Origin of the sequence: Marinobacter sp. CHS3-4 (assembly GCF_030053415.1) — a bacterium.
Classification (GTDB): Bacteria; Pseudomonadota; Gammaproteobacteria; order Pseudomonadales; family Oleiphilaceae; genus Marinobacter.
The window spans coordinates 1,036,791-1,094,461 of sequence record NZ_JASGBJ010000002.1; the positions used below are offsets into that span (position 1 = coordinate 1,036,791).

The following is a 57,671-nucleotide window of genomic DNA, read 5'->3' on the forward strand; positions in this document are numbered from 1 at the left end:
CCCCGGGTACTGCCCACGCATGAAGACCAGACCAGAGAAGCCGTGGGCACCCGGCATGTTCAGATCCAGCAGAACCAGATCCGCATCCGGGTGCGACTCAACCGCCGCCTGTAGTGCCTTGATGCTGTCCACTTCCACTGTCTGCGCATCAGGTACCGCCTGACTGACCGCCTGCTTCAATGCTGCCCGAAACAGGGGATGATCATCAGCGACGATTATGGATTGTGCCATTCAGTTTTTTCCTCAAGAGTCAGCTCGACCGCTGATCAGTTCGTCCACCACACCCGGATCGGCGAGCGTGGAGGTATCGCCCAGCTGGTCGTGTTCGTTTGACGCAATCTTCCGCAGAATGCGCCGCATGATTTTGCCGGAACGTGTTTTCGGCAGGCCAGGTGCCCACTGAATCACATCCGGTGACGCAATCGGCCCGATTTCCTGGCGCACCCACTGAACCAGATCCTTGCGCAGCTCTTCAGTAGGCTCTTCGCCGTGGACCAGAGTCACATAAACATAGATCCCCTGACCTTTGATGTCATGAGGATAGCCAACAACCGCCGCTTCGGCGACTTTGCTGTGGGCAACCAGTGCGCTTTCGACCTCGGCAGTGCCCAGTCGATGGCCAGACACGTTCAATACATCATCTACCCGACCGGTGATCCAGTAATATCCGTCTTCATCGCGGCGGGCCCCATCACCGGTGAAGTACATACCTTTATAGGTACTGAAGTAGGTCTGTTTGAAACGCTCGTGGTCACCGAAGATGGTGCGCATCTGGCCTGGCCAGCTGTCCAGAATGACCAGGTTACCTTCGGTTTTGCCTTCCAGAATATTGCCGTCGTTGTCGACCAGTGCCGGCTTAACCCCGAAGAATGGCTTGGTTGCCGAGCCGGGCTTGAGATCAATGGCTCCTGGCAATGGCGAAATAAGAATGCCGCCAGTTTCGGTCTGCCACCAGGTATCCACGATCGGACACTTGCTGTTACCGATGACCCGGTGATACCACTCCCAGGCTTCCGGGTTAATGGGCTCGCCCACCGAACCCATCAACCGCAGGCTCTCACGCGTCGTGCCGTTCATGCAGGATTCACCCTCTGCCATTAGCGCGCGGATCGCCGTCGGCGCGGTGTACAGAATGTTGACTTTATGCTTGTCGACAACTTGCCCCATACGAGAGGTGTCCGGGTAATTGGGCACACCTTCAAACAGGACCGTCACCGCGCCGTTAGCCAGCGGGCCGTAAAGGATGTAGCTGTGGCCAGTGACCCAGCCAAAATCTGCCGTACACCAGTAGACGTCGTCTTCGTGGTAATCAAACACATACTCGTGCGTCATGGACGTAAAGACCATGTAACCGCCCGTCGTGTGCAGCACGCCCTTCGGCGCCCCGGTGGAGCCAGAGGTGTACAGCATGAACAGTGGATCTTCCGCGTTCATGGGCTCAGGGGCACAATCGGTTGACGCGCCCTTCATCAGATTTTCGTAATACTCGTCACGGCCGTCTTTCCAGGGCACATCGGCGCCGGTACGTTTGACCACAATGACCTTGTCCACTTTGGCGGCATCTTCTTTCGTCAGCGCCGCGTCGACGTTCTTCTTCAACGGGATCTTGCGGCCACCACGAACACCTTCATCGGCCGTCACCACAAACCGGGATTTACCGTTTGCGATGCGAGCGCCGAGCGCCTCCGGGGAGAAACCGCCGAAGACGACAGAATGAATCGCGCCAATACGGGCGCAGGCCAGCATCGCAATTCCGGTCTCAACGACCATGGGCATGTAAATGGTGACCACGTCGCCTTTTTTTACGCCCTGATCTTTCAATACGTTGGCAAACTTGCAGGTTTCCTCGTACAGCTCGCGGTAGGTGACATGGCGGGAATCGGCCGGGTCGTCGCCCTCAAAAATAATGGCCGTTTTGTCGCCCCGCTTTTCGAGGTGCCTATCAAGGCAGTTGGCAGAGGCATTCAACTGCCCGTCTTCGAACCACTTGATCGAGAGATTGTCGTAGTCGTAAGTGGTGTTTTTGACCTTTGTGTAGGGCTTAATCCAATCAATTCGCTTGCCGTGCTCACCCCAGAATCCTTCGGGGTCTTCAACCGACCTGCGGTACATTTCCTCGTATTGCTCCTGATTCACCAAGGCTCTTTTCGCCACCTCTGGGCTTACTGGATAAACCTCTTTGGCAGTCATAGCGCTCCCCCTTAAAGTCAGAGTCTGTCGTCATTGTTGATTGTTTTGAAATCTGAGCGTGCGGGCCCGGCGGCCCTGGAGACGTTTTCCCTAGTTCAACACGCGCACCAGTAAACAATGAATTAGACTAACGTACTAATGCGCCAGCAGTTTTGGCCCGGGTCAGCAGATGAAATGCAACAAATCCCGAAGCCGGGATACCTAACGTAAGGATAGACGGGATAACGAAAACAACAACAAAAAGGCCGGGCAGATGCCCGGCCTACAGGGGTAGGAATCAAGCTTTAATCAGGCCGCTTTTTTACGCGCTCTTGCCGAGCGAAGACTGTAAAGCTTCCGTTCTTTCAGCGCATAACGGTTCAGACCGCTCATGTGAATCTTGCGCAGGTACAGTGACCAGTCGATCTGGCGCGCATCCACCGGGAACAGAATTCGATCCAACTCTCCCATTCGTGATGCAAGCGCCAACAACGAGTCGTTTCTGAAGATGTAATCCGGAGCCGTGTAGAAACCGAATATGGTCGCCAGTGAACGGCTGGTGTCGAGATTTTTCAGAATTTTCAACTCCCGGGTCTGGCCAGCGAAGCGCAGCGCCTTATCAGCCAGAGACAGCGGCACCCGCAGCCCTCCTACAACCAGATCAAACAGACGGCGATTCACCGCTACGAATGGTTTGGTTGGTTTGCGGTAGAAAAGCTGCTGATAGTCTTCGTGGTGATGCTTGGCCTCGGCCATAACGCAGTCGATAAACTCGCCCAGCGAGACCGGATTCGAGCTTCCGCTGCAACATTGATAGATGCGACGCTTGCCAGGCACCCTCAGCGCTTCGGCCATAGAAAGAATGATGCTGTTGGCCACCAGGTCTACCGGAATCACATCAATAATCCCGCTTCGCTTACCCGGGAACAGCGACACTTTCTCACGGGCGTAAGCCAGGATAATGGCATCTGCCACTTTGACGCCTTCGATCCAGCCCGGTGCGGGCTCTTCCAGCGCACTCTCGATGATGGAAGGTCGCAGTATGGTGAGCGACCGGCCAGACAGCGACTTCATCAACAACTGTTCGCCCAGCCATTTGGTGAAGGTATAGGTGTCGCTCCAACCGTAATGGTTGGCCTCGCGAATCCCCAGATCCACCAGCTTTTTCTCCAGCATCTGACCGGAGTACCGCGCGCGCACGTCGGCGATCTTGTCTTCCAGCAAATGCACCAATTCTTCAATCTCGTAGTAACCGTCATTGCTGCGCGGGATAGGTTCGCCTGCGGGCTTTATCACCGATTCGGTGACCTGTCCGGAATTCTTGCCATTCACGTAGCAGGTCGAAACCTGAATGACGGCCATGTTGCGATTGAAACCCGCCAGGGCTGCTACGTTATGGAGGCACAGGGTATTAATCTGAAGCGCTTTGTCCAGCTCTTCACGAAAGTTCACACTGGCTGCGGAATTGATAAAGGCATCAACGCTTCCAGCCAGCTCCCTGAACGCCGTGGCGTCAAGGCCAAACCGCGGCTCAGTCACTTCGCCGGTGATGCAGTGAACGCGGCTCTCGATAAAGGATTCGAACCCATCGTTGTCGTCATGACGCAGACGATCAAAAACCGATGAACTTGCAATCTCCTCCATAAAGCGACTGCGAGCGTCCGGGTGCTTTTTGTTACCGCGGATCAGCAAGTGGATACCGCCAATATCCGGAACACCCCGAATCAGCTTTTCCAGAACGACTTTGCCCAGAAACCCGGTGGTGCCCGTTATCAGTACGTGCTTACCGCTCAGCTGTTCCAGAACACCAGAGACCGATTCACCGGAGGTGGATTGCTTGTTCGCCATATCGAGAACTCCTTCTCATCCAAATGTGTTTTGCCTATCAATGCGAGTGAGGGGCGTTACCTGCCCTCTAACCTGTTCATCCCTGTCCTGCATTTTGTAGGCCACTTTTTATTCAGTTCGACTTAGGTGGAAGCCGCGACCAACCCGTAATACGTTCAATTTTTACACAGAAACTGTGACCACGCGGTGACACGCAGCAAAATTACGATACAAAAAGCGTTAATAAAATGACGTTTTAATACAGGTATCCTGAGGCTGCTTCAGCCTCGAGAGTGCCCGGTTTGAGAGAGAGATTTCAGGAGTTGATCCAGCGTGATATCGGCAGGTTGTTCTTTAAGCGCCTGCAGCAGTCGGCTTTGCTCTCCAAAACTGACGCGATCGTAATAGGCCTCTCTGTGGGGGGGTATTGGGGCAGCCTCCGCTATTTCCGGACGGGGCTTAGGATCAATTTCGCCCGCCAAATGCCTTAAATGCGAAGCGAGCTGTTTGCGTTGTTCATCGGCGAGCTTTTCCCATGGCAATGAGGCCAGCCCGGTCTGGAGCATCTCGACGGTGTCTTCATCCATTGTGCGCCCCAACAGTGCAAAAAACTGATTGAACGCGTCATAACGCAGCAATGACGAGTCACCGCGGGCGGCTAGCAGATCACCAAGATCAGAGATCATTTTCTGACAGGCCTGAAGATCGGAATCCGCGACGGCTTCTGGTGCCGCCTCCTCCGTCTTAGCAGGTGGGACTTCCGGAGGTTTACGCTTACCAGACACACGATACCAGTAAGCCGCGACACCCGCCTTTTTCGGTTGGAGCTGTCGCAAGCGCACGTTCAGCATGTCTGACAAGCTGCGGAACTGGCGGCTGGACGGATCGGACTCTGGTAGCAGAGCAACAGGGCGCTGATTCAGAACTGACTGACGCAGTGTTTCATCACGCCAGACACCTCCCAGGTAATGGAGAGGAATATTGAGATGGCGCTGAGCAGCTCCATCGAGTCGCTGAAAAACTGTTCTGGCCTGACTCGCCCCTTGTGCCATATTCACCAGAATGCTGGGAGTACGACGATATCCGCGTCGAACAAGCAGCTTGATCAGTGAAAAGGCGTCTGTCAGGGAAGCGGGGTCTGGCGTCACCACAACACAGGCCAACTCGGCAGCCGCGATCATGTGCATACCGGTCGCCTGAAGGCCAGAGGCCGTATCGGTGATGACATAATCGTAGCGCTTTTCCAGCTGCGATAATGCCTTTAACACTCGTAGGCTATCTGCCGGGTCCATATCGACACACTGATCGACACCAGAGGCCCCAGGCACAATATCGAGGCCGTAATCCACTCTCATGATGACGTCCCGCATGGAACTCTGGCCAGACATGACATCGGCCAGAGTCCGCTTCGGATAACGACCAAGCATGATGCTGACGTTCGCCAGATCGGTATCGCCATCCAGCAATAGAACTCGGGAGCCCTGTCTGGCCAGCGTCAGCGCAAGATTGAGGGCCACAGACGTTTTACCGACACCACCCTTTCCACCAGTGATCGCCAGTGTTCGTGGCTGCCTGCTAGCTTGGGGTGCTGGAGCGTTGTCCTTCATTGGCGCCTTGTTGTCAGCGAGAAATTCCATAGCGTGGCTGATTGGTAACCGTGCAGGAAATTTGCATTAGTGTACCTGTTACTTTCAAAAGTCTGTAGCCAAAACAGCCCTATGTGACTTTGGTCGAAAGATCAATATTTCACACAAATGCGTGTAAAAAGTGTACAGGCATTAATTTTTGGTCAATAATCTGCTTAAACTTACAGCTGTAACTAGCTAATAAACGGTTTTTTTGGCCAATCTCATGGGCAAAAATTGAACAAATGTCCTACCCTGCAAAATAGCAGGGCCCGGAAGCAGGCAGATTTATGGAAATTGCTCCTGACATCCAGCTACCAAGCTTGCCGGAGGTAACTCTCCGAGCACTGGAAGCCTGTGATCAGGATGAAAATTACCGCACCATCAGTGAGATAGTCTCAGCGGATACTGCCCTGGTTTCTCGCATTCTGGCCTTGGCAAACTCCTCTCTTTACGGAGCGGCCACTCAGATACGATCCATTGATCAGGCGCTTCTTCGCCTGGGCACCCATCGATTCCATACACTAATTCTGACCGCCGCCCTGCGCCAGATTCTCTATGAACTGGCCGCTGATCAATGGCAGCAATTACGGGATTTCTGGCGGCATTCGCTGACCACTGCGATGACCGCCCGGGCATTGGCGACCCTGACCCGATACCCCGAACCCGACCAGGCCTTCATGCTTGGCATGCTTCATAACGTGGGCGAGTTAATTGCCCTGAAAACGCCTCCGGGGGATGCCCAGCAGTACTACTTTGATCATCAATCAGAAATCGCCGCCCGATTGGTCAGCGACTGGGGTCTGGGGCCGATGGCTGCTGACGCCATGTTGTATCAGCAGGCTATGCCAGTTGATATTCGCGATGCGGGACATCTGGTCAAGCTGATCAGCCTTGCAACCCGCCTGGCTCAGGCAGATACGGCTGGCATTGCTGCAGCCGGCACAATTTTCGGCCTCAACGAAGAACTGACCCGCGAGATTAATCGCCGTATTGATCAGGAAGTTGAGGGAGTAGCCAAATCCATGGGCATTCCACTGTCATCAGATTACGACGCCAGCGCTTCCCACGAAAAACTGAAACAGAAAGTACTCCGCCAGGCCATGGCGAATCAGGCGCTGGGGCTGGTTCCGTTAAATGACAGCACCCAGAAATGCCTCGCGGCCACCGTAACCAGCCTGACACTGATCACTGGCCTGCCATCACTTTACTTTGGCCACTCCGAAGACGGCCTGACGCTCTATTCCACCAGCAACGGCGAGCCGCCTGACATGAACGTGTCCGTCAACTCTGCCAGCAGCCTTATGACAGAAGCGTTTGCCAAATCGGCCACACTGGTATTGGGCGACAGAGCTCCGACCGTCCTTGACCGACAGTTGATGAGCCTGCTGCATGCGCCTTCGTTGATCGCGCTTCCCGTCAGCGGCCGAGACAAGTGCGCTGGCGTATTTGTCGTAGGCACCGACACCGAAAGCGCCGAACACACCAGAGACATCGCCAGCCTGTTCTGCAACCAGCTTTCTCGAGCGCTGGCTGAAATACAGTCCAGCCAGGACTCGCACCAGGATGCGATGGCAGAGGAGCTGGCTCAGCAGGCCATTCGTCGCCAGGTGCATGAAGTCAGCAACCCGCTGACGATCATCCGCCAGTACATCTATCAGTTGCGCAATCGCCTTGAAGATACTGAAGTACACCAACAACTGGACGTCATCCGTGAAGAACTGGATCGCGCGGGAGATCTGCTGCTTCAGATCGGTAAACGCTGGCAAGGTATTAGCAGCGCACCTAACGAACAATGCAACCTCAATGAAGAACTAAAAATGCTCCAGGACTTACTGGAAGAAGGGCTGTTTAGCGACGAAAATAAGACTTTGAGCGTACAACTGTGCGAGGACTCGACGACAATTGCGGCGCCAGCAGCTATTGTTCGACAAATAGTGATCAATCTGGTGCGCAATGCTGCAGAGTCCCTGACGGATGCGGGCGACGTTACCATTCGCAGCGTGTCCCCAATCTGGCAAAGTGGGCGCACCTGGGTAGAACTGGAAGTAACTGACACGGGAGACGGACTGCCGCCGACAGTTCAGCAGAACCTGTTCTCTCCGGTCAAAAGTACCAAGGGTCAGGGCCATGGTGGCCTTGGTCTGAGCGTAGTGAAACAACTTGTGGATGACATGGAGGGCATCATCAACTGCCGCACAGGAAGTGCCGGAACCACCTTCAGGGTGCTGTTTCCGATGGCAGTTAAAAACCAAGAAATTGACGATTGACGAAGAATGACGAGCGAAATGACATGACTCCTGTGAGCACCCAAAAGACTCCTGGCGACGAACAGGCAGCGCGAATCCTGGTGGTTGATGACGACCCAAGACTGCTTGCTAGCCTTTCCGCCCTGCTTTCAGCGGAAGGTTATCATGTGACCGAAGCGGAAGGCGGCAAGGCGGGGCTCAGAACCATTGACGCTAATAACTTCGACCTCGCCATGCTGGATTTGCGAATGCCAGAGGTGGATGGCTTCGAGGTGATGGAAAAGCTGTCGATGGCACAGCCGGATTGTGGCGTCATCGTCGTCAGCGGTGAAAGCTCCTTTACCGCAGTCAGTCGTGCTTTACGCCGTGGCGCTCTTGACTACATCCGCAAGCCGTTCGATCCGGAAGAGCTGCTGGCAACTGTTGAGGGCGTTCTCAGCAAACGTTCGTTGATCAAAGCCCACGAGCGCGTAAGTCTGCGTCTGGAAAAATCCGAAGAGCTTCACCGCTACATCGTGAACAGCTCACCGGATATCGTGTTTATGCTGGATGACCAGGGTCGATTCTGCTTCGTAAACAGCAAAGTGGAAAGCCTTCTCGGCTATCAGCAATGCGAGCTCTTGGGACGCCATTTCCGCAACATACTCGACAACCGGGACCTGGCTCGGGGAACCTACGCCATGACCGGACCAAACATTTCCTCCCAAAATCCGCGAACACTGGAGGTCCGACTCAAGACTCGGGGCAGTCGCAAGGCAACACGCCATTTCGAAATCACGGCATTTCCGATTGAACCAGACACCTGGTTACAGGAAGGAGACATCGGCAGTCACCGCAACGACGCCCGCTATTACGGCACTGCCCGGGATGTCACTGAACGAAAAGAAGCGGAAGCCTTCATCAACTTCCAGGCTTACCACGATCTGCTGACGCGCCTGCCTAACCGCGCTCTGTTCAAGGATCGGCTTGATCTGGCCATTACCCACGCCCGCCGCAATGATCAGAAGTTGGCCGTGATGTTTCTAGATCTGGATCGATTCAAGGTTATCAATGACACTCTGGGACACGCCATGGGTGACAGGCTGCTGCAAGCCGTGACTCATCGCCTGGAAAAATGCCTGCGTAAGGGAGACACCCTGTCACGATTTGGCGGTGATGAATTTACCTTGTTACTGCCATCTATCACTAGTCATGAGGATGCCCGCCAGATCTCCAAGAAGCTGATCGAAGCGCTGCGAGAGCCCTTCCAGCTCGGCAGCCACGAGGTTTTTGTGGGCGTCAGCATTGGCATCGCGACCTACCCGGATGCCGGCGAGTCGATGGATCAACTGATTCAGAACGCGGATATCGCCATGTACCACGTAAAAGCGAAAGGCAAAGACGGTTACCGCTTCTTTTCGGAAACAATGAGTGTGGATACCGCTGATCGCCTGAATCTGGAGCGGGATCTTCGACTGGCCCTGGACAGAGACGAACTACGAGTCTATTACCAGCCACAGGTTTGCTCCACCACCAATCGGGTCGTGGGCCTTGAAGCACTGGTGCGATGGGAGCATCCGCAACAGGGCCTGCTCTATCCCAGGGATTTTTTACCGTTAGCGGAAGAGACCAAACTGATCGGCCGACTCAGCGAACGTGTTCTGGATATCGCCTGCAGAGACGTTGGCCACTGGATCAGGAACGGGCATAACAGCTTGCGCCTGGCGGTGAATCTGTCACCAGTGCAGGTAGAGCACCCCAGGTTCGTTATGACGCTCATGGAGCAACTCAAACAACACAATTTTCCGCCTGGCAACCTGGAAATTGAAATTACCGAAAATGTGATCATGACGGATCTGGAACACATCAGCCAAAAGCTTCGGGAACTGGCTGATCTTAACGTTCGTATCGCCATTGACGATTTCGGCACTGGCTACTCATCCCTCAACTACATTCATCGTCTGCCCATCCATACACTCAAGGTCGACCAATCTTTCGTTCGGGGCATCCGCAGTGGGGAAGACGAAGCATGTATCGTGAATGCGATTGTTGCCATGGCCCATGGTCTGCGACTGGAAATCGTCGCCGAAGGTGTCGAAACCTACGAGCAGTTGGCCTACCTGAAGAAACTCGGCTGTCACCAGGTACAAGGGTTCTTCTATGGCCCGGCTCGCCCCAAAGAAGTCATTGAACAAGTGCTTGGCCAACCGTTTGCTCAAGCGGCCTCTTTCTGATCAGAAACGCTGCTACTCCCTTCTGGAAAGCCCACTGAACTGCCTTTCGGCCGGTTCTGTTTTTCGATAATCCATTGTCGGACAACCCGATTTAAAATGTTGATCTGGTTTGCAAAGTATTGCAAAGCGTAACTTTGTGTATCCGGAAATGCGCAGTACTGCACATAATTGGACCTGCCACTTCTCTAAGCTCGAATTCATCAAGCGCTTTCATCTTTTCCACCATCAAGGTGGCTCCAAAAACGACAATAACGATGAAAGTTCCGAATCGATCTGAACAGGCAGAAGTCACCATGCGCGATAAGTACAAATACATCGGACCGGTCTACGATTTTCTGAGCAATCTCTACAGCGGCAAGAACATCCATCGCTGCAAAACAGCCATGTTAGATGTGGAAACCGTCAAGCCGGGCGACCGCATTCTGTTTGCCGGTGTTGGCCATGGCCGGGACGCCATTCGCGCTGCAGAACTCGGCGCCGATGTGACCGTAGTAGACCTGTCAGAAACCATGCTGAGGAAGTTTGGCGACGCACAGCAGAAAGAAGCGCCCCACCTGAACATCCGCCGCATCCATAACGACATCATGAAAGTCGAGGACTATGACCAGTACGACATGGTCGTAGCGAACTTTTTCCTCAATGTGTTCGATGAAGACATGATGGTGCGTGTTCTGGAGCATCTGATCCGGCTGGGCAAATCAGACGCCAGCATTGTCGTCGGCGATTTCTGCTATCCAACGGGCAACATCGTCGCCCGCATGTTCAAGAAACTGTACTGGTATATGGCGGTGTTCATATTCTGGCTAGTGGCCAACAACGCCTTCCACAAAATATACAACTACCCCGAGCACATGCAGCGCCTGGGCCTGCATGTTACCGAGAAGAAGCATTTCAAGCTTCTTAACATGAATTGCTACTGGTCCATTCTCGGCCAGAAGCAAGCTTGAAAAAAGCGGGATGACGTGGGCGTCAAAACAATAACAGGGGAGAAAGCACAATGACGGATCAGATTTTATCGCTAGACGGAATACGGTCGATTGATGCCGGAGCCTTTACTCACACCGAGCGGGTGGGGTATCTGAAAAAACACGGCGTGCACTCCCAGTCTTTCTCCACACTTCAGCCCAACATGTCCTATTTCGACCTGCCTGGCGTTGGCTACATTGCCTACATGCGCAAGTGGGGCGGCGTATTTGTCTTGTCTGATCCTGTCGCAGCACCGGAGCACTTTGAATTAATCCTGGAAAAGTTCCATCAGCGCTTTCCAAGCGCCTGCTATATTCAGGTTTCCAAGCCGGTCGTGGACTTCATGTATCGTCGCTTTGGCCTTTACGGCACCCAGTTTGGCAGTGAGTCCCGCATCAACCTGAAAAACTGGTCCCTGTCCGGCAAAAAAAAGCAGATCCTCAGAACCGCTCTGAACCAGGCGGAGAAAAAAGGCATTACCGTGAAAGAGCGGTTCAGTGACGACCATACCCGCGAAATCTCTGACGCCTGGATTCGCACCCGCAAGTGTAAAAGCAAAGAGATTCGATTCCTGATTCGCCCGATGGAGATGGAATACCGTGAAAACGAGCGTCATTTTTACGCCTATCAGGACGGCAAAGCAGTCGGTTTTATCTATTTCGACCCGATCTACCGCAACAACGAGATCATCAGCTACGTACCGAACATCTCACGGGCCAATGCGGATTTCCGCCAGGGTATTTTCTACACGCTGATGGCCTACGCCATGGACGTGTTCCGCGAAGAAGGCGTGCCTTATCTGGACCTGGGGCTGATCCCCATGTCCCTGCACGACGAAACTGAACACCAGGAAAGCCGGCTGCTCAAGCGAATCATGCATGGTGTCTATGAGAAGGGAAATTTCCTGTACAACTTCAAAGGCCTTGAGTTCACCAAATCGCGTTTCCGTGGCGAGGTTTTCAAGACCTATTGCTGCCACCGCCGATCGATTCCTGCGCTGGAATTCCTGGCCATGTTTAAGCTGACTCGGCTGATCTGACCCCGCCCTTTGCTGGCCAGTGTCCCAAACACTGGTCGGCTGACAGGTTCAGACTGGCCAGAAAGCCGTCTACCCCTTCAGGTAATGCCCCGGTAAAGAGAGCACCTTCCATAGGTCGCCCCGGCAAAGGACGTTTCAGGGCTGACCCTTCCGCTCCGGCCTGCTCAAGCAACCACTCAACTCGCCTGGCAATGGCTTCTCCAGAATCCACCCAATGAATAACCTCTGGCAGCAGCTTCTGGAGCAGCGGCTTGATTAATGGATAATGCGTACAGCCCAGCACGACGGTATCCACACCGGCATCGCGAAATGGCTGCAAGGCCCGGCTTAACGCCTGTTCGGGCAACTGCTCACCCGCCAGCTGCCCTTCAACCCATCTCACCAGCTCAGGATGGCCAATCCGCTCAATCGAGCAGTCACTGGCAAACGACTCGACCAGATCGGTCAGGTAAGGCCTTTTGATCGTTGCCGGAGTGGCCAGCAACCCAATGCGCCGATTCCGGGACAGGGACGCTGCTGGCTTGATGGCCGGTACAACGCCGATGACTGGCGTATCCGTCATGGATCGGAGTTCAGGAAGAACCACCGTACTGGCGGTATTACAGGCCACGACGACCACGTCGCAGGGAAAAGCACTCAGCGCCTCGGCAATCAGCGCTTTGCTTCGCTCAATGACCACAGCTTCGGTCTGAGCGCCGTAGGGAAACCTGGCGCTGTCTGCCAGGTACATCAACCTGACGCCGGGCAATGCCTGACGAATGCACGCCGCAATGCTCAGGCCGCCGATGCCCGAGTCAAAGACGAGTATTCTGGGCTGACTCAATTGGAAGCCTCCGACGCCCGAATAGTCTCCTCCATAGAGCGAATCAAGCGCCCTGAAATGGTTGTCAACGGTGGAACTGGCGGCAAGGCGCCTGGCTCGTACCAGTCTGCTTCGGCGATTTCATCTTCTTGAAGAACCAGCTCACCGCCGGCGTAATCGGCAAAAAAACCAAGCATTAGCTGATGTGGAAACGGCCAGGGCTGCGAAGTCTGGTAACGAATGTTGGTGACATCGAGGCCCGTTTCCTCTTTAGCTTCTCTGGCGACGGCGGCTTCAATGCTCTCGCCTGGCTCGACAAACCCTGCGATCAGACTGAAAAAATACAACTTGGTTCGCGACGACCTAGCCAACAGGAGCCGATTTTCCCGACGAATCACCACGATAATGCAAGGGGCCAACCTCGGGTACCAGGGCGTCTGACAAGCATCGCACCAACGCGCCCTCTCCCGTGGATGGCGATCGGTTTCCGACCCACAACGGCCACAGTACTGGTGATCATGCCACCAATGAAGAACCTGCGAACCGGTACTCAGTAATTCAGCGGGCGCCGCATCCATCAGCACCAATGCATCGCGCAGAGGAACTGTCTCATAGTTGCCGATGTCAGCATGACTCACATCCACGGCATATACCGGCTGCTGATGCCATTCACCGACGTACACCGGTCCGGGAACCCTTCTGGCAAGCGGTTCCAGTGCCGACCAGGCGTGCAGCCAGCCATCGGTGGGGCGGACAACCTGGCCATCGGCCATCGCCAGCACCCAATCCGAGTCTGCAGGTGTACTCTCTGTCCAACCGGGGCTCCACTGCGACATGATTTGCTTCCAGGGTGGTAGGGACGGATACAAACTAAAAAAGCCGTATTGCGAAAATGTATCACATCCCCCCGCCACAACTGAACGCGATCCCGGCTTTCAGCGTCTCGCGCAAGCGAGTAAACTAGCGCCTGATTTGGTGAACCGGAGCCACTGTGTATGCGATTTTTTCAGGGCCTTTACGGCCTGTTCCTGACTTTTCTGCGCAAGATCCTGTTTCTGTGGGTGCGCACGGACGTCAGCGGCAACGACACCGAGGCGCTGGGAATCGATCCCGACAAGCCGGTTTGCTACGTTCTACAATATGTCTCGCTGTCCAGCCGTCTGGTACTCGAGCAGGAAGTGCTAAGAGCAGGGTTACCAGGTGCGGAATCGTCATTGCCGGTCAAAAACGGCCCTAACCATTCCTTCTTTTTTCTGTATGGTCGTTCCGGTGGATTGATGCGTCGCCGCCGCAAGCCCGTGCAAACCAGCGAATTCAAAGACCTGGTCTACCATGGGCTGGAAAACCCTGATCAGGACGTTCAGATAGTTCCGGTCTCGCTGTTCTGGGGACGTTCGCCCGACAAAGAAAAATCCCTGGTCAAACTGATTCTGTCCGATAGCTGGTCAGTTGCGGGTCGATTGCAAAAGTTTCTGATTATTCTGCTTCACGGCCGCAGCACCTATGTTCAGTTCAATGCGCCGCTCTCCCTGCAACAGGTTGTGTCGGAGTACCGTCACAGCGAGGAGCGCGCTAACCGCAAGCTCGCCCGGATTCTTCGCACTCATTTTCGCCGGGTTCGACAGGCCGTACTTGGGCCAGACCTATCTCATCGACGCACTCTGGTCAGTGGCCTGGTGCGAACCCAGGCTGTAAAAGAAGCCATTCGGGAAACCGCCCTCAAAGACGACGCCAAACCCGAGAAGGTACGGGCGAAAGCCTACAAATACGCCGACGAAATTGCCGCCAGCATGTCCATCGTCACCATCCGCTTTCTGGAAGTGGTGCTGTCCTGGCTGTGGAACCGGATCTACAAAGGCATTGCCGTCAACAACGTGCAGGTTGTAAAGGAAGTAGCCCAGGACAACGCTGTGGTTTATGTGCCATGCCATCGCTCACATATCGATTACCTGCTGCTGTCCTACGTGCTTTACAAAAACGGCTTGATGCCGCCCCACATCGCTGCTGGAATCAACCTGAACATGCCGATTGTAGGGCCAATACTGCGCCGTGGTGGCGCCTTCTTCATGCGCCGCAGCTTCAAGGACAATCCGCTTTACGCCACTGTATTCAATGAATACATGCACGTGATGTTTTCCCGGGGTTATTCGGTGGAATACTTCGTGGAAGGCGGTCGAAGCCGCACAGGCCGCATGCTTCAGCCCAGGCCCGGTATGCTTTCAATGACCGTTCGCAGTTTCCTTCGCGACCATCGCAAACCCATTGTGTTTGTGCCGGTCTATTTCGGGTACGAGAAGGTCATGGAGGGGCGCTCCTACCTGGGCGAATTGCGAGGCAAGAAGAAAGAGAAAGAAAACATTTTCACTCTGGCGAAAACCGTTCGCAAGCTGAGCAACTCGTTCGGCAAAGTCGCCGTCAACTTTGGCGATGCCATTCCTCTGGCGGATGTACTGGACGAAGTGCGCCCGACCTGGCGTGAAGAGGCTTACGACGCTGAGTACCGGCCACAATGGCTTAACCGGGCGGTCAGCGACCTCGCTAACCGCGTGGCGTCCAATATCAATGCTGCAGTGGCGGTGAACCCCATTGGCCTGACCGCAACGGCACTGCTGGGCGCGGAACGGCTGGCAATGGATGAAGGCCAGTTAGTCCGCTTGATGAACCAATACGCCGATCTGCTGCGTTCGTTTCCCTACGCGGACACGGTGACTCTCCCGGATGGCGAGGGAAAGGACTGGGTCGAATACTGTGAAAACATGGGCCTGGTCTCCCGCCAGCCTCAGAAACTGGGCGACATTATCGCTCTGCAAGGTAGTAACGCCATCTTGATGACCTACTATCGCAATAACATCCAGCACCTGTTTGCCCTGCCCTCTCTCATTGCCAGCCTGTTCGAGAACAAACAGTCGCTGAGCAGAGAGAAAATCGTTTTTCTGGCAAGCGTGGCCTATCCGTACCTGAAATCAGAGCTGTTCCTGAAATACAGCACAGACGAGATCTCTAACGTGATCAATCAATGGGTGAACGTGCTGGTGGATAAAGGCCTGCTTTTGGAAGAATCAGGAAGCCACATCAGCCGGCCAGAGGAAGGAACGGATTCGATGCTGCGCCTTCGAGTACTGTCCCGCTTTATCATCCAGACTCTGGAGCGCTACCACATTGCCATCGGAGTACTGAGAAAATACGGATCTGGCAAGGTCACCGCCGAGGCACTGGAGGAACAATGCACTCTGCTGGCCGAACGCATGTCAATCCTGTTCGGGCTCAATGCGCCGGAGTTTTTCGACAAGGCTCTGTTCCGCAACTTTATCAATAGCCTGCAAAGCAATGGTGTCGTTAGCCAGGATCAGGACGGCCATCTATGCTACAGCGATGCTTTGGATGAAGTGGCAGAGGATGCCCGACTGGTCTTGAGCGTTGAGAAGCGCCAGGCTATTCAGCAAGTCACCATGCTGGGCGCCTGAGTGACCTAGTCTCCTGAGGGGAGCGCCTTGAGGGCGTAGACGTCATATCGGCTGCTCTTGCCTTCTATTTTTGTGGTTACTGCAGGCCCGGGTAAAGACTCAGCCTTTCGGGGTCGCTTGACCACGACCCGATATCGAGCAGCGCTCAAAGCCGCCTCGAGCAAACCCGCTGAATCAGCGTCATCGCCGACCACCTGTCGAAATACCTGCATTTCTTTCTTCACCAGAGCGGATTTATCCCGGTGGGGAAACATGGGATCCAGGTACACCACATCCACTGACCCCGGCTCACAACCAGCGAGCCATTCACGGCTATCACCCGATTCCAGAGTCATATTCTGCAGAATGTCAGCGCACGCGGCGTTTAGGGACGCCCGGGCAAGACCATCTGAAAGCAGCGCATGAACAATCGGTGATCGTTCGAACATCCGCACCCGGCAACCCAGAGAAGCAAGCACGAATGCGTCCTGCCCGAGGCCTGCGGTGGCGTCCACGACATCAATGGATTCTCGCGTCTTCTGCAGCCCAACAGCTTTGGCAATCAACTGCCCGGTGCCGCCCCCATGCTCTCGCCGATAGCCGGCTTTACCGCTTACGAATTCTGCCCGAACAGGCCCCGGCGCTCCCTTTCCTGTCAGCTGTAGGCAGAGGCCTTGATCATCGGAAAACAGCAACGTGGAAAAGTCTCTGATTTGTTTCGGTTTGACTATACCGAGGAAAGGAATCGAAAGAAGTTCTGCCAGGGCTTGTGCCTGAACAGAGTCACCCAGCGGGCTATGGGCAGTTGCCAGACCGGGAAAATCGGAAGTTGAAACCATTAAACGCGGATATCGATGCCAGTAAGCACGCCCTCAGGCGCTTCGCCATCGGAAGCGACATCGGCGAAGGTAGATAGCGCACGGGAAGTGCTCAGTGGAACGTCGTCTGCGCGAAAACGTTCAAGTCGGGAGTCTTCAGCTGCTCTGCGGGCCTCAATTCGACGTTCGGTGGCATCGGGGGAAGTCTGCGTTCGAGCTTCAACGTTAGGCGACGCGCCCTGCGTCAGATCGCGACGCACCTGGCCGCGGTTATCTTCCGCCGTCGAGGCCGGCGCTCTGGCACCATCACTACGTTCACGAACCGGCGCATTGTTGCCCGATTGATACGCAATACTGTTGTTTGGATTGACTCCGCCAATCATGGCAGCCACACCACATAGTCACCGCTGGACTCTTGATTATGGAAGATCTCAGCGGGATTTGAAAGTCGTGCCTAAAGGAGCATAACAAACAGCAAGGCGCCCAGAACCAGACGATAGATAACGAATGGCATCAGGCCAAGGCGTTCCAGAAAGGTAAGGAACAGGTGGATACATACCAGGGCGCTGACAAACGAGAGCCCCGTGCCGATGGCAATGGCTGCCCAGTCCGTGGCGCCGCCCTGCTGCACCAGTTCCAGGGTTTTCAGCAAGCCGGCAGCGAGAATCAGAGGGATCGATAGCAGAAAGGAAAATCGCGCAGCGGATTCCCGGCTGAAGCCCAGAAAAAGAGCCGCCGTGATCGTAATGCCAGACCGGGAAGTTCCGGGAATCAATGCCAACGCCTGAGCCACACCGATGACCAGAGCATCCTTCATGGACAGGGCTGCAAGGGATCTTTCCCGACGTCCAACCGCGTCGGACCACCAGAGAACCAGGCCAAACCCAACGGTGGACGTGGCGATAACCAGGCCCGACCGAAGGGTGGTTTCGATCACATCATTCAGAAGAATGCCAGCAAGACCCGCGGGAATCGTGCCAGCAATCACCGCCCAGGCCAGACCGCTTTGCGGACCTATTCTTCGTTGCACCGTGTCCACTACCCAGGCCCCTGATAATTGCACGACCGTCTGGCGGAAATACCAGACAACCGCGGTCAGCGTGCCCACATGAACTGCCACGTCGAAGGCAAGCCCCTGATCAGGCCAGCCAAGCACCTGAGACGGAAGAATAAGATGGGCCGAGCTGCTGATGGGCAAAAATTCCGTCAAGCCCTGAATCACTGCCAGCACAATGATTTGCCATAAATCCATGGACGTCAGATCCAGTCAGTAGGTTAATAGGTGGGGGGGTCAGCGGCCGGGCAGTTTTTTCCAGGCGACTTCGTCACGAATATAGACGGGCTGTGCCTGAGCTGCGGGCACACCACCCGTCTGTCTGAACACATCCACTGCCAACTGAGCGACCCGATCAGCGCCTGGAAAAAGCTCCGGATCAGCAGCCTTCATGGCAGAAACAACCTGTTCCGGGAAATCGGCTTGCAACGTCCAGCCGTTACCTGCACCAAACCAGTTTCGTTGGGTATCGGGGAGCTCAAGCTGAGCAGGAGGACAGACGATTTCAGAGGTCAGTGCAACCGGTTTTTGGCCCTGGGTTTCATAACAGGCCCAATACACCTCGCCCATCCGGGCGTCAAAAGCAACAGCAACACCATCGCCGTCCTGCATTCCAAAGCGCTCAATGGCTTCCAACGCGACAGCCTGGAGCGAAGAAATCGGAACCACCGGACGTTCCAGCCCATACGCCAGGCCCTGAACCACGCCAGTAGCAATTCGCAGCCCGGTAAACGAACCTGGCCCACAGGCGAACGCCAAGGCATCGAGATCCGACGGCATTAGGCCAGACTGATTCAGCAACTCGCGGATCATGGGCATCAGTAGGCGGGTATGGCCTCGCGGTGCGGTTTCCGCTCGCGAGGTCATCTGATCGTCATGAATCAACGCGGCTGAGCACCCTTGCGACGAGGTGTCGAGAGCGAGCAGCTTCACGGTGTTACTTCAATTTGGTCAGGATCTGGTCGCGAATATCGTCCAGGCTCCCAACGCCTTCTACTCGGACGTATTTCGGGGCGCTAGCGGCATCTTTCTCGGCCCATTCCTGATAGTAATCAACCAGCGGCGCAGTTTGCTCATGGTAGATCTTCAGGCGTTTGCGCACTGTTTCCTCCTTGTCATCTTCGCGCTGCATCAACGGCTCACCGGTTTCGTCGTCCTTGCCCTCAACCTTGGGCGGATCATATTTCACATGGTAGATGCGACCGCTGCCCTCGTGAACGCGGCGACCCGACAACCGGCTGACAATTTCCTCATCATCCACGGCGATTTCCACCACATAATCGATGACAATGCCCTGGTCCTTCAGTGCTTCAGCCTGAGGGATAGTGCGGGGAAAACCATCAAGCAAAAACCCATTGGCACAATCAGGCTGCTGAACGCGCTCTTCAATCAGAGCAATAATGATGTCATCAGACACCAGACCACCAGTAGCCATCACTTCTTTGACCTGCTTGCCAAGTTCAGACTCGGCTTTTACCGCGGCCCTCAGCATATCACCGGTGGAAATCTGGGGAATGTCAAAGCGCTCGGTAATGAACTGGGCCTGGGTTCCCTTGCCAGCGCCTGGCGCGCCTAACATGATGATTCTCATAGGTATTGCTCCCGTTATAGTCTTTATCGTCTGAAAAGCTGTGGCAAAACCCTCGGGCTTTGCGACAGCTTCTCGCCCCCAAACCACAGGCGGACTGGCCGAGAAAGCCACGCATTATACGAATTCGCACCTGCCAGAGAAAGTGGACCTCCGTAGCATTCGGGCAACGCTTGAGTCGGATGTCCAAACGCAACAAAGGCGTCAGGATGACAGGGAACGTGCCAGCGCGTCCAGATCTGCGGAAACCTGCTCAACCTCTTCCCGTAAGTTGTCCAGATCCTGAGGGGAAAGGCTCAGGCCCTCAGAGAGGCTGTCCAGATCGTCCGGATTAAATTCGTCGCCAATCTGGCGCTCTTTCAGCAACGCGTTGGCCAACTGCACCATCAGTACATAGTGCTCGTGGTCACCGTGATAGTCAGAATGCTGATGCATACCGGCCGACTTGACCACCGCGTCTGGCAATTCCCATAACCGGTGCAGAATGCCGCCAATTGCGCCATGACCGACGGCAAGCAGTTGCTCCTGGTCGCCGGAACCAAATACCTGCTGTTCAAGGGATTGCATGCTGGCCTCCGGGTTGGACTCCCTGAGTACATTCAACTCGTCGAATTCTTCAGGAAACAGGTGGCCGATCAATAACAGTCCGAAGTTGTGCAGAAGCCCACACAAATACGCCAATCCGCCGTCTTTATTGCAACGGCCGGCCAGACGCTGGCACAGGAACGCACAATACAGTGAGTGGCGCCAGAATTCGTCCATCCCCAACATCCCCTTGCGAGGGATCTCGAAGGCCCTCACGGAGGCAATACCAAGGGCAATGTGAGCCACACGATCGAACCCGAGCACCCGCGTCACCGCTTCCTGCACCGAATTGATTTCGCCCTGATAGTTAAACAGTGCAGAGCCCGCATAGCGCATTATCTGGGCCGTCATGCTGGGATCAAATTCGATCAGGTCTGCCAGCTCTTTCGCAGACGCGTCCGGATTGGTCGTCAGCTTGAGTATCCGTAATGCCAATGCCGGCATGGGCGGTAACCGATACAGCTTCTGTAATCGGTCAGCCACTTCCTCCAGGGTCAGCGCTTCGCGCTCTCCGTTGCTTTGCCCGCGAATAACAACATGGCCAGAACCAGCCTCCGCCAACGCCCTGTTCAGCGACGTGCGATCCAGCTCGATCATAAGATCGTCTGCGCCGCAAGCCATCACGGCCCGGGAATAGCTGTAAACGTCGTTGTCTACCAGAACTGGCACATCGAAAGGGGCGCCCACGGGCGGGATGAAACCGGGATCGCAATCCGGGAACAGCCGCGCCGCCTGGTGAGCCGTCAAAAATTGCAGTCTGCGGCCGGTCACACCATGCACCAGGTCCAGATCGATGCTGGTATTGAATCCGTGAACCACCATGAGCGGACCGTTGATATCGATCAACAGGCTGGCACGGAGAAAGTCCGCCTGCGGCCGACCGGATGTGGTTACCGCTGCCTCAAAGTTCTGCGCGGGCTCAATCGCCATTTCACGGAAAGCGATCCCTTTGCGACTTAAAAAACGCTCGAGTCTTGGTGCAATCGGCAAGGATGATCTCCCGTTCAGCCAGATTTATTGTTGTCTATTCCGTTAGCCGGTGTTTCTCATGCCGGCCGCTATGCCGGCCATGGTAACCTTGAGGGCGCGCTCTACCATCTCCGGCACCTGGCCTTTGTCCTCACTTTCACGATCGCGCTTTAGCAACTCTGCCTGAAGGTAGTGTAGCGGATCGGTGTAGGGATTACGTACCTGCATGGACTGGGCAAACACCGGCTCTTTTTCAAGCAGATGGGTCTGCTGCTTCAGTTCCAGCAGGTGCTCAATGCAACCGCCAAGCCGGGCCTTAAGATCCGCCCCCAGCTCAAGCAGGCGCGGATCGTCTGTCAGGGTCTTTTCATAATGGCTGGCTATTTGTAGGTCGGCCTTTGCCAGCACCATTTCCAGCATGTCGATGTAAGTTTTGAAAAAAGGCCATTCCCGCATCATGTCGCGAAGCACGGGTACGCGATCGTTTTCAAAAGCTTCTTTCAGCGCCACGTCGCTACCCAGCCAACTGGGCAGCATCATCCGCATCTGGGTCCAGGCAAAAATCCAGGGGATCGCCCTCAGGCTTTCCACCCCTCCTCCAGGCTTGCGGCGCGCAGGACGGCTGCCCAGCGCCAGTTTGCCAAGAGCCTGCTCGGGCGTTACCTGGCGAAAGTAGGGTACGAAATCGGGATTGTCACGAACCACCGAACGATAGGCTTTCAACGACCGCTCGGTCAGCCAGTCCATTGCCTCCCGCCATTCGGGGTCCGGCGCCCGCGGCGGCGCGAGGGTCGCTTCTATCACCGCCGTTGTGTAAAGAGTCAGACTCTGCACGGCGAGCCTGGGCAGGCCAAATTTGAAACGGATCATTTCGCCCTGTTCGGTAATCCTGAAACTGCCATTCACCGAACCAGGTGGCTGAGACAGAATTGCCCGGTTGGCAGGCCCACCGCCGCGGCCGACTGTGCCGCCACGGCCATGAAAAAGCGTGAGGTGAACATCAAACTGGCCGGCCACTTCGGTGAGCTTCTCCTGGGCCTGATATTGAGCCCAGGCGGCCATCATCTGCCCGGCATCTTTAGAGGAATCCGAGTAGCCGATCATGACTTCCTGTCGGCCGTTGCAGTACTCGCGATACCAGTCCACTTCAAAAAGGGCCGCCATGCTGTCCGGGGCGCCGCGGAGGTCGTCCAACGTCTCAAAGAGTGGCACAACCCGCATGGGATGTGTCATTCCAGCCTCACGCAGAAGAAGGATCACGCTTAGTACATCAGACGGTTTGCTGGCCATGGATATAACGTAGGAGCCAAGCGCTTCTGGAGTTTGCTGCGCCACCACTTCACAGGTTGCCAGGACCTCCCGCACCTCATCGGACGGTGCCCAATTCCTGGGGACCAGCGGGCGCCTGCCCCGGAGTTCCTTGACCAGAAACGCCTGGCGCTCCTCTTCTGTCCACGACAGGTAATCACCAAAGCCAAGGTACTCAACCATCTCGGCCACCGCACCTGCATGGCGCGTGGCCTCTTGACGAATATCCAGCCGAATCAGGGGCAAACCAAAGGTATGAGCCCGACGAAGGGTATCCAGCAATGGGCCGTTTGCAATGTTCTCCAGACCACAATCAATCAGAGAGCGGTAGCACAGCTCCAGCGGGTCGGTGAAGTCACTGTTTTCAAACAGAATGCCCTCTGAGTCAGCCGGCTTTCCGGCAATCCTGGCTTCTGCCCAGCTCCGGGTTCTGATCAGCTTTTCCCTGAGTTCGGCCAACACCTGGCGGTATGGCTCGCGAGCATCGCCGACCACTGCCCTCAACTCATCGTTCGCCTGCCACATGGAGAGCTCAGCGCGCAGAGACTGGATATCCCTGAGGTAAAGGTCTGCGGCCATCCACCGCCCCAGTAGAAACACTTCGCGAGTCACTTCATGGGTAACGTTGGGATTCCCGTCGCGGTCGCCCCCCATCCACGAGGCAATTCGAATGGGCGAAGCCTGCAGCGGCAACCCTTCACCCGTGGCGTCGGTCAGCGCAGTGTCCAGACTTCGAAGGAACTTGGGCAGCGCCGTCCAAAGGCTGTTCTCTATCACTGCAAAGCCCCACTTGGCTTCATCAACGGCCGTGGGTCGCTCGTGGCGAATTTCATCGGTGTGCCATGCTTCGCTGACCAATTGGGCCAGACGATGGATGATCTCTTCGCGCTCAGAGTCCAGCAGATCATCATGGTCCAACTTGGCCAGGCAGTCCGACATCTCGTCGTACTTCATGATCAGTGTGCGGCGGGCCACTTCGGTAGGGTGAGCCGTCAGCACGTACTCGATGCGCAGGTCACAAACTTTTTCGTGCAGATCGTCGCTGCTGACTCCGCCACTGATCAGTCGTTGAAATACCTCACTGAGGGATTCCACCATCAGATCCGATTCGTGGCCTCGTTTGCGGCGGATACTGTGATACTGCTCGGCAAGATTGGCGAGATTCAGAAACTGGTTAAAGGCCCGGGTGACGGGAAGAAGCTCGTCATCGCTCAGTTTACCCAGCAGGTTGACCAGCCGCTGGCCGGACCCGCTTTCCTGCCGACGGTCTGCTTTGGCGGCCGCACGCACTTGTTCAATAAGTTCGTAACAGTCCTGACCCGGATGATGCTGGATGCTCTGGCCAAGAAGCTCCCCCAGCATTCGAACATTTTCTCTCAGATCGGGATGCAGCTCAGTCACAATAGCGTCCTTTTAAATTGACGTAAGCGAAGTAAACTAAGGATACTAATAACGATTAACGCCTTTGGCCGCAAGGAGTATTCATGAAAGTAACCGATCTGCCCAAACACTGGGAAGGCACAAAAGAAACGGTTGAACGCAGTCACGATTATAATTTGAGACTGCCATTGGAAGACGCTGCCCGGATTGCCGCATTGGCGGAGCTCTACCCGGATCGGTCCGAGACCGATATTCTGAACGACATGATTGGGGCGGCGCTGGATGACCTGGTCAGGCTAAGCCCGCTGAAAGACAAGCTGGAAAATAAAGAAAAATAAGGCGAGGGGCTCTAGTTTCGGGGTGGCACACCACCCCGCAAGAAGTTGCAGCATGTCGCCTTTTCAGGCGAGAAATCGGCACTGTCGGGTCAGGCTACCGATTCAAGCTGGCGAGCTTTGAGCTCCTGAATGTGCTTTTGACTCAGGCTGATAAAGCGCGGTGTCATGCCGCTGTCTTCGTATATTTCAAAGCCATCTTCATCAAATGCGACTACCTTGGAGCCCTGAACGTACGGGAAACTGGTTTCCAGTTCGTCCAGCGCGGCTGATATCAGGTCACGCATCAGATCCTGGGTAGACTTCATTGGATAGAGCGCAGCCAGCTTTTCAAGCCGCTTGCGATGCTGGTCAGACAGATTGGCATAGTATGCATCGCGGGTCAGACGTCCGCGCGCATGCTTGTCCCAGTAATTGACCAGATCTTTAATTTTCATGTTGCCGTCACTCCTGCTTCTTCTTGGTCGCCGATTGGCGCACTACGACAGTGCATCCAATACCCGAAGTGTAGACGAAGCGGCCGTGTCGGGCGCTGGTATATTGGTAACGGATTGTACTTATCCGTTATGTTTTATCCGCTTTTTCGACTCCCTTCACCGCCTGCCAGACGGCATCCAGCGCCTTCAGAGATTCCTTCTCGAATTCACGACCCTCACGTTCCAGACGTTGCTCAATTGCTCGAAAACGCGTTTCAAACTTATGATTCGTACCGTTGAGCGCCTGTTCCGGATTCACCTTCATGAAGCGTGCCAGATTCACGCAGACAAACAAAAGATCTCCCAGTTCGTCTTCGACTGCATCCGCTGGCCCCGTTCGGGAAGCCGCGTTATACCAGGCTTCCTTGAGCTCATCGATTTCTTCATGAAGTTTGTCGAACACCGGTTCGATGTCCGGCCAGTCGAAACCATGAGTGGCCGCCCTGCGCTGAAGTTTCTCAGCACGCACCATCGCGGGGAGCGTTCGGGCCACGCCACTCAAGCGACTGGCGTCCGATTCAGGTTCAGGCTTCAGCGCCCGCTCTTCGGCCTTGATGCGCTCCCAACTGGCCTTGATCCAGGCCTCGTCTGGCCGATTATCCGGATCAATACGGCTATCGAGAGTGCCGTCTGGAAACACATGGGGGTGCCGGCGGATGAGCTTCCTGACCAGGTTGTCCACGACAGAATCGAAATCGAAATGATCCTGCTCTCCGCCCATCTGACTGTAGAAGATGACCTGGAATAACAGGTCACCAAGCTCGTCCTCCAGATGGGGATAATCCTCACGATCAATGGCGTCCGCCACTTCGTAAGCTTCCTCCAGGGTATGAGGGACGATGGATCTGAAAGTCTGACGCGTATCCCACGGACAACCGGTTTCCGGGTCTCTCAATCGTGCCATCAACGTTTTCAGATCCTCGACGGTATAACTCATGAACGCCTCCGCCGTACATCAATGATATTGGGCAGGTTACGAATCTGTGCCAGCAACCGCGCAAGCTGCTCCAGGCTGGAAATCTCCAGCGTCACCGTCATGGTCGCCGTATTTTCGTCTTTGTTGGTAATGGTGTTCATGGCAAGCACGTCACTTTTGGACGACGACAACACCTGGGTGATGTCACGCAGCAGTCCAGAACGGTCGTAGGCTTCAATCTCGATATCTACCGGATACACCGCAACGGGCTGCCCTCCCCAACTCACTTCGATAATACGGTTGGGCTCAAATTCTTTGAGATTGAGAAAGGTGATGCAATCCTGTCGGTGCACAGTGACACCGCGCCCCACAGTGATATAGCCTCCGATGGGGTCACCCGGCAGCGGCTTACAGCATTTCGCCACCTGGGTTTTCAGCTTGCCAACACCCAGAATCTGAATATCAGACTCGGTGTCGTAGGGTTTCCGGGGCTTGGACGTCAGTTTCAGGTCCAACTGTTCCGACTTCGGCTCCAGCATTTGCTGAGCCACGTTGGCAACGTGGGTCGGCCGCAAATCACCAGCGCCAATGGCCGCAAACATGTCTTCAGCCGAAGGACAATTCACCTTACGGGCCAGCTCGTCCAGATCCAGATCGTAAAGTGACAATCGCTTGAAATCGTCTTCCAGAATGGCACGACCGTCGATGACATTCTGTTCCCGGTTCTGTTGTTTGAACCAGTGTGTCACCTTGGCACGGGCGCGGGAGGTCTGGATATAACCCAGGCTCGGGTTCAACCAATCCCGGCTGGGCGCCTGGTTGTTGGAGGTCAGAATGGAGATCTGATCGCCGGTTTTCAGCGGGTAAGTCAGAGGAACAATCCGATTGTTAACCTTGGCTCCCCGACAGGCATGCCCTATCTCCGTATGAACGCGATAGGCGAAGTCCACGGGCGTTGCCCCCTGAGGCAGATCCACTACGTGTCCCTCGGGGGTAAACACATAAACCCGATCCGAGCCCACATCTGACTTGAGATGATCTGCCAGGCCGGAAATGTCGCCCAATTCTTCCTGCCATTCCAGAACCTGGCGCAACCAGTTGATCTTGGCGTCGTAGCCGACCGAGCGATTTCCCTTGTCCATGCCCTTGTAGAGCCAGTGGGCGCATACACCGAGCTCCGCCTCCTCGTGCATGGCACGTGTGCGGATCTGCACCTCCATCACCTTACCTTCCGGGCCGATCACTGCGGTGTGCAGAGACTGGTACCCGTTCTCCTTCGGGTTGGCGATGTAGTCATCAAATTCGTTGGGAATATGACGCCACAGGGTATGAACGATGCCGAGTGCGGCGTAGCAGTCACGTACTTCTGGAACCAGAACCCTGACCGCACGTACATCGTAAACCTGAGAAAAATCAATACCCTTGCGCCGCATTTTCCGCCAGATGCTGTAGATGTGTTTGGCGCGTCCGGAAATATCAGCATTGATCCCCGAGGCACTCAGGGATTCCTGAAGCTCTGTGATCACCCGCTTGATGTAGCCTTCCCGGTCCAGGCGCTTTTCATCAAGGAGTTTGGCGATTTTTTTGTAGGCAGTACCGTGAAGATAACGGAAGGAAAGGTCTTCCAACTCCCACTTGATGTGGCCGATACCCAACCGGTGAGCCAGTGGCGCGTAGATATCGAACACTTCCCGGGCCACACGCATGCGCTTTTCTTCCGGCGCGTTTTTGACGGCCCGAATGGCCGAGGTACGCTCCGCCAGCTTGATGAGCGCGACGCGAACATCGTCGATCATGGTCACCAGCATTTTTCGGACGTTATCCAGCTGGCCTTCCGTTTGACCCAGCACGTTCCCTTTTAATGGGTGATGGATGGAGGAAATGGCGGCCATCTGGAGGACACCGGAGATCAATCCGGCAACTTCATCGCCGAATTCGTTACGGATCTCTTCCAGGGGTATCTGTTCTTCACGGACCGCACGATAAAGAATCGCCGCCACAAGGCTGGCCTGATCCAGATGCAGCTCCACCAGCACCTGGGCCATTTCAATACCGGTTCGGAAGCTGCTGGTTCCGGGCGCCCAGAGCCGGTCCTCACGGGCAGCTTTGAGATCAATGGCGGCAGCCACCTCGCACGCCCGACGGAACTGATCCGGGTTCTCCAGCCGGGTCTGCGACTCGATCTGGCGAACCCAGCGCTCGATATCAACTTTACCGTCCCCGGTTTCGGTGTACTCTTCTCGGACTTTTACCATAGTGTTCTTGTTCTAGCTGTTTGCGCTCGATTCAGCGGTCACGCTCGAAAAGCGCCATGGACTCCACGTGTGTCGTGTGAGGAAACATATCCATAACCCCTGCCCGTACAAGGCGGTAGCCATTGCGAACCATCACACCGGCATCCCTGGCCAGGGTTGCAGGGTTGCATGACACATAGACCACCCGCTTTGCACCAAATGCCGTCAGATACTCGCAGACTTCCTGGGCACCTGATCTTGGCGGATCAATCAGAATTTTGTCGAAGCCTTCCCCGGCCCAGGACTGGCTGGTGAAATCTGCGTGAAGGTCGGCACCATGGAACGCCACATTCGACAACTGATTCAGATCCGCATTTTCCCGGCCCCGGACCACCATCGACTCGTCACCTTCAACACCCACAACCTGGCCCGCTCTGGTCGCCAGGGGAAGGGTGAAATTGCCGAGCCCACAAAAAAGATCCAGCACCCGCTCACCTGGCTGCACGTCCAGCCAATCAATGGCTCGATGCACCATATTGCGATTCAATTCTGCATTGACCTGAGTGAAATCCATGGGGTGAAAAGACAGCGTGAGGCCGAACTCCTCCAACTGATATTTCAATCGCTCCGGCCCATCGCCCTCTGGCCAGATCCTGTGTACGGTATCCGGTCCTTTCGGTTGCAGGTAAATATGCAATTCATGGGCCTGCCCAAACTCAATCAGCGCTTGTCGATCCCCATCACTCAAATCGTCCATATTACGGAAGACCATCACCGCGACATCGTCCCCGCAGGCCACTTCCACCTGGGGAATACGCCGGTAAGCATCCAGACCGTACAGAAGCTCGCGAAGCGGCGTAATACGCTCTCCAATTCTTGGATCCAGAACGACACAGCGGTCAATATCGGTCAGAAAGCTGTTTCGCTTCTCACGAAACCCCACCAGTACAGAGTCACGGGCAGGCACATGCTTGACGCCAAGCCTCGCCTTGCGCCGGTAACCCAGGGGCTCAGAGCGCATTGGCGACACCCACTCTTCAGGCTCAATGCCCCCAAAATGGGCAAAGTGCTCTTTCAACGTCTGCTCTTTGAACCGAATCTGCGCATCGCCATCCATGTGCTGAAGACTGCAGCCACCGCACAGATCGGCAAAATCACAAGGTGGCGTCATGCGATCCTCGGCGGCCTCCAGAACCTCCAGGGTCCGCAGCTCATCAAATTTGCTGCGGGAGCCGATCATTTTGGCCATTACGGTTTCGCCCGGTAGAGCGCCGTCCACAAACTGGGTTTTACCGTTATCGCGCGCTATGCCGCGGCCATCATGACTGAGGGTTTCAATCGTGCAACGGACAGGCTCCTGTGGAAGCTGCTTCCTGCGTCGTCTACTCATTCATTGCTCTCTTGCGTGGAATCAGGCGCCCGGAAAAACGCCGGTGGACAGGTAACGGTCGCCGCGGTCACAAATGATGGCAACGATCACCGCGTTTTCGACCTGTTTTGACAGCTTCAGCGCCGCCGCGATGGAACCCCCGGATGAGACACCGCAGAAAATACCCTCTTTTTCCGCCAGAGCGCGCATGGTGACTTCAGCTTCTTCCTGGCCAACATCGAGGATTTCGTCCACCCGGGCCGCATCAAAAATTTTGGGCAGATAGGCCTCGGGCCAACGGCGTATACCCGGAATAGATGCACCATCTTTCGGCTGCAGACCAATAATGCGGATGTCGGGATTGCGCTCTTTCAGGTACTGGGAAACACCCATGATCGTTCCGGTGGTGCCCATGGAGCTGACAAAATGGGTGACTCTGCCGGCGGTCTGCTCCCAGATCTCAGGCCCAGTGGTGCGGTAATGAGCAAGCGGGTTGTCAGGGTTGGCAAATTGATCCAGCACCCTGCCTTTGCCCTCAGACTGCATCTGCAAGGCCAGATCACGCGCATGCTCCATACCCTCTTCTTTGGTGACGGATACGATTTCTGCGCCATACGCACGCATGGAAGCCCTGCGTTCTTCACTCAGGTTCTCCGGCATGATCAGAACCATCCGATAACCTTTGATCGCCGCCGCCATAGCCAGGGCAATACCGGTATTTCCGCTGGTGGCCTCAATCAATGTATCGCCGGGACTGATCTCACCCCGACGCTCGGCTTCCTGAATCATGCTCATCGCGGGGCGGTCTTTCACAGATCCTGCCGGGTTATTACCTTCCAGTTTCGCCAGGATCACGTTACTGGTGTCGCCCGGCAGCCTCTGCAGGCGAACCAGGGGCGTATGGCCCACATAGTCTTCGATGGTCGGAAACTGCATGCTGCTACCTTCTCTCAATCATCCGGTGCCGGTCTGCCGTCTTCGCATCCGCACTCTTAGCCTGTGATACACTTCGGCCTCGCATGATACGCGCAATGGCGGCGGTCGCCCAATACAGGTTCTCGCTATATCCATGACTTGGGGCTATAACAGCGAAAACCAACACCATCATGCCAACTGGAATCAGCTATTCTGACAGGGAAGTGCGGCTGGATAGGGCAGCCGGAGAATCGGGAAAACACTATGCGACGCTGGGGCATTCGCAAGAAAGTATTGGTGGTGACACTTGTCCCCACACTTTTGACCACGCTGATGCTGGGTATGTTTTTTACCTACAGCTGGGTCAATAACATTGAAAGCTTGCTGCAGGATCGTGGCAAATCTCTCTCTCGTCAGCTGTCAGCTGGCGCCGAATATGGTCTGTTCACGGCCAACCGAAGCCTGTTAAGCAGCCTCTCCAACGCGCTGCTGGAAGAACAGGACGTCCGTTCCATTACTTTTTTTGACAGTGAAGGCAAGCGCCTGCTTCACACTGGTCCCGGCCGCTCGGATGACGTCAGGGAACAGGCACTGTCAAACCAGGAACCGGCACAGATTGCCAGGCCAAACAGCACCGTTTTCGCCACACCCGTTCACCTCCAGGATCTGATGATTGAAGGCCTGCTGGACCCGGAAGCCCGACAGTCCGTTGGCCAGGGCCAGAAGCCAATCGGCTGGGTGATGGTCGAAATGTCTCATATTCGCACTGAGAAAGAGACCTACAAGGCGTTGTTGATCTCGATGCTGCTGGTTCTCGGAGGCGTTCTCCTCAGCCTGGCCATTGCGTTGCGACTGAGCCGTGCCTTTACCGACCCGATATTCACCCTGAATTCGGCCGTGGCAAGGTTAAAAGAAGGCAAACTGGACACCCGCGTATATACTCGCGCTGGGCCTGAATTCGAACAGCTGGAATCCGGCCTGAACGACATGGCCAGTGAGCTCAGTACGGCCCAGGCTGAAATGCAGCAGAACATTGACCAGGCCACCGAAGACCTGCGGGAAACGCTGGAAACCATTGAAATTCAGAACATCGAGCTGGATTTTGCTCGCAAGGAAGCCCTGGAAGCCAGCCGGATTAAATCCGAATTTCTGGCCAACATGTCCCATGAAATTCGCACTCCACTGAACGGCATCATAGGCTTCACAGATCTTCTGTTGAAAAGCCGGCTGCCTCGCCAACAGCGCGACCACCTGAGTACCATCCGAAAGTCGTCTGAAATCTTGCTGACCATCATCAACGACATTCTGGATTTCTCCAAGATTGAAGCCGGCAAGCTGATTCTTGACCGCATCCCGTTCCAGCTGCGGGATATTGTCGAAGAAGTCATGGTAATGCTGGCACCGGCTGCCCACAGCAAGAACCTGGATCTGGTACCGCTGGTGTATGACGATGTACCGGATAACATGATGGGCGACCCGTTGCGGGTAAAACAGGTCATTACCAATCTCGTTAACAATGCCATCAAGTTCACCCAGACCGGTGAAGTCGTGCTCCGCGCCAGCCTGGAGGCCGAAGCGCCAGAGTCCAACCGAATAACGCTGCGCCTGAGCATTTCAGATTCCGGCGTTGGGCTATCCCGCGCTCAACAGCAATCACTGTTTAACGCCTTCAGCCAGGCGGACGCATCAACCGCCCGACAGTACGGCGGCACAGGCCTCGGACTGGCGATTTCGAAGCGCCTTGTCGAGGAGATGGGCGGCGCGATTGGTCTTGAAAGCGAACTCGGCAAAGGCTCCACGTTCTGGTTCACGCTCAACGCCGAACTGTCGTCTGGCGAGCCTGGCGACCCCAGAGACTCTCTGCGCGGAGAACGGGTCATCTATCTAGAGCACCAGAAAACCACCGGTCTGGCGGTTGAAAACCTTTTGCGCGGCTGGGGTGTCACTGTTGACCGCGTCTCTTCCCCTGGTGCACTGCAGGAACAGGTAGAGGAAGCCCAAAAAGAACAGGCGGGCTATGCGCTGGCCATTATAGGGATCACTCGTCATCTGTTGAATTCCAGCCAGTACTGCAACATGGTGCGCTCCCTGGAACTGGAGCGCGACTGTCGTACCCTGCTGCTGACGCCAACCCTGGAAGCGCATGATACGCCTCTGTCCGGCGCTTCGAGTGGCCACCTCACGAAACCGATCTGTCGTGATTCACTTTACAACGAGTTGTTACTGCTGATTCATGGCATCACGCAAAATGAACCAGCCCTGACCGACTTTGGCTATGAGCCATCGCAATCCGTTCGCTCCACCCAGGCCCCCAGAATTCTGGCAGTTGACGACAACGAGGCAAACCTCAAACTGGTCATGACGCTGCTGACCGACTGCAAAGTCGAGGCCGAAAGTGCCAGCAGCGGATTTGAAGCCCTGAGTAAAGCGCGTCAGAAACCTTTTGACCTGGTATTCATGGACCTTCAGATGCCAGGTATGGATGGCGTAGAAACGACAGAACGGCTACGGGAAGTTGACGGAAACAATCATCGCACCCCCGTTATCGCACTGACTGCCCATGCCCTGGCCGACGAACAGGAGCGCCTGACCCGACAGGGATTCGATGGTTATCTCCCCAAACCCATCAGCAACACTCAGTTGGAACAGACCATACAACAATACACCGGCTTCGCCTGTCAGCCGGAAGAACGCAGTCGAACAACCGCACTGCCCGACCAGTCAGAGCCCCGCCGAACCGTGCGCCCTTCAACCAGAACAAAGCACAAAGACTGCGTCAGCGTGACTGAGAGCATTCAACTTGCGGCTGGAAAAGCAGATCTGGCGGAAGAGCTGTTCAGCATGCTGGTCGAGCAGTTGAGTACCGATATGCGCCGAATAGAGAACCTCTGGTCTCAGGGTGATCAGGCGGAATTGCTAGAGTGTGTTCACAAGCTCCACGGCGCCACCCGCTACTGCGGAGTGCCAGAGCTTCGTGCGGCTGCCAACCAGTTCGAAACGGCCCTGAAAAAGGCATCGGCAGATCAGGAATATCAGAAAGATCAGCTGCTGGCAGCGATGGAACGCTTGCTGATCTGGAGCGAGCAGACTGACTGGCAACCCTTATTCCGTGGCCAGTCGGCGGAAGAAACCGCCAACTGACGCCCGAAAGATCAGCGGCTTGCGCGGTAGAGAATCTCTTTCATATCTCTGACGGCTTCTTTCAAACCGACAAAAACCGCCCGCGCCACAATGGCGTGACCAATGTTCAGCTCGTTAATACCCGGAATGGCCGCCACCTGTTCGGTATTGTGATAATGCAGGCCATGCCCCGCATTCACTACCAGTCCTTTTTTACGAGCGTAATCCACCGCTCTGGCAATTCGGTCGAAGGCTTCTTTCTCTGCTTCGGGTGAGCCTGCATCGGCATACTCACCTGTATGAAGCTCAACGACCGGGGCGCCACATCGGACCGCCGCGTCAATCTGGGCGGCATCAGGATCTATGAACAGGGACACTTCGGCACCGATTCGCGCCAGTCTTTCACAGGCTTTCGCCACTCTGGCTTCCTGACCGTCAACGTCCAGCCCACCTTCGGTGGTCAGTTCCTCACGTTTTTCGGGCACCAGGCATACGCATTCCGGGCGCACCTGCTCGGCAAAAAACACCATGGCATCGGTGACGGCCATCTCCAGATTCATTTTCGTATTCAGGGTTTCTTTGAGCAGAAATACGTCCCTGTCCTGAATGTGACGACGATCTTCTCGCGGATGAATCGTTATTCCATCCGCCCCAGCCTCCTCAGCCATCAACGCTGCCTGAACCGGATCGGGATAACGGGTACCGCGGGCCTGACGAAGCGTGGCTACGTGATCGATATTGACACCGAGCAGCACTCGGGAGCGGTTTGAATGTGCAGTCATGTCAGTTTCCTCGGTGGCTGGTAAATAAGCGGCGGCTGTTCAATTCACGACCCTGTAATAGAAAATCGACAAGAACCCGGGTAACACGTTTCGCAACGCGGCGACACTCTGCGGATTCCAGATCTCCCTCAGCGAGCGCGATCAGGGTCTGGCCTGAAAGGCCCTGCAGTCTCGCCGTCTCTGAACCATTGGCCAGTATCCCCTGCCCCGGATCGTAATAATACTGCCTGTCTGCCACAACCGGTTCACCGGTATCGGTGGTCTGGTTCCAGGAAAAGCTGTAGCCCAACTCAGCGGCAAAAGCCTTTTCAAAACGGCGCAGGACTGGTTCTACATCGGAAGCCTCAGACAGTTCCTGAAGAAGATCGATATAAGCGGCGAAGAGACGGGGGTTCGGGTCTGCCAGCGGCAGGGTGCGCTGAAGCAGTTCATTAACGTATAGCCCACTATACAGGGCCCGTGTTTTCGTCAGAGAGGGGCCGGGTCGCACATCGGTCTGGGTCAGGGTTTTCAACTCTCCCCGCCCGGTCCAGTCCAGAATCAGCGGTTGAAACGGTTGAAGCTGGGCCTTGAGCGGGCTTTTGGCAGAATTCGCGCCACGGGCAACGACCGTGACGCGACCAGAGTTCAGAGTGAACAGATCTACCATGAGGCTGGTTTCGCGGTAGGGCCTGCGATGGAGAACATAAGCGGGTTCCTGTTGCTCTCGCCCCTTCATAGTTATTCCACTAAAAGTCGTTCATGCCCAGACTCTTCAGCGCCCGGTCACTGTCGGCCCAACCGCGTTTTACCTTGACCCAAAGGCGAAGCATCACTTTGCTATCAAACAGCCGTTCCATATCCACGCGGGCTTCCTGGCCAATGCGTCGTAATCGCTCGCCTTTGTCGCCGATGATGATCTTCTTCTGGCCCTCACGTTCAACCAGGATCAACGCGGATATGTGCAGAGTCTTTCCGTCCTGCTTGAACTCTTCAATCTCAACTGCCACGGAATAGGGCAATTCTGCGCCCAATTGCCGAGTGATTTTCTCCCGGACCATTTCCGACGCCATAAAGCGCTCACTGCGATCCGTAATCTGATCATCCGGATAGAAATGGACGCTTTCCGGCAAGAAGCCTGCGACGGCTTCTTCCAACGGAGCCAGATTCATCTCTTTCAACGCAGACAAAGGAATGATCTCGGCGAAATCGCGTTTGCGGGACAGCATTTCCAGATGCGGCAGCAGGGCCTCTCGATTCTCGATCCGGTCAACTTTGTTCACCGCCAGAATGACCGGACAGGTCAGGCTGCTGAGTTTCTCCAGAACCATTTCGTCGGCAGTGGTCCAGGCCATCTGATCCACTACAAATACAACCACGTCGACGCCTTTGAGCGCTGAGGACGCCGCTTTGTTCATGTAGCGGTTGAGCGCGCGAGGCTCTTCCTCGTGCATACCAGGCGTGTCGACATAGATGGCCTGGGAAAGCCCGACGGTCTTTATCCCGAGCACCTGATGCCGGGTCGTCTGAGGCTTGCGCGACGTAATGCTGAGCTTCTGGCCGAGGATGTGATTCAACAGCGTTGACTTGCCCACATTCGGGCGGCCGACGATGGCCACAAAGCCGCATCGGCTGTCCGGGTTTTCCGGACGAGTGATGTCATTCATTGATTTGTCCTTCACTCTGTCTCCACGCCCAGTTCTTTCAGGGCGTTGCGAGCCGCTTGCTGTTCGGCGATGCGCCGGCTGCTGCCAATTCCGGACGTTTTACGGTCAAGAGAGGGCAATGCGCACGACACGTGAAACGTTTGCGCATGGGCTTCACCATCTACCGAGATGACGTCGTAAAGCGGCAGTGGGAACTGACGGGACTGCAGATATTCCTGCAGCCGGGTTTTGGGATCCTTCTGAGTATCCTGCAGATCGAGTTTTTTCAACCGAGCATCAAACCAACGCAAAATCTGCTCGCGGCAGGTGTCCAGGTCGCTGTCCAGATAGATCGCCCCGATCACCGATTCCACGGCATCTGCCAGAATGGAATCGCGGCGGAATCCGCCACTTTTCAGCTCACCGGAGCCGAGCCTGAGATATTTGCCCAATTCAAACTCGCGCCCAATTTCAGCGAGAGTCACGCCCTTAACCATTCTGGCACGAAGACGGCTTAGCTGCCCTTCACGGGCTTTCTCGAAGTGCTTGTACAAATAATCGGCGATAACCATATTCACGATCGAGTCGCCAAGAAACTCCAGACGCTCGTTGTTCTGGTTACCGTAACTGCGGTGGGTCAGCGCCAGCAGCAGGCGCTCCGGTACATTAAAGTGGTATCCAAGTCGCTGCTGAAGCTGATCAAGATCGGGTTGGGGACTCACTTGCCAGTCATCTCATACTCGTGCTTGAAGTGGATTATGGTGTCGACATTACGAAACAGATTATTGCGCACCTCATATTCCACTTTAATCAGGGCAGTATTGCCGCTCTTCTCAACAGTGATATCTTCCGCTTTCAGGCTGCGCACGTTATTCACGATCAGGCGCTTATTGATCAGCGACCGAATCTGCGCAGGCCCCATGTTGGAAAGCCCCTCTGTTCCATCGATGCTGGCCACGGCTTCGCTGATGGTTTTGTCGTCGACATAGGCCGGGCCCAATTTGATACCCAGCGTCAGCAGGCCACCAAAAAACAGAACCATGATCATGATCGTCAGCGCTGATGCACCCGTTTGTCTGGTCATGGAAGAAAGGCTGTTTTGCTTCATGTTCGGTACACCCTTGAAAGTCACCACAGTTAATCGATGCTGCCTACTCGGTCAAAGGATGGCAGACTGGTGAGCGATTTCCAGTGCATCCAGATGGCAAACGCCCTACCCACCACCATCTCGTCCGGCACCATGCCCCAGTAGCGACTGTCGTTGCTGTTGTCACGGTTGTCGCCCATCACGAAATATTCATCTTCACCAACAACCCATTCACCTTCTCCATTGTTGCCCGTGCGGCCCATGGTGTGGAAGATCAGGTGCTCAACGTCGCCAATTTGCTCCCGCAGCATTTCCACCGGAGGCAGCCGGGCGACAAAGGTTGAATCAACCGGCTCACCGTTCAGATAGAGCTGATGATCCTGATAGCGAATACGGTCGCCGGGCACACCAACCACACGCTTGATGTAATTCGTGCTGCCATCTTCGGGAAAGCGGAACACCATTACATCTCCCCGCTGTGGATCGTCCACCTCAAGGATTTTGGTGCCGGCCACCGGTAAGCGAAGGCCGTAAGCGTATTTGTTTACCAGAATGAAATCGCCGACTTCCAGCGTGGGCAGCATGGAGCCGGAGGGGATCTGGAATGGCTCTACCAGGAACGAACGCAACACCAGAACGATGGCCAGTACCGGGAAAAACGAACGGCTTAGCTCAACTAGGTAAGGCTCTTTTGTGTCGCCCTCGTCTTTAGCATCTTCAGAGACTCCGCTGGCTGCATTTGCGTCGTTATCGGCGGCAGGCTGTCGCCGCTTGCGAAGCACCAGAATATCCAGCAGCCAGATCAAGCCGGTACCGAACGTCAGAACAACCAGTACCAGCGGAAAATTGATGTCCATTCAGAGGCCTTTTAGTTATCCACTTTCAGTACGGCAAGGAACGCTTCCTGCGGCACTTCAACATTACCCAACTGCTTCATGCGCTTTTTACCTTCCTTCTGCTTCTGCAGCAGCTTTTTCTTACGGCTGACGTCGCCGCCGTAACACTTGGCGGTCACGTTTTTGCGCAGCGCCTTCACCGTCACGCGGGCGACCACCTGATTGCCAATGGCGGCCTGAATGGCAATGTCGAACATCTGGCGCGGAATCAGCTCTTTCATCTTGTCGATCAGCGCGCGGCCACGATGATGAGACTGCTCCTTGTGAACGATCAACGCGAGGGCATCCACCCGTTCGCCGTTAATCAGCACATCCAGACGCACCAGGTTGGCAGTCTGGAACCGCACGAAGTGATAGTCGAGGGATGCGAAGCCACGGCTGGCCGACTTGATACGGTCAAAGAAATCCAGAACGACCTCCGCCATCGGGAGCTCATAGGTGACCTGTACCTGCGTCGACAGGAAGTGCATGTTCTTCTGCACACCACGCTTTTCTTCACACAGGGCAATGACGTTGCCCAGATGTTCCTGGGGTACCAGGATGTTGGCTTCAACAATGGGCTCTCGCATTTCCTCAATAGAGCCAATATCCGGCAGACTGGAAGGATTGTCTACCGAGAGCGTCTCACCCTGTTTGGTCACCACCTCATAAATTACCGTCGGCGCCGTGGTGATCAGGTCAATATCGTATTCCCGCTCCAGGCGTTCCTGGATGATTTCCATGTGCAACATGCCCAGGAAACCGCACCGGAAACCAAAGCCCAGGGCGTCCGAACTCTCGGGTTCAAAGAACAATGAGGCATCGTTGAGGGTCAGCTTGTCCAGCGCATCCCGGAAATCGTTGTAATCGTCAGAGCTGACCGGGAACAGGCCCGCGTAGACCTGCGGCTTGACCTTCTTGAAGCCGGGAAGCCGGGGAATGGTTTCCCAATCTTTCTGCTGCACGATGGTGTCACCCACTGGCGCGCCATGAATATCCTTGATGCCAGCAATGACGAAGCCCACTTCGCCGGCATGCAGTTCGCCGGTTTCTGTGGGCTTAGGCGTGAAAATGCCGACCTTGTCCGCCTGCCAGCCTTTCTGGGTCGACTTGATAACGATTTTGTCGCCCTTCTTTAGCGTGCCCTGAGTTACCCGGACCAGCGACACCACCCCGAGATAATTGTCGAACCAGGAGTCAATGATCAGGCACTGAAGGGGGGCATCCACCTCGCCCTTGGGCGGTGGAATACGGCGAATCAGATCTTCCAGAACATCTTCCACGCCCATGCCGCTCTTGGCGCTGCATCGCACAGCATCCGTCGCTTCGATACCAATGATGTCTTCGATTTCCTGAGCCACCCGATCCGGCTCGGCCTGGGGCAGGTCCATCTTGTTCAGTACGGGCACCACTTCCAGCCCCTGCTCGATGGCGGTGTAACAGTTGGCCACCGATTGGGCTTCCACGCCCTGACCAGCGTCCACCACCAGCAGCGCGCCCTCGCAGGCGTACAATGAGCGCGACACTTCGTAGGAAAAGTCCACGTGACCCGGGGTGTCGATGAAATTGAGCTTGTACTCATGCCCGTCTTTTGCGGTGTATCGCAGCGTCACGCTCTGGGCCTTGATGGTGATGCCACGTTCCCGCTCCAGGTCCATGGAATCAAGGACCTGCTCCGCCATTTCACGATCGGTCAATCCACCGCAGATCTGGATAAACCGGTCGGCCAGCGTGGATTTTCCGTGGTCAATGTGGGCAATGATCGAGAAGTTACGAATTCGGCTCAGTTCAGTCACAGACAAAGGCTACTCAAAATAGAACGAAGGATTGGGCCAGGAGGGCCAACAACGGCGTGATTTTACCGGTATAAGGGCCGTATTGCTATGATCAGGAAATAAGCGGGCTTTCGTACTGCCTGATCAGGAAGCCAATGAGTGCATCTTCGTCCAATGGATAACTGAACAGATTACCCTGACACTGGGCGCAACCGGCACTGTGGAGGAACTCCAGCTGCTGCGGTGTCTCGACGCCTTCGGCGACAACCGTCAGGTGCAGTTTGCGAGCCAGCGCGATGACCGCAGAGGCAACGTCCGTTGAACTCACGTTGTAGGGAATGTCCCGAATGAAGCGATGGTCGATCTTGATCACATCCAGAGGCAGTTGTTGCAAAGACACCAGGGAACACGCACCGGTACCGAAATCGTCCAGTATCAGGCACACACCCATATCGTGCAGGGACACCAACAAATCATGAACCTGCCGCTCATCTTCATTCAACAGCTCTGCCGGCATTTCCAGCTCCAGCTGCTCCGGAGAGACACCCGTTTCTGTAATGACTTGCCGAACCATGTCCAGGAATCCAGCGTCCATCAACTGTCGAACCGACATGTTGACGGCCATTCGCAGTGACTCAAAGCCTGCACGCTCAAGAGCCTGGACCTGAATACAGGCCTGCCGTAGAGCCAGCTCTCCCAACCGGATAATCAGCCCGGTTTCCTCGGCCAGATTGATGAACTGCTGAGCATTCATCAATCCCTTTTCAGGGTGATGCCAGCGCAAAAAGGCTTCCACACCAATAACCCGCTGGGTTTCAAGCTGAACCTTCGGCTGGTAATGGAGCACGAAACGGTCTTCATCCAGTGCCGTCGCCAGTTCTTCCTGCTGAATCAGACGCCTTGCGGCCTGTGCATTCATGGCTGGGGTGAAGAACTGATAGGCATTGCGACCCATCTCCTTGGCCCGATACATGGCCAGATCTGCGTACTTCATCAAAGTACCGGTGTCCTCACTGTCATCGGGAATCATGGTGATCCCGATACTGACAGTCACACCCACTTCATGATCATTCAGCCGCACTCGCTGGCAAAGTCTGCGCAGTATGGTTTCTGCTACTTTTCCTGCTGCATCCGGGTTACTGATCCGCGATAACAGAACCACAAATTCGTCACCACCCAGCCGGGCGACCGAATCATCTTCCCTCACGCAACCCAACAACCATTGGGCCACCTGCTTCAGAAGTTCGTCGCCAGCATCGTGGCCCAGGGTGTCATTGATACGCTTGAACCCATCAAGGTCGAGAAACATCAGCGCAGCTGATTCCTGGTTGCGCTTGGTGCGATGCACCACATGATTGAGGCGGTCCCGGAATAGCTGGCGGTTGGCAAGGCCGGTAAGCGGGTCATAAAACGCCAGACGATGAAGCTCTGTTTCCGCCGCTTTCAACTGCGTCAGATCGCGCAGGCTCAGCACGACGCCTCGCACACCCGGCACTTTCAGCATGGAGGTAAAGGTGCCCTCCATGTGATGCCAATTGCCGGATGCATCACGCACCCGGATCTGTATCGATGGCAATTGCTTTCCTGGCAGTTGCTTGGCTTCCTGGAAACAGGCTTTCAGGGATGGCCAGTCATCTTCGTGCACATGCGGCTTGAGCTCTAGCTCGCCAACTCGCTCGTGATCAAATCCGAGAATATCCCGGCTCGAGGGGCTGGCATACTGGGGCAAGCCGTGTTTATCGAGCACCAGAGTCACGCTTGCGGCCCCCTCGGTGATCGCTCGGTAACGGCCGGCGCTGGTCTGGGCCATAATTCGTCCGCGCGTCAGAGTAAGAGCAAAAGCAAACAGCAACAGGCTGATCACAATGCCGGACCCCAGAACAATAGGCGGGCGCGGATCGGCAGCCAGGAAGTCAAAGGCTGGCGTTGAACGCGTTAACAGTAACCAGTCGCGGCCACCGTGGGAAATGGTCTGACTCATTTCAAAGCTGAATTGTTCATCCAGCGAGCCAAGATTCGAGCCGTACATCAGAGCATCCCTGGATATCTCGCCGTCGTCGTAGATCTTCACATCCAGGAAGGGTGAAATCAGGCCCACGATACCGTCCAGCAGGGTGTTCATTCGAAACGCACTGAAAACATAACCGGAAAGCGTCATCTGGCGCTCAATCCGGCTTTCCGGCACGACACCGCCTTGATAAACGGGATAGTACATCAGGAAACTGGCCTGATCTTCAGCAACCTCTTCCTGAACCAGCACGACCTTACCGGTCACCTTGGGTTGGGCGCTGTTTCTGGCGGCGACCATGGCAGTGCGATGGACTGGATCGCTAAAAGGATCGTATCCCAGGGCTTTCCGATTGCGATCAGTGCCTGGCTCCAGGTACACCATGGGGTAGTAATCTGGGCCGCTTCCAAGAGGGGTGACCAGATAATTCAGAATGCCATCACGGCGGGTGGAGGCAATGTGATCTGCCATTTGCCGCACGCCCACCCTTTTGACATAGCCAATGCCCTGAATGCCCGGATAGTAGCGATTGATATCAACCTTCGCGATGTATTCCTGCCATTCATCACGGCTGACTTCACCCGCAACAGCAAACAGGCCAGCACTGCCGGCCAGCACCTGCTCATAATTCAGGAGGCGCTCATCGATCGCAGTTTTAAGTTGGAGTGACTGGTTTTTAAAACGGGCTTCGGTACGATCTTCGACCAGGCGGATGGACAGCTCCCACAGCATGAGAGTGATGATCAGAGCGGCAATCAAAAGCAGCCAGGCAACCCAAGAATAACGGGGCCTGAGAAGTGTCCGCAGAGGCAAATCCTTTCTGTTCATCATGACTGCTGTGTCCGTTCCCTGAACCTGATCTTGTAATCTGAGCAGTATAACAAAAGCCCCCAGAGCTGTCGTTTACCACGACGACCCTGAGGGCTTGTGAAGAAGACACTGGTGTTCCAGTGTTTCTGAGAGGATGTTAAGGCTTCATCACCAGATAGATAGCCCTGCCTTGACGAACCACCCGAACAGAAACCGCATTGCCATCCGGCAATGAGTCCACGGCCTCGCGGAAATCCTCCACCGAACTCACCTTGCGACGATTGATCTCTGTAATCACATCATCGGGACGGATACCCGCGTCGCGGGCTGCACCACCCGCCACATTGGTCACCAGAACCCCACCTGAGGACAGGTTCCAGGAATCCGCGAGCTCGGCAGGCAGCGGCTCAATGGTCAAACCCAGTGGCGCCGACGACGGATCACTATTGCCATTTGCAGGCGCCCGTGCGCGGGCCTGGCCTTCTTCCGGCAAGCGTCCAATCTCGACATCAACCGAAATCACATCGCCGCCGCGCATCACTCGCAGAGAAGCGGTCTCACCGACCGGGGTGCGTCCGACCATAGGCGGCAAATCAGAAGACAGCTCGACTTCGTCGCCGTCATACGCCAAGACAATATCACCGGCTTGCAGCCCTGCTTCCTGTGCAGGCGAATCGGACATTACTTCGGCCACCAGCGCCCCGCGAGGACGCTCAAGGCCAAAGGATTCGGCCAGGTCGCGGTTCACTTCCTGGATCAGCACACCCAACCAGCCACGGGACACCGATCCGTCGTCCCTCAGCTGACGAAACACATTCATGGCGTCGTCGATGGGAATGGCAAAAGACACGCCCATGAAACCGCCGGAACGGGTATAGATCTGCGAGTTTATGCCGATGACTTCTCCGTCCAGATTGAACAGGGGCCCACCCGAGTTGCCGGGGTTAATGGCGACATCCGTCTGGATAAACGGTACATAGTTCTCTGACGGCAGCGATCGACCAAGGGCACTGACAATGCCCGCCGTTACCGTGTAGTCAAAACCAAATGGCGAACCAATCGCCAGCACCCATTCGCCCACTTTAAGGTCTTTCGAACGGCCGATCTTTACCACCGGCAGGTCATCACCATCCTCGATTTTCAGGACGGCCATGTCAGAACGAGGGTCAGTACCGACCAGTCGAGCGGGAAGCTCACGGCGATCGTTTAAACGAACAATGATTTCGTCAGCGCCTTCAACCACGTGGTTGTTGGTCAGAACATAACCATCTCTGGAAACGATGAACCCAGACCCCATGGACTGTCGAGGCTCCTGGCGACCGGGCCCCCCACCGCCAAACGGTGATTGCGGCCCTCGGAAAAAGTCCTGGAAAAACTCCGGCAGTTGCTCGAACTGCCGCTCATTAAACGGGCTACCATGCGCACCGGCAGCTTTGCGCTCAGTACTGGTACTGATGTTGACCACCGCATCGGAATTGTCTTCAACCAATTCAGTGAAATCAGGCAGATTTCGTGCCGAGGCGGTCTGGGCAGCCATGAAAAAAACGAGGGCCAGCAAAATACCAGACTGGCGGAAGGGATTGATCTTGTGCATTCCGGACTCCCGTTAAGCGATACTTCGATGCTTTATTGTGCGGGCATATGCCAGTTTTTCAACGATCTTACTAAAGCTTCATCTTTGCAGGCCGGAGGCCGAAGGCAGGATTTTAATGAGCGTGGGTTCGTAGCGGTGTCCGGGACGTGACTGAATTCTGCGAGCCAGTGCGAAGCCTCCTCCGAGGCCCGCCAGAGCACCAATGATTGCGCCCATATCCTGAGCAGGTAACCACTGCTGCCCCACCACCGCACCGAGTACCATTAACAGTAGCGGCACCGCATAGACCAGTAGCGACGCCGTAAGCAGTGCAGATTCTTCAATGGCCACCGCCACCTCATCACCGACCTGCGCTCCGAGGTGATTGGTGACCAGTATCTGGTTCGCCCGGCCATTGGATGCACTGGCCAGGACTCTCTGGCCGCAACCACTGCGAGCGGAACAGGACTCACAGGCACTCGATCGAATCGTCCGTACCCACACTTGATCCCCCGTTACTGCAATCACTTTGCCCTGCTCGGTAATCATGGCAGGTTGGCTCCGAGCATTCGGGAATCGTCAACCTCAACGGAGTTCGCCACTTTGACAACAGTCTCCAGCGGTATTTCGCCAACGACCGTCACCAGGAAATCCCCCGACGCCAGTTCAAGGCGTTTCATATAAACCGTTGTGGCGCCTATCCGTGACGTACCTGAAGGCATCTCTAAGCCAGAGGCAGATTCAACAAACACCGAAAAAGACGCCAGCCCATCAGAAAACGCAACCGCTCCTCCGGCGCCGGAGCTGGGCGCAGCCGCAGGCTCAAAGCCCTGGGGCTTCCAGCCCAGGCTCCAGCCTTCCATGGTGGATGGCGCCGGTGCCTCACTTCTGGGAGAAAGAGTGCGAGATATTTCCCGGCCTTCGGTGCGAATCATGAATTCCTGATCCGACAATTGATCACTGATCGTCAGGCTGGTGAAGTGGAAATATTCCAGCACCTCGCCAGACGAGGATATGACCTTACCCTTCAGTGGCAGCCCGGTTGACCGCTCCAGCCAGAGGCGGTGACTGTAGCGCAGATCGTCTTTTGCATTCATCGTCAGACGAACCACATCATGCCCGGCTATCCGGTCGTCACCGCTCATTTCCGGCCGGTACCATCGATCCACGGGAACCAGTTGATTGGCAAAGGCTTCTGCAAATGGGCCGGAGGGAATGACATTGGTCAATTCCATACGCCCATGTTTTGGCAACACGCAAATCACTTCCATACCTTTGCGGACAATCTCACCGGCTTCGCCGTCTTGCATGACCAGCCGTTCTTCAACCATCCCGTTACGAAAACGATGGGCAATCTGCATGGAACTGACCTGATCGCCACGGGCGTAGACGAAGACGCCCCGATAGGACGTTTTGGTCAAGGCAGGAACCAGCTTCTCGAGCCAATACCCCGGATCCTCGAAATTCTGCTCTTCGGCCAGGCTCGATGACGCCAGGGTACAGAGCACAATCAGACAGGCCGCCCGAAACATCAGTATCCGGCTCCGGAAGCGCTGACGGCGCGCGCATAACCCATGGAAGCATGGCCGGTGCCAACGCTGTTGTGTTGCGCATGCTGAAGTAAATAACGACTCAACTGCTCCCTCTGCTGTTCATCCAGACCGTTAAGAGGCAGCTCCGGAATACCCGCAGAGGCAGCTTGCTCTGTCGGTAAAGTTTCAGTGGCGGAATCCCAACCTGTCCCAGCCCCGAAACCCACGGCCAGAGCGAGCGCAACGGTGGCAACCGCAGACCATTGCAACTTCCTGCGCGCGGGCGACGACATGCCAGCCTGCGGGTCAGCCACTCTGACATGGCCGTCCAGCAGGTCACGCACTCCCTCAGAGACATCGACAGAATCGACGGTGGGATGGCCTCGCTGAATCAGATCTCGCATCTGCTGCCATCGATGAAACTGGCCGCGCACTTCATCCTGATTTTCATGGGACAGAAGCCGTCGGACGGACAGTTCATCCGCTTCATCATCCATCATTGCTGACAGGGTTTCTTTCAGACGATCATCCATAGGATGCAACCTCATTAAGTCCGCGCGTCATTCAGTAACGGGCCAAGATGCCGATCCACCGACTCTCGCGCCCTGAAAATTCGTGAACGGACTGTGCCAATCGGACATTCGAGAATGCCCGCAATGTCCTCATAACTCAGTCCATCGTATTCCCGCAGCAGGAACGCCGATCTCAGTTCTTCTGGCAGCGCTGCGATGGCAGATTCCAATTCAATCTGCAGCTGGTCTCGGTGCAGTAGCCGGTCGGGCGAAGCATTATCACGCAAACGGAACCCATCTTCGAAGTTTTCCGCGTCAGATGCATCTACGCCGCTCTGGGGTCGGCGGGCCCGGGACTCGAGATAATTCTTCGCCGTGTTTACAGCAATTCGGTACAGCCAGGTGTAAAACGCACTGTCTCCCCGAAAACGGTCAATCGCCCGAAACGCTTTGACAAACGTCTCTTGGGCCAGGTCCATGACCTCCTGGTGATCGTAAACATAGCGCCCTATGATAGAGGCAACACGGGATTGATATTTCACCACCAGAAGGTCGAATGCGGAGCGATCCCCATTGCGGACTTTTCTGACCAGCTGAAGATCCGTCTGGCTCTCGCTATGGTCATCTCTGTGTCGTTCTGAATCCGCAGTCATGGACGTGGAAACCAGCTTCTGAGAGGAGCCGACCGCATGGCCGGTGTACCTACAAACCTGAGAGTTCATGCGCTTGCCTGGCGTCCAGTATGATTCCATGCCCGTTAAGATCCGGGCATCCCGTTCGGCCAAATAGACAGCAAGCACAAAGTTTAGTTCAATACACAACCACATTATGGCCCGCGACAACAACCCGATGCCACAATCCTACGAATTTGATGTACTGATCATTGGCAGCGGTGCGGCCGGCCTGACGGTGGCACTGAATCTGCCAACACACCTCCAGGTTGCTGTGATCAGTAAAGGCGATATCAGCAGCGGTGCTACTCTCTGGGCTCAGGGGGGAATCGCAGCGGTTCTGGACGATCAGGATTCTCTGGAAAACCATGTGAACGACACGCTCAACGCCGGCGGCGGACTCTGCCATGAAGATGCTGTGCGTTTTACCGTTGAGCATGGCCGCGAAAGCATCAACTGGCTGATCGACAGCGGCGTCGATTTTAGTCGAGATGAGCAGGCGCAGTATCATTTGACCCGCGAGGGCGGCCACAGCCATCGCCGGATTATCCACGCCGCCGACGCCACCGGGCATGCTGTGTCCACGACGCTGGCATCCCAGGCTCAGGCCCGGCCCAATATTCACCTGATGTCCCAGCGGGTGGCCGTGGATCTAATCACCAATCGCAAGCTGGCATTGCCGGGCAATGCCTGTGTTGGCGCCTATATTCTTAACCTGGACGACAATCACGTAGAACTTTTTCGCGCCCGTTTCACCATTATTGCAACCGGAGGCGCGAGCAAGGCTTATCGCTATACCACCAATCCGGACGGTGCTTCGGGCGACGGCATTGCCATGGCCTGGCGGGCGGGCTGCCGGGTGGGCAACATGGAATTCAACCAGTTCCATCCCACGTGCCTGTACCACCCCCACGCCAAGTCGTTCCTGATTACCGAGGCGGTTCGTGGAGAAGGCGGCGTTTTGCGTTTGCCAGATGGGCAACGCTTCATGGATCGATTCGACCAGCGAGGCGAACTGGCACCGAGAGACATCGTAGCGCGAGCCATCGACCATGAGATGAAGCGACTGGGTGCGGATCATCTGTACCTGGATATCAGCCACCAGTCAGTGGATTTTATCAAGCACCACTTTCCGACCATCTACGAAAAGTGCCTGACCTTCGGGATTGATATGGCTAAAGAGCCTATTCCGGTGGTTCCTGCCGCGCACTACACCTGCGGCGGCATTCTGAGTGACGATCGCGCCCGCACCGACATCAATCAGCTATACGTAGTGGGCGAAGCAGCCTTCACCGGCCTGCATGGTGCTAACCGGATGGCCAGCAATTCTCTCCTGGAGTGCCTGGTCTACGGGCGCGCAGCCGCCGCCGACATTACCCGCCGCGAATCGGACATACCCGCACCACCACCGGCACCAGACTGGGACGAGAGCCAGGTTCGGGATTCCGACGAAGACGTCGTCATTTCCCATAACTGGGACGAATTGCGGCACTTCATGTGGGACTACGTTGGCATCGTGCGCACCACCAAACGCCTGCAACGCGCCAAGCACCGCATCGACCTTCTGGAGCGGGAAATCGGCGAATTTTACAGCAACTACCGCGTGTCCAATGACCTTCTGGAGTTGCGTAACCTGGTCACGGTGGCCGATCTGATCATTTGTTCGGCGTTGCAGCGTCGGGAAAGTCGCGGCCTGCATTACACTCTGGACTTCCCGGGACTGCTCCATGAGGCAAAAGACACCGTATTGACTCCCACAACCTATCGAAGCCCGGCTCCCTGAGCCGATGATCATCACCGTACATCCGTTTTTAACTGTGAGGCCGAATGTCTGAAAATGCCGAATTCAATCGCCTGTGGTGGCACAGCCGCCGGGGAATGCTTGAACTGGATGTCTTGCTGATTCCATTCCTGGAACAGGCCTACCGTGACCTGCCTGCAGAAGACCAGGCGCGTTATCACAAGCTGATCACCTGCGAAGACACGGACATGTTCGAATGGTTCATGCAGCGAAGCCGTCCTGAAGATCCCGACCTTCAACGGATTGTGGATCTAATCCTGAATCGTGTTCAGCCGGACTGACATTCCGATTACCCCAAGCCACTGGGTAGGCGCAATCGCCAGCCTGCCCTGGCTTTGCCTGGGTGTCTTTACTCTGATTCTGGCGCTGTCCTTTGGATCCGCTTTTTTGCTTTTGCTGGCAGCTTCTGTTGGCGGCGCCGTCTATCAATGGAACCTCAATGGCCGCCTGGGCCTGGCAAAATCCATCACTCGGCTGATAGTGACCGAAAGCGGGATTGTCGCCGAGCGGCGCGATGGGCAGCAGTTAACGGTCACGGTTGAGCCCGAGAGCCGCCTCTATTTCAGACTCATGATCTTGAAACTCAGGCCAACCAACTCCAACTACAATCCGATAACAGTGTTACTGTGGTCCATGACCAGCGGTGCGGGAAACATCTCAACTGACCTGCACCGCCGCTTGCGAGTCTGGCTTAATCTTGGCCCGCAAAGCTCCGATCATCACCAAATCGAATAGTATGGGAGAACGTCATGTCCGAATCGGGAGCAGCGGTGGCACAATTCCCTCTACCCAGCCCCGCCAGAATCATGGCCGACGATCAGATTATCTTTCGGATTTCAGGGCCTGGCACCGATAAGTTTCTGCAGGGCCAGTTCAGCCAACAGGTAGAAGATGCCACCGAACAATTCTCGCCTAGAGCCTCCGCCTGCACACCAAAAGGCAGAGCTTATTGCCTGACCCGCATGGTGCGTGACGGCAGCGATATCCTCATCGCGCTTCCGGAGGCTCTGGTGGAAGAAACGGTCACCCACCTGAGAAAATACCTGATGTTGTTCCGTGGCACTTCCATGGAAGCAGAATCAGACGCACGCCTTATTGGCTTGCTCGGGGCCGAATCGGCCAACGCGCTTCTGTCTGGCGCAGCCGAGCAGCTTTCTTTTCCTTCCGACAGTGCACGAATTTCAGGCGGACATCTTATCCGGACGATGGATACGGCTGAGGGACTGGCACGCTTTGAGTTCTGGCAAACGGAAGAATTGCCGGCAGATGCCCATGATGCGCTCGCACGTATCCCGGAACATTCAAGGGCCACCTGGCAGGCATCCGAAATTGCTGCCGGCGTCCCTGGTCTGACTCCGGACACCCGAGAAAGCTTCGTGCCACAAATGCTCAACTGGCAGCATCTGGGCGGCGTGCATTTTAAAAAGGGCTGCTATACCGGCCAGGAAGTCATCGCGCGAATGCATTTCTTGGGTCAGCTCAAGAAAAGCCTGTTTCGATTTTCTTGCCCGGCTGGCACAGAAACACCGGAAGTGGGAATGGCGCTGAAAAACGAAGGGCGCTCGGTCGGCGAGATCGTCAATGCAATTGGATTATCGGATGGCAGTAGCCAGTGTCTGGCCGTTGTCCGACACGACGCAGCGGAAGAATCACTGGTAACGGACGCAGCTCCGGAAACCCCTCTGACACTCTTGCCGCTCCCTTATCGGGTCAGCGAGCGCGAGCCAGCCGAGACGTCTGATACATAAGTTGACAGGAAGAATCCTGAAAATTTGCTATAACTTCCTGTACACCATGAACATAGGGGCGAGAACGATGATCGTGATTGCCTCTTTCAATGTGCGGACCCTAACAGACCATGTCGAATATTGTTGAAACGATAAAGAACGATCTCACCAGCGCAATCGAAAACGACAAGCTTGTGCTGCCGACTCTCCCTGAGGCAGCTCTTCAGGTACGCGAGATCGCTGAAAACGAAGATTCTGCGATCCTCGATCTGGTGAAAGTCATCAGTACCGATACGGCCCTATCTGCCAGAATTATCCGTGTCTGTAATAGCCCGCTGTTTCGCGGCAGCCGGGCCATCGAAAACCTGAACATGGCGGTCAGCCGTCTGGGCATGGCCTACACCAGCAACCTGGCCATGGGGCTTGCCATGGAACAGATGTTCCAGGCCACCTCTGACATGATCGATAAGCGCCTGCGAGCCACCTGGCAGACCAGCACTGAAGTGGCTGGCGTCTGCCACGTTCTAGCTCAACACTACACCAAATTGAAACCGGATCAGGCGACGCTGGCAGGCCTTGTCCACCTGATCGGAGTGCTGCCCATACTCAGATACGTGGAAGACAGTGACATCCAGATCAGCAGCATCATGCTGGACAACGTCATTGACGAGCTGCATCCACGAATTGGCGCAGCCATTCTCAAAACCTGGGACTTCCCCAAGGATTTGCAAAACGTGCCGCTGGAATACGCCAACTTCCAGCGAGAAGTCCCAGCGCCCGACTACGCAGACCTGGTGATGATTGCCAACCTTCAGCTGATCGCCGGCACAGATCACCCCTGGAATGAGATGGATTGGAAAACTATCTCGGCGTTTGATCGCCTGGGACTGGATCCCGAAGTGGACATGAGCGGGGAAGAGGACCTGAACGCCGAGATGGAAGCCGCCATGGCGCTGCTCAAATAGAGGTGGCCTGAAGACAGCCCTCAGGCCTTTTCGTACCTTTGCAAAAGCTGTTCTTTGGAGGGCAATGACCAGTCGATAGCTGGCTTGCCCTGCTGGTTCAGCCACGCGTTCGCCTTCGAAAAGTGCTGGCACCCGAAGAATCCACGATAGGCGCTCAATGGCGACGGGTGAGGACTTTCCAGCACCAGATGACGAGTACGATCAATCGCCTTGCCTTTCTTACGGGCGGGACTGCCCCACAATAAAAACACCACGCCCTCTCTTTCGCGGTTGACCAGATCAATCACTTGATCGGTAAACTGCTCCCAGCCTTGCCCCTGATGAGCCCCAGCCTGCCCCTGCACCACCGTCAGCACGGTATTCAGCAACAGTACGCCCTGTTCGGCCCAGGTTTGCAGGCAGCCGTGATCCGGCGGCACGAAACCCGTGTTGTCATGAAGCTCTTTGAAAATGTTCTGCAGAGACGGAGGGTTGGGGACGTGAGGTCGAACAGAGAACGACAGGCCGTGGGCCTGGCCCGGACCATGATATGGGTCCTGCCCCAACACCACCACTGACACTTTATCCAGCGGGGTGCTGTTCAGAGCATTGAAAACAAAACGCCGGGGCGGAAACAGGGTTTTACCAGCGGCGTCCTCCGAGGCAATGAATTCCGCCAGAGAACGCATGTACGGCTGCTGAAATTCCGCGCCCAGGTGTTCAAGCCATCCCCGGCCGGGCCGGAGATAGCCAGCCAGCTCGTCCGCAGGATGCATGCTTACTCGGACTCTTTCTCTTTGCCAGAGTCCGGTCTGTGTTCCGGACGCATGGCAGGGAACAGGATAACGTCACGGATGGACGGGGAATCTGTCAGCAGCATGGCCAGGCGGTCAATGCCAATACCTTCGCCCGCAGTGGGCGGTAAGCCATACTCCAGGGCCATGACGTAGTCCTCGTCATAAAACATGGCTTCGTCGTCTCCGGCATCCTTCTCGGCCACCTGTTCACGGAAACGCTCGGCCTGGTCTTCGGCGTCGTTCAGCTCCGAGAAGCCATTGGCAATTTCGCGACCGCCCACAAAGAATTCAAAGCGCTCGGTGACGAATGGATCGGCATCTTTGCAACGGGCCAGCGGCGACACTTCTTTAGGGTATTCCGTGATGAAGGTCGGCTGGATCAGACGATGTTCTGCCGTAGCTTCAAAGATTTCAATCTGTACTTTGCCCAGGCCCCAGCTGTCTTTGAGCTGGATGTTCAGGTCTCTGGCGACCTGGCGGGCGCTGGCGTCATCGGCCAACTGCTCGCGCTTGATGTCCGGATTGTGACGCAGGATAGCGTCCACCACCGTCAGGCGTTCAAACGGCTTGCCGAAATCGTACTCGACCGTTTCTTCTTCCCCATTGGCCAGGGCGCGGCGATTAGTCACGATGGTGTCACCGAGCACGGTCTGGGTGATGGTGCGAAGCATGTCCTCAGTCAGGTCCATGAGGTCATTGTAATCCGCGTAGGCCTGGTAGAACTCCACCATGGTGAATTCCGGGTTGTGCCGGGTGGATAAACCCTCATTGCGGAAATTCCGGTTAATCTCAAAGACCCGCTCGAAACCGCCCACAACCAGACGCTTCAGGTAGAGCTCCGGCGCAATACGCAGATACATGTCCATGCCCAGCGCGTTGTGATGGGTCACGAAAGGACGCGCCGTAGCGCCACCAGGAATCACCTGCAGCATCGGCGTTTCCACTTCCATGAAGTCGCGGTCTGTGAAGTACTGACGCATGGTGTTAATGATCTTCGAGCGAGCGAGGAAGACACGACGGCTGTCTTCGTTCACCATCAGATCCACGTACCGCTGGCGATAACGGGCTTCCATATCCGTCAGCCCCTTGTGCTTCTCTGGCAGTGGACGCAAGGATTTGGTGAGTAGCACGTACTCATCCATGGTCACATAAAGATCGCCCTTACCGGATTTCGAAAGCGTTCCACGCACGCCCACAATGTCGCCCAGATCCCAGTGCTTGGTGTCCTTCTGCACATCTTTGGACGCGTATATCTGAATACGGCCGGTCATGTCCTGAACAACCTTGAACGCCTTACGATCCAGCATCATGCGGCCGGCAATGGCCACCTGAACACCCATTTCCGCCAACTCTTCCTTGGTTTTCTCGCCGTATTTGGCCTGCAACTCGGCGGCAGAGGCATCACGGCGGAAATCGTTGGGGAAGGCATTGCCCTGATCGCGCAGGTCCGACAACTTGGCGCGACGTTCGGCAATCAGCTTGTTGTCATCCTGGTGTGGGTTCTGGGTCTGCTCAGTCATGTTGGCTCACTAAAATCGGGTTGTCGGGTATAGGTTTTGGTCGGCGCTGTTTACAACGCCATTTTCAGACTGGCTTCGATAAACTTGTCGATGTCGCCGTCCAGAACGTTCTGCGTATTGCTGGTTTCCACCTTTGTCCGCAGATCCTTGATGCGGCTGTCGTCCAGCACATAGGAGCGAATCTGGCTGCCCCAGCCAATGTCGGCCTTGGCGTCTTCCGCTTTCTGTTTCTCGGCGTTGCGCTCCTGCATCTCTCGTTCGAACAGCTTGGCCTTCAACTGCTTCATGGCCTGGTCTTTGTTCTGATGCTGGCTCCGGCCAGCCTGACAGGCCACCACAATGCCCGTGGGGTTGTGGGTCAGCCGGACCGCCGACTCGGTACGGTTAACGTGCTGACCACCGGCGCCGGACGCACGGTAAACATCGACTCGAAGATCGGATGGGTCGATCTCGATTTCGAAACTGTCATCCACTTCTGGCGACACGAATACAGATGAGAATGAGGTATGACGACGGTTACCGGAATCAAACGGTGACTTACGGACAAGACGGTGAACGCCGGTTTCTGTCCGCAACCAGCCATAGGCGTAGTCGCCCTGAATGTGAATCGTGGCACTTTTGATGCCTGCTACATCCCCTTCCTGCAGCTCCACGATCTCTGCTTTGAACCCACGACGCTCAGCCCACCGCAAGTACATACGCAGCAGCATGTTGCCCCAATCCTGAGCTTCGGTACCACCAGAGCCGGCCTGGATATCCAGATAGGCATTGTTGGCGTCCATTTCTCCGGAAAACATCCGACGGAACTCGAGCTTTTCCAGTTCCTTATCCAGTCCTTCAAGATCGGATTCGATCTCGCCAACGGTGCCTTCGTCCTCTTCTTCGGCCGCCATTTCAAGCAAACCATCGGCGTCGTCGAGACCAGAGGAGAGGTTGTCGATGGTGCGAACAATCAGTTCAAGATCGGCGCGCTCTTTACCCAGCGCCTGTGCCCGGTCCGGGTCATCCCAGACAGACGGAATTTCCAGTTCACGCTCTACTTCGGTCAGTCTTTCACTACGCTGATCGTAGTCAAAGATACCCCCTGAGCGCTTCGGTGCGCTCACGAAGCTCTTTAATCTTCGTCACAATGGGATTAATTTCCATGAAATCCTTACTCGCCAAATAGGAAATGAGTGCGATCAAAATCAGACGCGAGATTCTACCGGAAATTGGTTGTTAAATCAGCCAGCGGTTGGAGCCGGACCTCGTATCAGAGTCACTTTGACCGCGGCGGTCAATGTTTGGAATTATCACGGCGCGGAGGTGGAGGCTCTTTTCTGCAGGGACAAAGGTGTCTGAGCGAAGCGAGTTCTTTTCCCGAAAGAAAAGAGCCTCCACCTCTGCGCCAGTCCCCCTGCCTGAATTACCCCAAAGGCTCAAGGTAGTCGATCAACAACTGAAGGTTGGTACGCCCGCGAAAGGTATTGGCATCCGGCTTGTAGACCACCCGCGCGCCAGTGCGAGTGTAATCCGGCACTTCCGGGCCGGTATTGAAGGCAATGCCGTCAATCAGCCCATTGCCACCTTTCGGCTGAAGCACAAGTTTCAAATGGTTTTCGCCAACGATCCGTTGGTTGACGACCTGAAACTCACCATCAAAAACCGGCTCCGGGAAATGCTGTCCCCAGGGACCGGCGCGCTTCAAAAGATTGGCGGTTTCCAGACAAAGCTCATCCTGCTCCAGAGGGCCATCCGTGGTGATGGCCGCCTCAAGGTCGCTGGCACTGAGGGTTTCCCGAACGGCTTCATCGAAGGCCTTACCGAACGCTTCAAAATCGTCTTTCGCAAGCGTCATACCCGCCGCCATCGCATGGCCACCGAATTTTTTCATAATCCCCGGATGCCGTGAGTCCACGTTTGCCAGTACATCACGAATATGGAGACCGGGAATGGAACGGGCCGAGCCCTTGATGTCCCGGCCGTTTTCATCTGGCGCAAAGGCAATGGTCGGGCGGTGGGTTTGCTCACGAATGCGAGCGGCAAGGATACCAATCACGCCCTGATGCCAGTCGGTATCGAACAGCGTCAGCCCCCAGGGCAAACCTTCCAGGTCCAGCGACATGGAGGCCAACAGATCCTGGGCCTGGGCTTTCATGTCTTTTTCGATGGTGCGGCGTTCACGGTTGAAGGTATCCAGTTCGCGGGCCAGTCGCAGTGCTTCGTCGCGGCTGTCGGCCAGCAGGCAGGCAATACCAACACTCATATCGTCCAGACGACCGGCCGCGTTCAGTCTTGGGCCAACCACGAAACCCAGGTCGGTTGAGCTGATTTCCTTGTGATCACGCCCCGCCACTTCCAGAAGTGCCAGAATGCCAGGCCGGGCCTCGCCCTGACGGATTCTGCGCAGGCCCTGTTCGACAAAAATCCGGTTGTTGTGATCCAGTGGCACCACGTCGGCAACAGTGCCCAGCGCCACAAGATCCAGCAGGCTACCCAGGTTTGGCTGAGGGTCTGGTAACAGGTTCTGTTCGCGAAGGTGCTTTCGCAGAGCGGTCAGAACATAGAACATCACCCCAACACCCGCTGCGTTTTTGCTCAGAAACGGACAGCCCGGTTGATTGGGATTCACGATGGCATCTGCGTCTGGCAGCACTTCGCCCGCCAGGTGATGGTCTGTCACAACGACAGACACACCCTGCTCCTTAGCGGCACGGACACCCTCAACGGCGGCAATGCCGTTGTCCACGGTGATCATCAGGTCTGGCAGCGCGCCTTCTGAAGCAAGGCGTTCAATAATGCCTGGCGTCAAACCATAGCCATCGGCAAACCGGCTGGGCACTCGGAAATCCACCTGCTGCAACCCCAACATACCCAGACCCAGCATCGCGACGGCGGTACTGGTTGCGCCATCGGCATCGAAGTCACCTAAAACCATCACGCGCCGTTGCTGTGCGATGGCTTCCGCCAGCAACTCAACGGCGCGATCGACGCCACGCAGATCCATGGGCGACGCAAGGTGCTTCAGTGTGTAGCTCAGTTGGTCGTCAGAGGTGACACCGCGGGCGGCATAAAGGCGTTGTAGCAAAGGAGGCAAGTTGTGCCCCCAATCCAGCTGTCGGGCCGGACTGGGGCGACGGAGGATCTTCTTCGTGGTCATACCGCTCAGGTATTTTTCCAGTGCTTGGCAATGAAATCCTGAACACCCGACAGATTATTGTCCAGAACGGTGTACTCTTCATCTCTCTCGAACAGGTCCGACATATGCACCGGTAGCTCAGGCGTCGCTTTCACACCCGACCTCAGAACAGCATCCGGGAACTTGGCGGGGTGCGCCGTTCCCAGAGTAATCATCGGCACAGACGAATCACGACGACAGTTACGGGCCGCCCGAACGCCAATTGCGGTGTGCGGATCCAGAAGGTATTCGTTCTGCTCGAAAATTTCCCGGATGGTGTCAGTCGTGCCCTGGTCATCTACCGCATCGCTGTCGAACAGGCGGCGAGCAGATTTCCAACGGTAATCCTCAATGCTGACCGGCCCTTTGGAGGCATTTTCAAGCAATTCCTTTACGGCGCGTCCATCACGACCGTGGAGATCGAACAGAAGCCTTTCGAAATTGCTGGACACCATAATATCCATGCTCGGAGACAGGGTGTGTTCCAGCTGCTGTTGCTCGTAACGATTTCCGCTCATGAAGCGATGAAGAATGTCGTTACGGTTGGTGGCAATGACCAGTTGTGAAACCGGCAGGCCCATATTCCGTGCCAGATAGCCCGCAAAGATATCGCCAAAGTTACCGGTCGGAACCGAGAACGCCATGCTGCGATCAGGCCCACCCAGTGCCAGCGATGCGTGGAAATAATAGACGATCTGGGCCATGATCCGCGCCCAGTTAATCGAATTGACGGCCGCCAGTTGAGTCTTGCCGCCCAGAAAAGACTGGTCGCCAAAGCTTTCCTTGACCATGCGCTGACAGTCATCAAAATTGCCGCGCACAGCAATATTGTGAATGTTGTCGCCCTTCACGGTGGTCATTTGGCGCCGTTGAACTTCAGACACCCGCTCGTGAGGGTGCAGAATAAAGATATCCACATGCTCACAACGACGGCAGCCTTCAATCGCCGCTGACCCTGTATCGCCGGAGGTGGCGCCCATGATGACAACATGCTGCTTGCGCTTTTCCAACACGTAATCAAGCAACCGCCCCAACAGCTGCAGAGCAAAATCCTTGAACGCCAGCGTCGGGCCGC

48 protein-coding genes (2 of these 48 cut by a window edge) are annotated in these 57,671 nt (G+C 55.7%); 12 read left to right on the forward strand and 36 right to left on the reverse strand.

What is annotated here, in order from left to right; all coding sequences use genetic code 11:
* The 4 genes from QLQ17_RS12680 to QLQ17_RS12695 all read right to left on the reverse strand — a co-directional run.
* Positions 1-231, reverse strand: partial view of a LuxR C-terminal-related transcriptional regulator gene (locus QLQ17_RS12680; RefSeq protein WP_283209942.1) — the 5' portion only. The gene continues 435 nt to the left of window position 1, outside the view; 231 of the gene's 666 nt are visible here — the first part of the coding sequence; the start codon lies at positions 229-231; its stop codon lies off the left edge, out of view.
* Between the two features lie 12 nt (positions 232-243).
* Positions 244-2,190: an acetate--CoA ligase gene (gene acs / locus QLQ17_RS12685; RefSeq protein ID WP_283209943.1), complete on the reverse strand. Its 1,947-nt coding sequence runs from the start codon at positions 2,188-2,190 to the stop codon at positions 244-246.
* A gap of 288 nt (positions 2,191-2,478) precedes the next feature.
* Positions 2,479-4,017 carry a fatty acyl-CoA reductase gene (locus QLQ17_RS12690; protein WP_283209944.1) on the reverse strand — a complete coding sequence of 513 codons (1,539 nt, stop codon included), beginning with the start codon at positions 4,015-4,017 and terminating at the stop codon, positions 2,479-2,481.
* Between the two features lie 260 nt (positions 4,018-4,277).
* Positions 4,278-5,633, reverse strand: a complete 1,356-nt coding sequence (locus tag QLQ17_RS12695) for an AAA family ATPase (RefSeq protein ID WP_283209945.1) — start codon at positions 5,631-5,633, stop codon at positions 4,278-4,280.
* Between the two features lie 278 nt (positions 5,634-5,911).
* Between QLQ17_RS12695 and QLQ17_RS12700 the strand changes: the two genes are divergently transcribed.
* The 4 genes from QLQ17_RS12700 (at position 5,912) to QLQ17_RS12715 (ending at position 12,088) form a co-directional block, all read left to right on the forward strand.
* On the forward strand, positions 5,912-7,891 hold the full coding sequence (locus QLQ17_RS12700) for an HDOD domain-containing protein (protein WP_283209946.1): 1,980 nt from the start codon (positions 5,912-5,914) through the stop codon (positions 7,889-7,891).
* Between the two features lie 23 nt (positions 7,892-7,914).
* Positions 7,915-10,083 carry an EAL domain-containing response regulator gene (locus QLQ17_RS12705; protein ID WP_283209947.1) on the forward strand — a complete coding sequence of 723 codons (2,169 nt, stop codon included), beginning with the start codon at positions 7,915-7,917 and terminating at the stop codon, positions 10,081-10,083.
* Between the two features lie 293 nt (positions 10,084-10,376).
* Positions 10,377-11,030 (forward strand): class I SAM-dependent methyltransferase, encoded by a 654-nt coding sequence (locus tag QLQ17_RS12710; RefSeq protein WP_349306800.1) that lies wholly within the window; start codon positions 10,377-10,379, stop codon positions 11,028-11,030.
* A 50-nt stretch (positions 11,031-11,080) separates the two neighbouring features.
* Positions 11,081-12,088 (forward strand): DUF2156 domain-containing protein, encoded by a 1,008-nt coding sequence (locus QLQ17_RS12715; RefSeq protein WP_283209949.1) that lies wholly within the window; start codon positions 11,081-11,083, stop codon positions 12,086-12,088.
* On the opposite strand, the gene murI is transcribed toward QLQ17_RS12715, so the two are convergent.
* Both murI and nudC read right to left on the reverse strand, forming a co-directional pair.
* The gene (murI, locus tag QLQ17_RS12720) at positions 12,066-12,911 is read right to left on the reverse strand and encodes a glutamate racemase (protein ID WP_283209950.1); all 846 of its coding nucleotides are present in this window, start codon (positions 12,909-12,911) and stop codon (positions 12,066-12,068) included. The two genes, QLQ17_RS12715 and murI, sit on opposite strands and share 23 nt — an antisense overlap.
* On the reverse strand, positions 12,908-13,726 hold the full coding sequence (gene nudC, locus QLQ17_RS12725; protein ID WP_283209951.1) for an NAD(+) diphosphatase: 819 nt from the start codon (positions 13,724-13,726) through the stop codon (positions 12,908-12,910). The genes murI and nudC overlap by 4 nt, the downstream gene beginning before the upstream one ends.
* Positions 13,727-13,885: 159 nt before the next feature.
* Between nudC and plsB the strand changes: the two genes are divergently transcribed.
* Positions 13,886-16,354, forward strand: coding sequence for a glycerol-3-phosphate 1-O-acyltransferase PlsB (gene plsB, locus QLQ17_RS12730; RefSeq protein WP_283209952.1), 2,469 nt, complete (start codon positions 13,886-13,888; stop codon positions 16,352-16,354).
* A 5-nt stretch (positions 16,355-16,359) separates the two neighbouring features.
* Here plsB and QLQ17_RS12735 read toward each other — a convergent pair whose 3' ends face one another.
* From QLQ17_RS12735 to ppc, 7 genes are all read right to left on the reverse strand, one after another.
* A complete protein-coding gene (locus tag QLQ17_RS12735; protein WP_283209953.1) occupies positions 16,360-17,172 on the reverse strand; it encodes a class I SAM-dependent methyltransferase in 813 nt (270 codons plus the stop codon).
* Positions 17,172-17,534 (reverse strand): UDP pyrophosphate phosphatase, encoded by a 363-nt coding sequence (locus tag QLQ17_RS12740; protein WP_283210166.1) that lies wholly within the window; start codon positions 17,532-17,534, stop codon positions 17,172-17,174. Before QLQ17_RS12740 ends, QLQ17_RS12735 begins: the two co-directional genes overlap by 1 nt.
* 71 nt (positions 17,535-17,605) lie before the next feature.
* A complete protein-coding gene (locus QLQ17_RS12745; protein ID WP_283209954.1) occupies positions 17,606-18,403 on the reverse strand; it encodes an undecaprenyl-diphosphate phosphatase in 798 nt (265 codons plus the stop codon).
* Between the two features lie 39 nt (positions 18,404-18,442).
* Positions 18,443-19,138, reverse strand: a complete 696-nt coding sequence (tsaB, locus tag QLQ17_RS12750) for a tRNA (adenosine(37)-N6)-threonylcarbamoyltransferase complex dimerization subunit type 1 TsaB (protein WP_283209955.1) — start codon at positions 19,136-19,138, stop codon at positions 18,443-18,445.
* 4 nt (positions 19,139-19,142) lie between these two features.
* The gene (gene adk, locus QLQ17_RS12755) at positions 19,143-19,796 is read right to left on the reverse strand and encodes an adenylate kinase (protein WP_283209956.1); all 654 of its coding nucleotides are present in this window, start codon (positions 19,794-19,796) and stop codon (positions 19,143-19,145) included.
* Between the two features lie 201 nt (positions 19,797-19,997).
* Complete coding sequence (locus QLQ17_RS12760; protein WP_283209957.1) at positions 19,998-21,368, reverse strand: HDOD domain-containing protein; 1,371 nt, start codon at positions 21,366-21,368, stop codon at positions 19,998-20,000.
* Positions 21,369-21,410: 42 nt separating this feature from the next.
* Positions 21,411-24,056: a phosphoenolpyruvate carboxylase gene (ppc, locus tag QLQ17_RS12765; RefSeq protein WP_283209958.1), complete on the reverse strand. Its 2,646-nt coding sequence runs from the start codon at positions 24,054-24,056 to the stop codon at positions 21,411-21,413.
* Between the two features lie 83 nt (positions 24,057-24,139).
* On the opposite strand from ppc, the gene QLQ17_RS12770 reads away from it, so the two are divergent.
* Complete coding sequence (locus QLQ17_RS12770) at positions 24,140-24,373, forward strand: hypothetical protein (RefSeq protein ID WP_283209959.1); 234 nt, start codon at positions 24,140-24,142, stop codon at positions 24,371-24,373.
* An 89-nt stretch (positions 24,374-24,462) separates the two neighbouring features.
* Here QLQ17_RS12770 and QLQ17_RS12775 read toward each other — a convergent pair whose 3' ends face one another.
* From QLQ17_RS12775 to cysM, 5 genes are all read right to left on the reverse strand, one after another.
* Positions 24,463-24,807, reverse strand: a complete 345-nt coding sequence (locus tag QLQ17_RS12775) for a pilin assembly protein (protein ID WP_283209960.1) — start codon at positions 24,805-24,807, stop codon at positions 24,463-24,465.
* Positions 24,808-24,934: 127 nt separating this feature from the next.
* Positions 24,935-25,783: a nucleoside triphosphate pyrophosphohydrolase gene (mazG, locus tag QLQ17_RS12780; RefSeq protein WP_283209961.1), complete on the reverse strand. Its 849-nt coding sequence runs from the start codon at positions 25,781-25,783 to the stop codon at positions 24,935-24,937.
* Complete coding sequence (relA, locus tag QLQ17_RS12785) at positions 25,780-28,017, reverse strand: GTP diphosphokinase (RefSeq protein WP_283209962.1); 2,238 nt, start codon at positions 28,015-28,017, stop codon at positions 25,780-25,782. Before relA ends, mazG begins: the two co-directional genes overlap by 4 nt.
* Positions 28,018-28,048: 31 nt before the next feature.
* Entirely contained in the window at positions 28,049-29,386 is a 1,338-nt protein-coding gene (gene rlmD, locus QLQ17_RS12790) for a 23S rRNA (uracil(1939)-C(5))-methyltransferase RlmD (RefSeq protein WP_283209963.1), read from the reverse strand.
* 21 nt (positions 29,387-29,407) lie between these two features.
* Entirely contained in the window at positions 29,408-30,301 is an 894-nt protein-coding gene (gene cysM / locus QLQ17_RS12795; protein WP_283209964.1) for a cysteine synthase CysM, read from the reverse strand.
* 243 nt (positions 30,302-30,544) lie between these two features.
* Here cysM and QLQ17_RS12800 point away from each other — a divergent pair, with 243 nt between their 5' ends.
* Positions 30,545-33,421 carry an ATP-binding protein gene (locus QLQ17_RS12800; protein WP_283209965.1) on the forward strand — a complete coding sequence of 959 codons (2,877 nt, stop codon included), beginning with the start codon at positions 30,545-30,547 and terminating at the stop codon, positions 33,419-33,421.
* Between the two features lie 11 nt (positions 33,422-33,432).
* On the opposite strand, the gene pdxJ is transcribed toward QLQ17_RS12800, so the two are convergent.
* From pdxJ to rpoE, 13 genes are all read right to left on the reverse strand, one after another.
* Positions 33,433-34,182, reverse strand: a complete 750-nt coding sequence (gene pdxJ, locus QLQ17_RS12805; protein ID WP_283209966.1) for a pyridoxine 5'-phosphate synthase — start codon at positions 34,180-34,182, stop codon at positions 33,433-33,435.
* Between the two features lies 1 nt (position 34,183).
* A complete protein-coding gene (gene recO / locus QLQ17_RS12810; RefSeq protein WP_283209967.1) occupies positions 34,184-34,900 on the reverse strand; it encodes a DNA repair protein RecO in 717 nt (238 codons plus the stop codon).
* A 10-nt stretch (positions 34,901-34,910) separates the two neighbouring features.
* Positions 34,911-35,828, reverse strand: coding sequence for a GTPase Era (gene era / locus QLQ17_RS12815; RefSeq protein WP_283209968.1), 918 nt, complete (start codon positions 35,826-35,828; stop codon positions 34,911-34,913).
* Positions 35,829-35,839: 11 nt separating this feature from the next.
* The gene (gene rnc / locus QLQ17_RS12820; protein WP_283209969.1) at positions 35,840-36,529 is read right to left on the reverse strand and encodes a ribonuclease III; all 690 of its coding nucleotides are present in this window, start codon (positions 36,527-36,529) and stop codon (positions 35,840-35,842) included.
* A complete protein-coding gene (locus QLQ17_RS12825; protein ID WP_283209970.1) occupies positions 36,526-36,915 on the reverse strand; it encodes a DUF4845 domain-containing protein in 390 nt (129 codons plus the stop codon). The genes rnc and QLQ17_RS12825 overlap by 4 nt, the downstream gene beginning before the upstream one ends.
* A 29-nt stretch (positions 36,916-36,944) precedes the next feature.
* Entirely contained in the window at positions 36,945-37,751 is an 807-nt protein-coding gene (gene lepB, locus QLQ17_RS12830) for a signal peptidase I (protein ID WP_283209971.1), read from the reverse strand.
* Between the two features lie 11 nt (positions 37,752-37,762).
* Complete coding sequence (gene lepA, locus QLQ17_RS12835) at positions 37,763-39,565, reverse strand: translation elongation factor 4 (RefSeq protein ID WP_283209972.1); 1,803 nt, start codon at positions 39,563-39,565, stop codon at positions 37,763-37,765.
* Positions 39,566-39,656: 91 nt separating this feature from the next.
* On the reverse strand, positions 39,657-42,383 hold the full coding sequence (locus QLQ17_RS12840) for a bifunctional diguanylate cyclase/phosphodiesterase (protein WP_283209973.1): 2,727 nt from the start codon (positions 42,381-42,383) through the stop codon (positions 39,657-39,659).
* Between the two features lie 136 nt (positions 42,384-42,519).
* Positions 42,520-43,899 carry a DegQ family serine endoprotease gene (locus tag QLQ17_RS12845; RefSeq protein ID WP_283210167.1) on the reverse strand — a complete coding sequence of 460 codons (1,380 nt, stop codon included), beginning with the start codon at positions 43,897-43,899 and terminating at the stop codon, positions 42,520-42,522.
* A 135-nt stretch (positions 43,900-44,034) separates the two neighbouring features.
* Complete coding sequence (locus QLQ17_RS12850) at positions 44,035-44,484, reverse strand: SoxR reducing system RseC family protein (protein WP_283209974.1); 450 nt, start codon at positions 44,482-44,484, stop codon at positions 44,035-44,037.
* A complete protein-coding gene (locus QLQ17_RS12855) occupies positions 44,481-45,467 on the reverse strand; it encodes a MucB/RseB C-terminal domain-containing protein (RefSeq protein WP_283209975.1) in 987 nt (328 codons plus the stop codon). The genes QLQ17_RS12850 and QLQ17_RS12855 overlap by 4 nt, the downstream gene beginning before the upstream one ends.
* The gene (locus QLQ17_RS12860) at positions 45,467-46,000 is read right to left on the reverse strand and encodes a sigma-E factor negative regulatory protein (RefSeq protein WP_283209976.1); all 534 of its coding nucleotides are present in this window, start codon (positions 45,998-46,000) and stop codon (positions 45,467-45,469) included. Before QLQ17_RS12860 ends, QLQ17_RS12855 begins: the two co-directional genes overlap by 1 nt.
* A 14-nt stretch (positions 46,001-46,014) precedes the next feature.
* Entirely contained in the window at positions 46,015-46,632 is a 618-nt protein-coding gene (gene rpoE / locus QLQ17_RS12865) for an RNA polymerase sigma factor RpoE (protein ID WP_283210168.1), read from the reverse strand.
* Positions 46,633-46,828: 196 nt separating this feature from the next.
* Here rpoE and nadB point away from each other — a divergent pair, with 196 nt between their 5' ends.
* The 5 genes from nadB (at position 46,829) to QLQ17_RS12890 (ending at position 51,143) form a co-directional block, all read left to right on the forward strand.
* The gene (gene nadB, locus QLQ17_RS12870) at positions 46,829-48,433 is read left to right on the forward strand and encodes an L-aspartate oxidase (RefSeq protein WP_283210169.1); all 1,605 of its coding nucleotides are present in this window, start codon (positions 46,829-46,831) and stop codon (positions 48,431-48,433) included.
* A 44-nt stretch (positions 48,434-48,477) separates the two neighbouring features.
* On the forward strand, positions 48,478-48,732 hold the full coding sequence (locus QLQ17_RS12875; protein ID WP_283209977.1) for an FAD assembly factor SdhE: 255 nt from the start codon (positions 48,478-48,480) through the stop codon (positions 48,730-48,732).
* Entirely contained in the window at positions 48,716-49,186 is a 471-nt protein-coding gene (locus QLQ17_RS12880) for a hypothetical protein (RefSeq protein ID WP_283209978.1), read from the forward strand. Before QLQ17_RS12875 ends, QLQ17_RS12880 begins: the two co-directional genes overlap by 17 nt.
* Before the next feature lie 14 nt (positions 49,187-49,200).
* On the forward strand, positions 49,201-50,199 hold the full coding sequence (ygfZ, locus tag QLQ17_RS12885; RefSeq protein ID WP_283209979.1) for a CAF17-like 4Fe-4S cluster assembly/insertion protein YgfZ: 999 nt from the start codon (positions 49,201-49,203) through the stop codon (positions 50,197-50,199).
* 110 nt (positions 50,200-50,309) lie between these two features.
* Positions 50,310-51,143: an HDOD domain-containing protein gene (locus QLQ17_RS12890; RefSeq protein WP_283209980.1), complete on the forward strand. Its 834-nt coding sequence runs from the start codon at positions 50,310-50,312 to the stop codon at positions 51,141-51,143.
* A gap of 20 nt (positions 51,144-51,163) precedes the next feature.
* Here the strand turns inward: QLQ17_RS12890 and ung are convergent, their stop codons facing one another.
* The 5 genes from ung to thrC form a co-directional block, all read right to left on the reverse strand.
* Positions 51,164-51,898, reverse strand: a complete 735-nt coding sequence (gene ung, locus QLQ17_RS12895) for a uracil-DNA glycosylase (protein WP_283209981.1) — start codon at positions 51,896-51,898, stop codon at positions 51,164-51,166.
* A 2-nt stretch (positions 51,899-51,900) separates the two neighbouring features.
* On the reverse strand, positions 51,901-53,439 hold the full coding sequence (gene lysS, locus QLQ17_RS12900) for a lysine--tRNA ligase (RefSeq protein ID WP_283209982.1): 1,539 nt from the start codon (positions 53,437-53,439) through the stop codon (positions 51,901-51,903).
* 50 nt (positions 53,440-53,489) lie between these two features.
* Positions 53,490-54,585 (reverse strand): peptide chain release factor 2 gene (prfB, locus tag QLQ17_RS12905; RefSeq protein ID WP_283209983.1). Its coding sequence is split into 2 segments (ribosomal slippage): positions 53,490-54,512 and positions 54,514-54,585, totalling 1,095 coding nucleotides; the frame shifts between segments, so codons are not numbered across the junction.
* Between the two features lie 259 nt (positions 54,586-54,844).
* Positions 54,845-56,578, reverse strand: coding sequence for a single-stranded-DNA-specific exonuclease RecJ (recJ, locus tag QLQ17_RS12910; RefSeq protein ID WP_283209984.1), 1,734 nt, complete (start codon positions 56,576-56,578; stop codon positions 54,845-54,847).
* Between the two features lie 5 nt (positions 56,579-56,583).
* Positions 56,584-57,671: the 3' portion of a threonine synthase gene (thrC, locus tag QLQ17_RS12915; protein ID WP_283209985.1), read on the reverse strand. 313 nt of this gene lie beyond the right edge of the window; the window shows 1,088 of its 1,401 coding nt (coding positions 314-1,401); its start codon lies beyond the right edge, outside the window; the stop codon is at positions 56,584-56,586.

What these genes read in the sequence shown, in the direction of transcription:
- QLQ17_RS12845 (WP_283210167.1), bottom strand. Translation starts at nt 43,899, where the DNA reads ATGGCTGCCCAGACCGCCTCGGCACGAAATCTGCCTGATTTCACTGAA.
- QLQ17_RS12710 (WP_349306800.1), top strand. Translation starts at nt 10,377, where the DNA reads ATGCGCGATAAGTACAAATACATCGGACCGGTCTACGATTTTCTGAGC.
- lepB (WP_283209971.1), bottom strand. Translation starts at nt 37,751, where the DNA reads ATGGACATCAATTTTCCGCTGGTACTGGTTGTTCTGACGTTCGGTACC.
- QLQ17_RS12715 (WP_283209949.1), top strand. Translation starts at nt 11,081, where the DNA reads ATGACGGATCAGATTTTATCGCTAGACGGAATACGGTCGATTGATGCC.
- relA (WP_283209962.1), bottom strand. Translation starts at nt 28,017, where the DNA reads ATGGTAAAAGTCCGAGAAGAGTACACCGAAACCGGGGACGGTAAAGTT.
- acs (WP_283209943.1), bottom strand. Translation starts at nt 2,190, where the DNA reads ATGACTGCCAAAGAGGTTTATCCAGTAAGCCCAGAGGTGGCGAAAAGA.
- QLQ17_RS12825 (WP_283209970.1), bottom strand. Translation starts at nt 36,915, where the DNA reads ATGAAGCAAAACAGCCTTTCTTCCATGACCAGACAAACGGGTGCATCA.
- cysM (WP_283209964.1), bottom strand. Translation starts at nt 30,301, where the DNA reads ATGCAGTTTCCGACCATCGAAGACTATGTGGGCCATACGCCCCTGGTT.
- ung (WP_283209981.1), bottom strand. Translation starts at nt 51,898, where the DNA reads ATGCATCCTGCGGACGAGCTGGCTGGCTATCTCCGGCCCGGCCGGGGA.
- nudC (WP_283209951.1), bottom strand. Translation starts at nt 13,726, where the DNA reads ATGTCGCAGTGGAGCCCCGGTTGGACAGAGAGTACACCTGCAGACTCG.
- mazG (WP_283209961.1), bottom strand. Translation starts at nt 25,783, where the DNA reads ATGAGTTATACCGTCGAGGATCTGAAAACGTTGATGGCACGATTGAGA.
- era (WP_283209968.1), bottom strand. Translation starts at nt 35,828, where the DNA reads ATGAATGACATCACTCGTCCGGAAAACCCGGACAGCCGATGCGGCTTT.
- QLQ17_RS12840 (WP_283209973.1), bottom strand. Translation starts at nt 42,383, where the DNA reads ATGATGAACAGAAAGGATTTGCCTCTGCGGACACTTCTCAGGCCCCGT.
- rpoE (WP_283210168.1), bottom strand. Translation starts at nt 46,632, where the DNA reads ATGACTGCGGATTCAGAACGACACAGAGATGACCATAGCGAGAGCCAG.
- QLQ17_RS12690 (WP_283209944.1), bottom strand. Translation starts at nt 4,017, where the DNA reads ATGGCGAACAAGCAATCCACCTCCGGTGAATCGGTCTCTGGTGTTCTG.
- QLQ17_RS12855 (WP_283209975.1), bottom strand. Translation starts at nt 45,467, where the DNA reads ATGTTTCGGGCGGCCTGTCTGATTGTGCTCTGTACCCTGGCGTCATCG.
- plsB (WP_283209952.1), top strand. Translation starts at nt 13,886, where the DNA reads ATGCGATTTTTTCAGGGCCTTTACGGCCTGTTCCTGACTTTTCTGCGC.
- QLQ17_RS12695 (WP_283209945.1), bottom strand. Translation starts at nt 5,633, where the DNA reads ATGGAATTTCTCGCTGACAACAAGGCGCCAATGAAGGACAACGCTCCA.
- recO (WP_283209967.1), bottom strand. Translation starts at nt 34,900, where the DNA reads ATGAAGGGGCGAGAGCAACAGGAACCCGCTTATGTTCTCCATCGCAGG.
- QLQ17_RS12800 (WP_283209965.1), top strand. Translation starts at nt 30,545, where the DNA reads ATGCGACGCTGGGGCATTCGCAAGAAAGTATTGGTGGTGACACTTGTC.
- QLQ17_RS12775 (WP_283209960.1), bottom strand. Translation starts at nt 24,807, where the DNA reads ATGAAAATTAAAGATCTGGTCAATTACTGGGACAAGCATGCGCGCGGA.
- QLQ17_RS12770 (WP_283209959.1), top strand. Translation starts at nt 24,140, where the DNA reads ATGAAAGTAACCGATCTGCCCAAACACTGGGAAGGCACAAAAGAAACG.
- QLQ17_RS12875 (WP_283209977.1), top strand. Translation starts at nt 48,478, where the DNA reads ATGTCTGAAAATGCCGAATTCAATCGCCTGTGGTGGCACAGCCGCCGG.
- QLQ17_RS12890 (WP_283209980.1), top strand. Translation starts at nt 50,310, where the DNA reads ATGTCGAATATTGTTGAAACGATAAAGAACGATCTCACCAGCGCAATC.
- QLQ17_RS12705 (WP_283209947.1), top strand. Translation starts at nt 7,915, where the DNA reads ATGACTCCTGTGAGCACCCAAAAGACTCCTGGCGACGAACAGGCAGCG.
- QLQ17_RS12850 (WP_283209974.1), bottom strand. Translation starts at nt 44,484, where the DNA reads ATGATTACCGAGCAGGGCAAAGTGATTGCAGTAACGGGGGATCAAGTG.
- adk (WP_283209956.1), bottom strand. Translation starts at nt 19,796, where the DNA reads ATGAGAATCATCATGTTAGGCGCGCCAGGCGCTGGCAAGGGAACCCAG.
- ygfZ (WP_283209979.1), top strand. Translation starts at nt 49,201, where the DNA reads ATGTCCGAATCGGGAGCAGCGGTGGCACAATTCCCTCTACCCAGCCCC.
- pdxJ (WP_283209966.1), bottom strand. Translation starts at nt 34,182, where the DNA reads ATGACTGCACATTCAAACCGCTCCCGAGTGCTGCTCGGTGTCAATATC.
- nadB (WP_283210169.1), top strand. Translation starts at nt 46,829, where the DNA reads ATGCCACAATCCTACGAATTTGATGTACTGATCATTGGCAGCGGTGCG.
- QLQ17_RS12700 (WP_283209946.1), top strand. Translation starts at nt 5,912, where the DNA reads ATGGAAATTGCTCCTGACATCCAGCTACCAAGCTTGCCGGAGGTAACT.
- QLQ17_RS12745 (WP_283209954.1), bottom strand. Translation starts at nt 18,403, where the DNA reads ATGGATTTATGGCAAATCATTGTGCTGGCAGTGATTCAGGGCTTGACG.
- QLQ17_RS12740 (WP_283210166.1), bottom strand. Translation starts at nt 17,534, where the DNA reads ATGATTGGCGGAGTCAATCCAAACAACAGTATTGCGTATCAATCGGGC.
- recJ (WP_283209984.1), bottom strand. Translation starts at nt 56,578, where the DNA reads ATGACCACGAAGAAGATCCTCCGTCGCCCCAGTCCGGCCCGACAGCTG.
- QLQ17_RS12735 (WP_283209953.1), bottom strand. Translation starts at nt 17,172, where the DNA reads ATGGTTTCAACTTCCGATTTTCCCGGTCTGGCAACTGCCCATAGCCCG.
- QLQ17_RS12860 (WP_283209976.1), bottom strand. Translation starts at nt 46,000, where the DNA reads ATGGATGATCGTCTGAAAGAAACCCTGTCAGCAATGATGGATGATGAA.
- lysS (WP_283209982.1), bottom strand. Translation starts at nt 53,439, where the DNA reads ATGACTGAGCAGACCCAGAACCCACACCAGGATGACAACAAGCTGATT.
- rlmD (WP_283209963.1), bottom strand. Translation starts at nt 29,386, where the DNA reads ATGAGTAGACGACGCAGGAAGCAGCTTCCACAGGAGCCTGTCCGTTGC.